Consider the following 55975-nt stretch of genomic DNA (forward strand, 5'->3'; position numbering starts at 1 on the left):
CCCTCGTCCCGCCCCCTCGTCCCGAACCGCCGTACAGTCGGCCGCCCGCCGCGCATCGTCCCTGGTGCGCAACCTCGAGGGGCCGTCTGTACGGCGGTTGGTGCCGGGCGGACGAGCTCAGACGGCGAGCGTGAGCCGCACGCCCTCGCCGAGCGCACGCATCAGGTGGCTGGGGACGCGACCGACAGGGAACGGGTCGACGAACTCGCGCCCCACGGGCCCGACCTGCGAGACGAGCGCGACGGAGTCGCGGTCGAGCCCGGTCGCGTCGCGCGGCACGCGCACGTTGCCCGGGAAGTCACCGAGGCGCACGTTCGAGGTCAACGGCACCACCAGCACCGTCGCGATCTCCGTGGCCAGGAGCCAGTCGGCCTGCAGGACCACGGCGGGGCGCCGCTTCGCGGGCTCCGAGCCGCGCGGCACCCCGAAGTCCACCCACACCACGTCGCCGCGCGCGATCACCAGTTCGACCCCTCGCGGATGATCCGCTCGGACTCGTCAAGCAGCGGCGTCTCGAACGCGCGCAGCCCCTCGCGCTCGAGCACGGAGTTCGCCATCGCCGTGAGCTCGGAGCCGCCCTCGAGCGCGTCAGCGAGCCGGCCGGCAGCGACCCGGTAGAACTCGGAGCGGCTCATGCCGTGGCGAGCCGCGACGCGCTCGAAACGCTCGAAGTCGCCGTCGGGCAGGGAGATCGCGGTCTTCATGCCGTCAAGTATAACGAGTTATACCCGCGAGGGGGAGGTCCAGCGTCACCCGCACGCGGAGCTCCCCGCGCCCCGGCTCGCCCACGCCTCCTCGTCCCGAACCGCCGTACAGACGGCCGCGCGCGGCGCATCGTCCCTGGTGCGCACCCTCGAGGCGCCGGCTGTACGGCGGTTGGTGCCCGCGGGAGGCCTACTCGACCGGCACGCCGAGGCACAGGAGGTGCGTCTCGGCGATGGTGCCGTCCCGATGCGCCCGCACCTGGAGGATCGTCGACGATGCGGGCGACGGCCAGATCGCTCCCCAGTGCGAGGCGGGCATCCCCAACGCCACGCCCACGGCCGACTTGATGGCGACGGCGTGCGACACGAGCGCGACGCCGCGGGGGACGTCGCGGCCGCCCAGGCACTCGGCGGCGTGCTCGCGCGCGAGGTCGGTGAGCACCGCGGACACGCGCTCCCCCACCTGGGGAAGCGACTCGCCGCCGGGGGCGAGGGTCTCGGCGCGGCGCCACGCGTGGATCGCGTCGCCGTCGCGCTCGACGATCTCGGCGACGGTGAGCCCCTCCCACGCGCCGAACTCGACCTCGCGGAGGCGCTCCTCGGTCTCGACGTGGGCGCCGATGCGACGCCCGAGCGCCGCGGCGGTCTCCTGCGTGCGAACGATGGGCGAGGCGAGCACCCGCGTGACGTGCGGCAGGTGCGTCCACGTGCGCCGCCCGATGCCGTAGACCAGGTCGGCGGCCTTGGCGGCCTGCACCTTGCCGGCGGCGCTCAGCGACGGGCCCGGCACTCCCCCGCCCGACATCCGCCGGGAGGTGGTCATCTCGGTGACGCCGTGGCGCACGAGCACGACGAACAGCGGCGCGACCAGGTCCTCCTCGTCCGGGGAGAACGGCGACTGGACGCGCGCGTTCGGGGACGATGCGGGGGTCGCGTCCGCGCCCAGGTCGGTGCCGTCGTCGTAGCGGTGCCCGTGATGCGGGACCGCGGGCTCGACCTGGGTGTCGCTCACTGCTTGGCGCCTCGCACGAGGATGCGGCCGCACTCCTCGCACCGCACGATCACGTCGGCGGCCTTGGACTGGATGTCGTGCAGGTCGCCCGGGTTGAGCACGGTGCGGCAGCCGAGGCACTGACCCTGGGCGAGCGCGGCCGCGCCGATGCCGCCGTGGCTGGCGCGCAGCTTCTCGTACAGCGCGATGAGGCCCGCGTCGAGCCCCGCCGCGACCAGGTTGCGGTCGCGCTCGAGCGTCGCGATCTCCTCGTCGAGGTCGGTCCAGGCCGCATCGCGCTCGGTGGTGAGCTCGGCGATCTGGCCGGCGATCGCGTCCACCTGCTCCTTGGCGGAGGCGTGCGCGGCCTCGGCACCCTCGAGCGCCTCCATCGCCTCGAGCTCGACGTCCTCGAGCGCGCCCTGGCGCTTGACCAGGATCTCGAGCTCCGCCTGGAGCGCCTGCAGGTCCTTCGCGGTGCCCTGGCCGGACTCGAGGCGCGCGGTGTCGCGCGTGGCGCGGTCGCGCACCGACTGCACGTCGTCCTCCGCCTTCTGCACGGCGCGGCGCAGGTCCGACACGTTCATCGACGTGGCGACGCGCGCCTCGTCGAGGTCGGTGAGCCGGGCCGTGAGCTCGGCGATCTGCTCGAGCACCGGCAGGTGGTCGCGGCGGTGGCGGGCCTGCTGGGCCTTGAGGTCGAGGTCCTGCAGGTCGAGGAGGCGGATCTGATCGGCGGCGGGTGCAGAGGGCACAGGTTCTCCTTCGCGCTAGAAGCGCGCGGTCCAGGGGTCGGTGGTGAGGGTCGAGACGAGCGTGTCGATGCCGGTGGCGTCGCCGAGGTACTCGGCGGCGGCCTCCAGCCACGTCCACTCGGAGGCGAAGTGGGCGACGTCCACGAGGTACGGGCGGCCGTCCGCGAGGAGCGCGGCCTCGCGCGCGTCGGACGCCGGGTGGTGACGCAGGTCCGCGGTGAGGTAGACGTCGGCGCCCGCCTCGCGCGCGGCGGCGAGGAACGAGTCGCCCGAGCCGCCCACGACGGCGACGGTCTGCACCGTGCCGTCGAGGTCGCCCGCGACGCGCACGCCGTGCGCGGTCGGGGGCAGGACGGTCGCGGCGCGCTCGGCGAACTCGCGCAGGCTGATGGGGGCGTCGAGGCGACCGATGCGCCCGGTCCCCTGCTCCGCATCGTCCCTCAGCGGCACGAGCGGCAGCGCGCCGGAGACGCCCAGCACGGTGGCGAGCGCCTCGGCGACGCCGCTGCCGGCGTGGTCGGCGTTGGTGTGCGCGTTGTACAGCGCGACGCCGTTCTCGATGAGCGCGTGGATCACGGCGCCCTTCGGGGTCGCGGCGTTGACGGTCGTCACGCCGCGCAGGAGCAGCGGATGGTGGGTGACGATGAGGTCGCACCCGGCCTCGACGGCCTCGGCCACCACGGCGAGCGTGGGGTCGACGGCGAAGAGCGCCCGCGTCACGGGCGCCTCGGGACGTCCCACGGTGAGCCCGTTGACGTCCCAGTCCTCGGCGAGGTCGAGGGGGAAGCGCCTCTCGAGCGCGTCCATCACATCGGCCACAGAGGTCATGGGGCAAGGCTACTCGGTGGACGGTTCGTCGGGCCGCCTGCCCTGGGGCTTCTTGGGCGCCTGCGGGGTGAGGTGGGGAAGCCCGGAGGCGCCGGGCCCGGAGCGGCCGGCGATCTCGTCGAGCTTCGCCTCGAGGACGCCGATGCGGTCGAGCAGCTGGGTGCGCGTGACCTCCTCGCGCGCCTCCTCCCGTGCGTCCTCCTGGCCCTGGGTGAGGCTCACGAACCACGCGGCGACGGAGGCCGTCACCACACCGATGAGGGCCACGCCGAGGAGCATGATGATCGTCGCGATGATGCGGCCCTGGACCGTCACCGGGGCGTAGTCGCCGTAGCCGACCGTGGTCATCGTCACGAGCGCCCACCACAGCGCGTCGCCGAAGTTCACGATCTGCGCTCCGTCGTGCCCGCGTTCGGCATCGAGCATCGCGACCGCGCCGATCCACAGGAGCAGCACCACCGCGATCACGACCGCCTGCGTGGACTTCACCACCCCCTTGCGGCTCGCGAGCATGGTGCCGGACGCGAAGACGGTGAGGACCTTGAGCGGGCGTGCGGCCGGGATGATCACGGCGAGGACGTCGAGCGGATGCGACAGCAGCCACCGGAATCGCTGCTCGTGCAGCGCGACGCGGATGAGCAGATCCGCGAGGAAGATCAGCCAGATGATCCCCTGGACGGTGAGCAAGGTGGCGCGCAGGCTGCCGGGCAGGTACTCGCGGAACGCGATGCGGGCGGACCACACCACCAGGAACACGAACGCGAGCACCGCCATCGCGCCGTCGGCGCGCTGCGCGAACGCCGCGTACTTCTCGCCCTTGCGCAGGCCGCCCTCGTGCTCCTCGAGATCGAATGCCACGTCCGCTCCCCTCGTCGGTCCTGGTGAGAGGCTAACGCGCGGCGCGCATCGTCCCGCGGAGGCCCCGCGCGGGGACTAGGACGTCCAGGCGCGGGCGCGGAGGTCGAGCACGTGCGTGTCGCCGTGCTCGTCGACCACGTAGAGCGAACCGGCATCCTCCGACACGATCGTGAGCCGTCCGACGCCCTCGAGCCCGATCATCTCGTGCGCGCCCGTGCCGTCGTCGGTCGCCACCAGCACTCGTCCCAGCGTCGGATCGGTGCCCGACACCCCGGCCCAGGCGGCCATCGTGACGCCGTCGACCACGCCGACCCACCGGTTGGTGCCGAGCAGCTCGCTCCCCGACGCGGGCGCCTCCGGGTCGTCGAAGATGCCCACGGGCCAGCTGTTCGCGACCGGCGCGGCGGTGGCGGCCGCGGCCGCATGCGCGGCATCGTCGCGCGCCTTCGCGGCGAGGACCGTCTCGTCCGCGGCCGGCGTCACGTACTCCTGAGCGGCCGCGCGCGAGCCGACCGCCGCATCGGGGGCCGACATCGCGGACACGAGCGCGGCGACGCCGGTGACGGCCACCACGGCGCCGATCGCGCCGACCCAGTGCCGTGCTCCCATGATGAGCCGCCCCCGTCTCGCAGCATCCGGCGACCCCTCTGTCGCCCTCGGGCAGTATGTACCCGCAGGTATCCGCGCGCAATGCTCGGCAGACCGCCGGTCGCCGGCGCGTCAGGACGCGTGGGCCTCGGCGCACCCCGGCATGCCGTCGTACGACAAGCAAACGGGCGGCGCGCGTGCTCCTGGCGTGGTGGGCCCTGCCGGACTCGAACCGACGACACCTGCGGTGTAAACGCAGTGCTCTAACCAACTGAGCTAAGGGCCCGCGCGGACCATTGTGGCAGGCGGAAGGCGCGCGTCCGGACCGCTCAGGGGCGCAGCACCCCGATGAGCAGCGCGGCCGCGCCCGCGAGCGCCCAGCTCACGAGCGAGCCCACCAGGAACTCCTCGGCGGTGGAGCCGCGCCCCTTGTCCCCCGAGATCTCGGGGAAGCGGCCGATGCCCTTGGCCGCCATGAGGCCGACCACCACACCCTCGGCGCCCACGAGAGCGAGCGCCACGATGAGCCATCGCTCGAGCGGGCCGATGAACCGTCCGCCGCGAAGGCGCGGCAGCGGCTCCACCAGCGCCTCGCCCTCGGGCGCGGTGCGGGCCCGCGCGATCACGTCGCGGCACACCTCGTTGGACGTGTGCGCGAGGAGCACGGCGGACCCGAGCCCCGCGATGATCGCGGCCGTGCGGTCGGGGCCGCCGTCGGCGAGCAGCAGCAGCCCCGCGACCACGATGAGCGCCCCCATCGCGGCGTCCGCGCCGAGGCGCCAGCGCAGCGCGAGCCACAGCGCGGAGCCGACCGCGAGCGCCGCCGCGCCCCAGCCGCCGACCGCGCCGGTCACCCCGGCGGCCGTCACGGCCGCCACGAACCACGCGGCGACGGCGATCATGCGGGTCCGCGCATGCGGGACCGCACGGAGCAGCTCGGCGCCGGCGACGAGCGCGATCAGGAGCGCGGCCGTCATCGCGCCGGCCCGCCCGTCGCACCCAGCGACTCGAGCGCCTCGCGCAGCGCGATCGCCCCGGACCGGTGCGCGGACTGCGACACCGCGGCCTGGCTGATCGACTCCGCCGCCGCGAGCTGCGCCTGGGTCCGCCCCTCGATGAGCCCCGCGGCGATGCGCCGCTCGCGCGCCTTCATGCGGGCGACGACGTGGTCGCGGAGGAGGAGGACTGCGGAGGCCATGACCGCATCGTCCCCCGCCCCTCCGACACACCAGGCGCGCACCGCCGCCTCGCCGGCGTCCTCGCGACGATGCGCCTCGTCGATCGCCTCCCTCGCGCGCCACCAGGCGCTCCCGTCGGAGATGTCGCCGGCGACGTCGACCACCTCGCCCAGGCCGATGCCGCAGCGCACCTCGATGCCGTCCGGCAGGGCGAGCGCGGCCAGGGTGGTGACGCGGAGCGCGGCGGCAAGGTCGGCGTAGACGCCCTGGAACTCGTCGCCGACCGTCGCGGCGAGGGGGCGCACCACCGGCGCACCGCGCTCCGCGCGCGCGAACGCGTCCAGCACCGACGCCTGCGCGCCGGCCCGGTCGGGGAGCGCGCGCGATCCCACGATGTCGACGATCACGGCGGCAACGGCGTCCATGGGCGCCACGTTAACACTTATATGAGGAAGATATAAGTGTTTTTCCGGAGCGGCTCACCCGATGCTCGCGCTGCCCTAGCCTGGCCGCATGACCCCATCGAGCCGTCCGCGCCGCCGTCCAGACGTCACGGGGACGGAGCTCGTCGGCGGGGTCGAGCATCGGGACATCGTGATCGTCGACCCCGATCCGGCGTGGGCCGCACGCTTCGCCGAGGAACGCGCGCGGATCGCGGCGGTGCTGGGCCCGGTCGCACACAGCATCGAGCACATCGGCTCGACGTCCGTGCCGGGGCTCGCCGCGAAGCCGATCGTCGACGTTCTCGTGACGGTCGAGGACATCACCGCCGAGGAGGACTACCTGGCCCCCCTGCTGGGCGCGGGCTACGTGCTGCGCACGCGCGAGCCCGGGCACCGCCTCGTGCGCACGCCCGCGCTCGACGTGCACGTGCACGTCCTCGAGGCGGACGACCCCGCGGCGGAGGCGTACCTGGAGCTGAGGGACCGGCTGCGCCGCAGCCCGGAGGACCGGACGTGGTACGAGGCGGTCAAGCGGGAGCTCGCGGCGCGCGACTGGCCCGACATGAATGCCTACTCCGACGCCAAGACGTCCGTGATCGAGGCGATCAGGGCGCGCGCCCGCGTCGGCTGAGCACGGCCTCCGCGTCCGCAAGGACGCTTATATCCGCGGGATATCATCCGTCCCGCGGAGGTCGAGGCCTCAGCCCAGCACCTTCTCCACGGCCCCGCGGTACTCGGCGAGCTCGCGCGCCTCCCCCTCGGGGTTGACGATCGCCCACCGCACCACGCCCTCGGCGTCGACGAGGAACGAGCCGCGGCCCGCGAGGCCCTTGTGCGGGTTGAAGACGCCGAAATGGCGGGACACGTCGCCGTGCGGCCAGAAGTCGGACAGCAGGTCCGCCTTGTAGCTGTGCGTGTCCGCCCACGCCTTGAGCGTGTACACGGAGTCGCAGCTCACCACGATGACCCGGAGGTCGTCGCGCCCGAGCAGGTCCTCCGCGGACCGCAGGTCGATGAGCTCGTTGGTGCACGTGTCCGAGAACGCGAACGGCACGAACACGAGCAGGTAGGCCGTCCCCGCGAGCGAGGACGATGCCACCGTCCTGCCGTGGGTGTCCGTCATGCGGAACTCGGGTGCCGGCTGTCCCACGAGGGGATGGGTCACTTGGAGCGGCCCTTCTCCACGAGGTAGGTCGCGGTCCACCGGCCGCCGATGACGAAGGTCGAGGTCGCGTGCAGGCCCGCCACGGAGGCGCCCTCCTGCACGTCGCGCGGCTGCACGTGGCCCGCCTGGCCCGCCTTGGGCGTGCACAGGCACACCGCGGCGCCGTCGTCGAGAAGGGTCTGGGCGTCCATGAGGAGGTCGGCGAGGTCGTCGTCGCCGTCCCTGAACCACACCACGCAACCGTCGGTCACGTCGCCGTAGTCCTCGTCGACCAGCTCCTCGCCCGTGAGCGACTCGACCGCCGTGCGGAAGTCCGCGTCCGTGTCGTCGTCGTACCCGAACTCCTGGATGATCTGCCCGGCCTTGAGCCCGAGCCTCGCGACTACGGCGTCCATCGTCGCCTGCGCGTCCTCCTGCGTCGCCACGTCGGCGAGACCCCCTTCGTCGGATGCTGCGCGCTGGGCGCGCGCCGTGCGTCCACCCTAGAGGCACCGCGCGTCAGGGTGCAATCGTCGCCGCCGATGCCTCCCCGGCCGCCGTACGCGCCACGCGTGTCAGGCAAGTAACCTGTCTGTGGCAACAATGTGTGGGAAGAGGGCGCGCACCCGCGCCCATCCCCCGTTCATTCGGCGCGCCACCGCGCGCCCGACAGGAAGGTCACCTGTGGCACATCACGGCGAGGTCGACAAGGACCCGGGCGAGACCCAGGAGTGGCTCGAGTCCCTGGATGGACTGATCGAGTCCGGCGGCGAGAGCCGCGCCGAGTACATCGTGGACCAGCTGGTGGAGCACGCGGCGAAGAAGCAGCTGAGCGTGCCGCTCAGCCTCAACACGCCGTACGTCAACACGATCCACGCCGACGACGAGCCCGCGTTCCCCGGTGACGAGGAGATCGAGCGCCGCTACCGCGGCTGGATCCGCTGGAACGCCGCCGTCATGGTGACGCGCGCGCAGGCGGCCGGCAAGGGCGTCGGCGGCCACATCTCCTCCTACGCGTCCGTCGCGACGCTGTACGAGGTGGGCCTCAACCACTTCTTCCGCGGCAAGGACCACCCGGGCGGCGGCGACCAGGTCTACTTCCAGGGCCACGCGGCGCCCGGCGTCTACGCGCGCGGCTACGTCGAGGGCCGCTTCGGCGAGGAGGACCTCGACTCCTTCCGCCAGGAGAAGTCCGGCCCCGGCCGCGGCCTGTCCTCGTACCCGCACCCGCGCCTCATGCCCGACACCTGGGAGTTCCCCACCGTGTCGATGGGCCTCGGCCCCGCCTCGGCCATCTACCAGGCGTGGACCAACCGCTACCTGCACCTGCGCGGCCTCAAGGACACGTCCGAGCAGCACGTGTGGGCGTTCCTGGGCGACGGCGAGATGGACGAGCCGGAGAGCCGCGGCATGCTGCAGCTCGCGGCCAACCAGAACCTCGACAACCTCACCTTCGTGGTCAACTGCAACCTGCAGCGCCTCGACGGCCCGGTGCGCGGCAACGGCAAGATCATCCAGGAGCTCGAGGCGTTCTTCCGCGGCGCCGGCTGGAACGTCATCAAGGTCGTGTGGGGCCGCGGGTGGGACCCGCTGCTCCAGCGCGACGAGGACGGCGCCCTGGTCAACCTCATGAACACCGTCCCCGACGGCGACTTCCAGACCTTCCGTGCCGAGTCCGGCGCGTTCATCCGCGACCAGTTCTTCGGCGGCGACCCGCGCGCCAAGGAGCTCGTCAAGGACATGACGGACGACGAGATCTGGGCCCTCAAGCGCGGCGGCCACGACTACCGCAAGCTCTACGCGGCGTACGCCAAGGCGACCACCGAGAAGAACGGCAAGCCCACGGTCATCCTCGCGAAGACCATCAAGGGCTACGGCCTGGGCTCGAACTTCGCGGCCCGCAATGCCACGCACCAGATGAAGAAGCTCGCCGCTGCGGACCTCAAGGTCCTGCGCGACACCTTCGACATCCCGTTCACGGACGAGCAGCTCGAGGCCGACCCGTACAACCCGCCGTACTACCACCCCGGCTTCGACGACCCGGCCGTGCAGTACATGCTCGACCGCCGTCGCGCGCTGGGCGGCTTCGTGCCCGAGCGTCGCGGCGACCGCAAGGAGATCGCGCTCCCCGACGCCAAGGCCTACGACCTGCTCGCGAAGGGCTCCGGCAAGCAGGAGGTCGCCACCACGATGGCGTTCGTCCGCCTGTTCAAGGACCTGGTGCGCGACAAGGAGTTCGGTCACCGCGTGGTCCCGATCATCCCCGACGAGGCCCGCACGTTCGGCCTCGACTCGATCTTCCCGAGCGCCAAGATCTTCAACACGGGCGGCCAGAACTACCTGCCCGTGGACCGCGAGCTCATGCTCTCCTACAAGGAGTCCGAGTCCGGCCAGATCATGCACACCGGCATCAACGAGGCCGGCTCCGCGGCCGCGTTCCAGGCGGTGGGCACGTCGTACGCCACGCACGGCGAGCCGCTGATCCCGTTCTACATCTTCTACTCGATGTTCGGCTTCCAGCGCACGGGCGACCAGTTCTGGGCCGCGGGCGACCAGCTCACGCGCGGCTTCATCGTCGGCGCCACCGCGGGTCGCACCACCCTCACGGGTGAGGGCCTCCAGCACGCCGACGGCCACTCGCCGCTCATCGCCGGCACCAACACGTCGATCGTCCACTACGACCCGGCGTACGGCTACGAGATCCGCCACATCGTCAAGGACGCGCTCGAGCGCTGGTACGGCCCGGAGGCGGGCCGCGACCGCGACGTCATGTACTACCTCACCGTGTACAACGAGCCGTACCAGCAGCCGGCCGAGCCGGAGGACGTGGACGTCGAGGGCATCCTCAAGGGCATCCACCGCGTCTCCACGGCGCCTGAGGGCCACGGCCCGGAGGCGCAGATCCTCGCGTCCGGCGTCGCCGTGCCGTGGGCGTACGAGGCCCAGGAGATGCTCCTGCGCGACTACGGCGTGCGTGCCGCGATCTGGTCGGTGACCTCGTGGAACGAGCTGCGTCGCGAGGCCCTCGCGTGCGAGGAGGCCGCCTTCCTGCGTCCCGAGGAGGGCGTCCGCACGCCGTACCTCACGCAGAAGCTCCAGGGCGCGGCCGGCCCGTTCATCGCGACCTCGGACTACGACCACCTCGTGGTCGACCAGATCCGCGCGTGGATCCCCGGCGAGTACGCGACGCTCGGTGCGGACGGCTTCGGCTTCTCCGACACCCGCGCCGCCGCCCGTCGCTTCTTCCACATCGACGGCGCCTCCACCGCGGTGCGCGTGCTCCAGCAGCTCGAGCGTCGCGGCGAGGTCCCCGCGGGCACCTACGCCGAGGCGATCCGCCGCTACGAGCTCCACGACGTCCGCAAGGGCACGTCGGGCAACGCGGGCGGCGACGCCTGATCGCCTAGCGGCTCACGGCCTGGGGCCGGAGCCCTCGTCCTCGGACGGGGTCTCCGGCCCTTCGTCATCTCCCGGCGCCTCAGGCGCGTCGCCGTCGCCGGGCGCGGCGTCCTCCGGGACGATGCGCTCCTCGCCTTCGTCCGCGCTCTCACCCTCGTCAGCAGCGTCGCCCGTGGCGTCGCCCTCCTCACCGGGCGTCCCCGCCGAGACGTCCTCGGCGTCGGGCTCCTCGTCCAGCTCCGCCTCGGGCTCCCCCTCGACCAGCTCGTCCTCGGGGCCCTCGCCGATCGGCGGCTCGTCGGCGACCGCCGCATCCTCGTCGATGGGCGGCGCGAACGGGTCGCCGTCGGACGCGGCCGCGGGCTCGGCCGAGCCGCCGTCCCGATCCGCGCCCGAGCGGTCACCGCCGCCCGACCGGCCCGTCCCGAACATGCCCGACGCCCCGGACGCGCCGTCGGACCGCCGCGCGCCCGCGGCGGTGCGCTCCCGCACATCCTCCGGTGGCGACGCGAGCTCCTTCCCGGGGCGCGGGCTCTCGGACCCCGTCGGCGTCCACGCGGGGGCCGGATCGATGTGCGTGGCCGGCTTGGCCTCGACCTCGTCGAAGTGGCGCGCCTCCTCGGCCTCGGTCAGGCCGTCGTCGGTCACCGGGGCGCGTCGCGCATCGTCCCGCGCCCGGCGCGCCCGCACGAAGGAGGCACGCACCGCGAACGCCGCCCACGCCGTGAGCAGGAGCAGCACGCCGAGGGAGATCCACAGGATCACCAGGGTGTTCGTCGAGAACACCCCTGCGGGCGCGACGCGCACGTAGCCGTCCATCGCGCACAGCACGGCGCCGCCCGCGACCTCTCCGTACACGTGGTAGACGCCCGTGGGCACCAGCCAGGTGCGGTCGGCGATCCAGTCGGTGACGTCGGTCGCGGTCACCTCGCCCGTCATCTCGGTGGCCTCCGGCGCACCCTCCGTGGAGACCGTGCGGACGGGGACGGCGAAGCCGTCGATCATGATCCCGCCCACGCGCGTCTCGACCGAGACGGGCGTCGCCGAGGTGCCGGTCCACGTCACCGTCGCGTCGCGCGGGACCACCAGCGGCTCGAGCGCGGCCGTGTTCCTGGGCGCCACCGTCGTGCCTCCGACGGTGGCCTCGAGCGTGCAGCCGTCCGAGATGGATCCGGGCCGCACCAGCTCGGGGATGCCGGTGAGCGCGATGCCGCCGAGCACCCCGGCGAGCACCACGACCGCGGTGAAGCGACCGCGCGCGACCGCCCCGGATCGCGTCAGCAGCAGCGCCACCAGCACCATGAGGATCGCGGTGACCCCGAACACGACGGTGCGCTCCGGCGGGATCACGCCGAGCTGCCACAGCAGCCCGACCACGACCAGCCCCAGCAGCAGTCCCAGCACCATCCCCAGCAACGGTCGCGGCCGTGCGCTCATCAGCGATCCTCCCGTGGTCCCTGGTGCCGACGCTACCTGGCACATTCGCGACAGTCGCGACATCTCGCCCACGGCGCGTCGCCCTCCCGCGCCCCGCGTGCCGTTGTGCGAAACCCACAACCTCGTTGTCTGGGATCGACAATCGGGCGGCTACGCTGGCCCCCATGGTCAGCCCCGAGATGCGCGCCGAGACGCTGCGCCGCCTGCGCGGCGGCACCGGCCGCCTCGCCACGATGGCGCTCAAGACGCTCGACGCGGAGTACGCGTGGTTCCGCGAGCTGCCGGCCCAGGAGCGCTCGTGGGTGGGCTCGGTGGCGCAGGCGGGCATCGCGTCGTTCGTCGCGTACTTCGCGGACCCGCATGCGGGCCACCGCGGCACGCTCGAGATGTTCGCGTCCGCGCCGCCCGAGCTCACGCGCTCGATCTCGCTGCAGCACACGCTCACGATCGTGCGGACGTTCGTCGCGATCGTCGAGGCGCACAGCGACGAGTTCGCGGCGACCGGCACCGAGGCCTATCTGCGCGAGTCGATCCTGCGCTACTCGCGCGAGATCGCGTTCTCCGCGGCCGAGGTCTACGCGCGCGCCGCCGAGTCGCGCGGCGCGTGGGACGCGCGCATCGAGGCCCTCGTCGTCGACGCGCTCGTGCGCGGCGAGGTGGACGACGACCTGCCCTCCCGCGCCGCCGCGCTCGGCTGGAAGGCCGGGCCGACCCTCGTCATGGTGGGCCACACCGACGGCCCCCTCGGCGAGGTCCAGTCCGCCGAGCTGCGCCGCAGCCTGCGTCGCGCGTCGCCGGGCGCGCTCGTGGGCATCCACGGCGAGGACCTCGTGGTGATCGCGCGCTCGGACGGCGACCTCGGCGAGCTCACCGCGACCCTGCTGCCCAGCTTCGGGCCCGGCCCCGTGGTGATCGGCTCGCCGGCCGTGACGCTGCTCGAGGTGGCGCGCGCCACCCGCGCCGCCTTCAACGGCGTCGCCGCCGCGCCCGCCTGGGCCCTCGCGCCGCGGCCCGTCAACGCCGACGACCTGCTGCCCGAGCGCGTCCTCGTCGGCGACGCGGCGGCCGCCGAGCGCCTCATCGCGGTCGCGTACGACCCGATCGCGTCCGCGGGCGGCTCGCTCAAGGAGACCGTGGCCACGTTCCTCGACTGCGGCCGCTCGCTCGAGCTCGCGAGCCGCACCATGTTCGTCCACGCCAACACCGTCCGCTACCGCCTGCGCAAGGTCGCCGAGCTCACCGGCTGGGACGTCCTCGCGACGCGCGACGCGCACGTGCTCCAGATGGCCTTCGCGCTCGGACGACTCCGCGACGCGAAGGTCTCCCCTTTGTAGATTCCCTACAAGAACCACGGCCCGAATCGGTATCCCCATGCCGCGGAGGGCCGTCCGATGTGAGGCAGGCTATAACCCGTGATCGCCCTTCTCTGTCCCGGCCAGGGTGCCCAGACCCCCGGGATGCTCGCCCCGTGGCTCGAGCTGCCCGAGGTCGCCGCGTCCCTCGCCGCCCTGTCCGAGGCCGCCGGCGTCGACATCGTGCGCCACGGCACCGAGTCCGACGCCGACACCATCCGTGACACCGCGGTCGCGCAGCCTCTGCTGGTCGCCACCGCGATCGCTACCGGGCGCGCGCTGCTCGGCGACGCCGCCCCCGCCCTTGCCGCCGGCCACTCGGTCGGCGAGCTCGGCGCGGCCGCCCTCGCGGGCGTCCTCACCGACGCCGACGCGATGCGCCTCGTCTCCGTGCGTGGCGCCGCGATGGCGGCCGCCGCCGCGGCCTCCGAGCCCACGTCGATGGCGGCCGTGCTCGGCGGCGACGCCGACGAGGTCGCCGCGGCACTCGCCGCGCACGGCCTCACCCCCGCGAACGTCAACGGCGGCGGCCAGGTCGTGGCCGCCGGCTCCAAGGCCGCGATCGACGCGCTCGTCGCCGAGCCTCCGGCGCGCGCCCGCGTCATCGAGCTGCAGGTCGCCGGCGCGTTCCACACGACCTACATGGTCCCCGCGGTCGCCGAGCTCCACGCCGCCGCCGCCTCGGTGACCCCCGCCTCCCCGGCCGGGATCCTCCTGTCCAACGCCGACGGCGCCCAGGTGGCGGACGGCGACGACGCCCTCGCGCGCATCGTCCGCCAGGTCGCCAACCCCGTGCGCTGGGACCTGTGCATGGAGACGATGCTCGAGCTGGGCGTGACCGGCATCGTCGAGGTCGCGCCGGGCGGGGTCCTCACCGGGCTCGCCAAGCGCGCGATGAAGGGCATCCCCTCCGTCGCCCTCAAGACCCCCGACGACCTCACCGCCGCCCGCGAGCTTCTGGAGAACGCAGCATGACCACCCTCAACGTCCGCCGCGGCCCCGAGTTCACTCGCATCCTCGGCCTCGGCGTCGCCCGCGGCGAGAATGCCGTGCCGAACGACGCCCTCATCGAGCCGATCAACTCGTCCGACGAGTGGATCCGCAAGATGACCGGCATCGTCACGCGCGTCCGCGCGAACGAGGACACCTCGGTCATCGACCTGTCGGAGCGCGCCGCCCGCGACGCGATCGCGCAGGCGGGCATCGACGCGTCCGAGATCGACGCGGTCATCCTGTCGACCATCTCCTACCCCCGCATCACCCCCGGCGGCGCCCCGGTCCTCGCGGACCGCCTCGGCGCGACCCCGGCCGCGGCCTTCGACATCTCGGCGGCATGCGCGGGCTACTGCTACGGCATCGGCCAGGCCGATGCACTGGTCCGCTCGGGCGCGGCGCGCCACGTCCTCGTGGTGGGCGCGGAGAAGCTCAGCGACTTCGTCGACCCGGCCGATCGCTCGATCTCCTACCTCCTCGGCGACGCCGCCGGCGCCGTGGTGATCGGCCCGTCCGACGCCGCGGGCATCGGCCCGACCGTGTGGGGCTCCGACGGCTCCGCCTCGGAGCTGATCAAGCAGGACCACACGTGGCTCGAGATCCGCGAGGACCGCGACCTGCCGTTCCCGACCCTGCGCCAGGAGGGCCCCAGCGTCTTCAAGTGGGCGTCGTTCAGGATGGCGCCCGTCGCGCTCCAGGCCATCGAGGCCGCGGGCCTCACGCCCGACGACATCGACGTGTTCATCCCGCACCAGGCGAACCTGCGCATCATCGACCAGATGGTCAAGCAGATCGGGCTGCCGGAGAGCGTCGTGGTCGCCAAGGACATCGTCGACTCCGGCAACACCTCGGCGGCGTCGATCCCGCTCGCGACGGAGCGCGTGCTGCGCGACGGCGTCGCCAAGAGCGGCGACATCGCCCTGCAGATCGGCTTCGGCGCCGGCCTCGTCTACGCCGCCCAGGTGGTGGTCCTGCCCTGACGGGTGGGCCCCGCGTAGAGTTCACAACCGTTCGCAACGAACAGGGCGCCCCGGCGCCTCACATCCCCTACCAAGGAGCAGCAATGGCACTGTCCAAGGACGAGGTCCTCGCAGGTCTGGCCGAGATCGTCTCGGAGGAGACCGACATCGACACCGCCGAGGTGACCCTCGACAAGTCGTTCACCGACGACCTCGACATCGACTCGCTGTCGATGATGACGATCGTCACCCTCGCGGAGGAGAAGTTCGACGTCCGCATCCCCGACGAGAAGGTCAAGGACCTCGTCACCGTCGGCGACGCCGTCGACTTCATCGCCGCCGCGTAAGACCCCTTCACGCATCACAGTCCCTCACCCCCCTCACTTCCTCGGAGGATCGCCCATGAACGTCGTCGTCACCGGACTCGGCACCACCTCGCCGCTCGGCGGGGATGTCGCCAGCACCTGGGAGGCAGCCCTCGCGGGCCGCTCCGGCGTGCGGACGCTCGACAACGACTGGAACGAGAAGTACGGCGTGCCGGTGACCTTCGCGGGTCAGCTCGTCGTGCGTCCCGAGGAGGTGCTCTCGCGCCCCGAGACCAAGCGCATGGACCCGTCCGCGCAGATGGCGATCGTGGCGGCGCGTGAGGCCTGGGCCGACGCGGGCCTGGACCAGGTCGAGGTCGATCACGACCGCCTGGGCTCCATCGTGTCCTCGGGCATCGGCGGGGTGTGGACGATGCTGACCGCGTGGGACACGGTGAGGGACCGGGGCGCGTCGCGCGTCCTGCCCCTCACCGTGCCCATGCTGATGCCGAACTCCCCCACGGCCTACGTGTCGCTGGAGTTCAAGGCCCGCGCCGGTGCGCACTCCCCTGTCTCGGCGTGCGCGTCGGGCGCGGAGGCGATCGGCATGGGCTTCGAGATGATCCAGTCGGGGCGTGCCGACGTGGTCATCTGCGGCGGCACCGAGGCGGCGATCCACCCGCTGCCCATCTCCGCGTTCGCGGCGATGCAGGCGCTGTCCAAGCGCAACGACGACCCGCAGGGCGCCTCGCGCCCCTACGACGTCTCGCGCGACGGCTTCGTGCTCGGCGAGGGCGCGGGCGTGCTCATCCTCGAGTCCGAGGAGCACGCCGCCGCCCGCGGTGCCCGCGTCTACGGCCGCGTCGCCGGCGTCGGCATGACGGCCGACGGCCACCACATCGCGGCTCCCGAGCCCAACGGCGCCGGCCAGACGCGCGCGATGGAGCTGTCGCTCGAGCGCGCGGGCCTCACCGCCGCCGACATCGTGCACGTCAACGCGCACGCCACGTCGACCCCGGTGGGCGACATGATCGAGGCGCGCGGCATCCGCGGCCTGCTCGGCGCGCACGCCGACCAGGTGCTGCTGTCGGCGACCAAGTCGATGACCGGCCACCTGCTCGGCGGCGCCGGCGCGCTCGAGTCCGTCTTCACCGTGAAGGCGCTCGAGACCCGCACCGCTCCCCCGACCATCAACGTCACCGAGCCCGACCCCGAGCTCCAGGTGGACCTGGTCCGCGACACCCCGCGCGCGCTGCCCGAGGGCGACCTCGCGGCCATCAACAACTCGTTCGGCTTCGGCGGCCACAACGTGGCGCTGGTGTTCACCAACTCCTGAGCCCGAGCCTCGACCCTGAGCCATCCGCTCGCCGCCCCGCGGCGAATGGGTGGCTCAGGGTCGTTCGGCTCCGCCGCCCAGATCGAGCACCCGACCGTCCCCCACACGCGATCTGCACTCGGAGCACGCGTGGTCGGCATGTGCGCCGGGACCTGCATGGATCCAGGGGCGAAACGGCGTTCGTGTGTGGGGGACGGTCGCGGAAGGCGACGCGCGACACGGCCGCAGCCCGCGCATCGTCCCCCTCGCTACTCGAGCCCGGCGCCGAGCCTCTCGAGCGCCCGGTCGACCACGTCGACGAAGGCGTCGTCGGACCCGCTGGCCCACCACACGGCCGATTCGAGGATGCACCCGGTGATCGCCTGACCCAGGGCGCGGGCCTCGAGCCCGTCCTGCGCGATCGCACCGTCGCGCGCGAGGTGATGCGCGAAGCCGTCGGTCATGTCGCGCAGCGCTCCCACGCCCGCGGCGAACACCTCGGGGGACGCGCCGATGATGCGCAGGCGCACGCGCGAGATGTCCTCGGCCTCGTCCGACTCGGCGAGGGCCTCACGCAGCGCGGCCCGCAGGCCCGCGAGCCCGGGTGCGCTGTCGTCCGCCTCGAGGCGCTGCGCGAGGCGGTGGTAGTTGACGAAGAAGTCGCGCCACACCAGGTCCGCCTTGTTGGCGAAGTGCCGGAACAGGGTGCGCCGGGACACGCCGGAGCGGACGGCGATGTCGTCCATCGAGACGCCGGCGTAGCCGTGCTCGGCGAACAGGGTCGCGGCGATCCGCGCGATCCCATCGGGATCGGCGATCTGGGGACGCCCGGGACGGCGGTGCTCGCTCACGTGCTCACCCTAACCCGCAGGGTGCCGCAACCACCGAGCCACGCTCAGCCGACCCGGTGAAGCCAGCGGACGGGCGCGCCGTGACCCGCGTATCGGAACGGCTCGAGCTCCTCGTCCCACGCGGTGCCCAGCGCGAGGTCCATGGCGCGCCTGATGTCGCCCATCGACGCGCCGGTGTCGAGCGCCGCGCGGATCCGGTCCTCGGGGACCACCGTGTTGCCGTGCACGTCGATGACGGCGTGGAAGATGCCCAGCGACGGGGTGTGCGACCAGCGGCCGCCGTCGGCGCCGAAGGACGGCTCCTCGGTGACCTCGTACCGGACGTGCTCCCAGCCGCGCAGCGCCGAGGCCAGGCGCGCGCCCGTGCCCTGCTGGCCCTGCCAGGCCATCTCGGCGCGCAGCAGCCCGGATCCGGCGGGCTGGTCCGTCCAATCGAACGAGGCGCGCGAACCCAGCACTCCCTGGGCGGCCCACTCGATGTGCGGAGTCATCGCGCGGGTCGCGGAGTGCACGAAAAGGACACCACGGGTGATTGCTGCCATGACCCTTTCCTTCCTCTGAGGTGCGTCTTCCCCTACGACCTCGAAAGAAACAGCCCGTGGCACCGGGTGTGGCTCGATTGTGCCCCACTCACGCCGTTATCGCCAGCGCCGCGGGTGGAATGTCCGACCTTCGTGCGAGGGTGGTGCGCATGACCACCAGCGAGAACATCGTCACCGTCGCCCGGCTCCGCGCCGCGGAGGCGCGCGCGATGGAGACCGTCCATGAGGACGTCCTCATGGACCGCGCGGCGGTCGCGGTGGCCGATGCCGCGGTCGCCCTCGCCGCCGAGCGCGGGCTTCCGCTCGCCGGCCTTCCCGTGTGCGTGATCGCGGGCCCGGGCAACAACGGCGGCGACGCCCTGCTGGCCGGGGCGCTGCTGGCGCGACGGGGCGCGAGCGTGGTCGCGGTCGCCGTCGCGGACCGGGTCCACCCCCGGGGCGCACGGATGCTCGCCGAGGCGGCCGGCTCGCACGCCTTGTCGGGGATCGAGTTCCCGCTCGGACGCGAGCGCGTGCTCGACGCGCGGCTCGTCATCGACGGCTTCGCGGGCATCGGGGGCCGGCCGGGGCTTCCCGACGGCGCGTACTCGCTGCTCGGCCGCGCGGTCGAGGCCCGCCTGCCGATCGTGGCGGTCGACATCCCGTCGGGCCTCGCCGCGGACTCCGCGGACCTGCCGGCGCCGGACGCGTTCCCCGACGCGCCTCCGCGCTACGTGCGCGCCGACGTCACCGTGACGTTCACGGCGCCCAAGCGCTGCCTGGTCGAGATGCCGGCCGCCGCCGCGGCGGGCCGCGTCATCGTCGCGGACGTGGGGGTCGACCTCGGGTGACCGCCCCCGCCGGCCTCAGGAGCGCGACTCGAGGGACTCGCGCAGCTCGCGCATCGCCTTCTTGCGCACGTCCTTGCGCAGGCGGTCCAGGTAGAGGTGGCCGTCGAGGTGGTCCACCTCGTGCTTGATGAGGCGGGCCCAGATCTCCTCGCCCTCGATCTCGACCTTGTCGCCGTTGAGGTCGGTGCCGACGGCGCGCGCGTACGCGGGCCGCTCGCAGGGGTACCAGAGGCCGGGAACCGAGAGGCAGCCCTCCTCGCCGAGCTCCTGGTACTCCTCGCTCACCTCGACGATCTCGGGGTTGAGGATGTAGCCGATGTCACCGTCGATGTTCCACGAGAACGCCCGCAGCGACACGCCGATCTGGTTCGCGGCGAGCCCGGCGCGGCCGTCGTGGTCGACGGTCTCGACCAGGTCCTCGACCAGCTGTCGCACGCGGTCGTCGATCTCGCCGACGCTTTCGCAGGGGGTGCGGAGGACAGGGTCGCCGATCACACGGATGTCACGCATTGCCATGGGCGTATCCTCCCATGCCCCGGGCGCGGGCGTATCGTCGGGATATGACGCTCGAGACAGCGAGACTCCTGCTACGACCGTTCCGCCTCGACGATGAGGCCGACGTCCACGTCTACGCGTCCGACCCGGCGGTGTGCCGCTTCACCGAGTGGGGTCCCAACTCCGAGGACGACACGCGCGCGTGGGTCGCGGACGCCGCGGCCGCGGGGATCCCCGCCCATTGGGCCATCACGCTGCGGCACGATGCGCTGGGCGCCGGGGGCACCATCGCGGCAGGCACGGTGGTGGGCGGGGTGGGCGTCTACGGCGAGGGCCGCGGCCCGCTGGAGGCCTCCCCGCAGATCCGCGAGCTCGGCTGGGTGGTGCGGCGCGACCTCTGGGGGCGCGGCATCGCGACCGAGGCCGTCCACGCCGTCATCGACGCGCTCGAGGAGGACGCGACGCTCGAGCAGGTGCACGCCCGCTGCCGCCCCGAGCACAAGGCGTCCGCCAAGGTGATGAACCACCTGGGGCTCACGCTGCTGCGCCGGATCGAGAACGACATCCTGCGCGACGGCCAGTGGATGCACTCCGACCTGTACGCGCGGACCGTCACCCGATGACCCCGATGCGCCGCTGGGAGCGCGCGGACGTCGCCGCCTCCTGGCCGGTGCCGGGCGCAGCCGACGACAAGTACTCGCGCGGCGTCCTCGGCGTCGTCGCGGGGTCGCAGGCCTATCCCGGGGCCGCGGCGCTCGTGGTCTCGGGCGCGATCCGGGCCGGCGCCGGCATGGTGCGCTACGTGGGGCCGGACCGCGCGCAGGACCTGGTGCTCGCGCATCGTCCCGAGGCGGTGGTGCATCACCCGGTCGACGTCGCCGAGCGGGTCCCGCGTGCCCAGGCCTGGGTGGTGGGGCCCGGGGTGGCCGACTTCCCCGAGCAGGACGCCGCGATCGGGGCCGTGGTCGCGGAGTCCGTGCCGATGGTCGTCGACGCGGGCGCCCTCGAGACGGTCGCGCGGGCCCGCGCGGCGGGCGTGCGGGCGGTCGGTGCGGAGCGCGTGCTGCTCACGCCACATGCGGGCGAGCTGGTGCGCACGCTCGAGGCGCTGCGCCACGATGTCACGGCCGCCGACGTGGAGCGCGACCGCGTGGGCCACGCGAGGCTGCTGGCCGAGGCGGCGCGCGCGACGGTGCTGCTCAAGGGCGCGGTCACGCTCGTGGTCTCCCCCGGCGGCGCCGCGATCGAGCTGCCGGAGGCCCCCGCGTGGCTCGCGACGGCCGGCGCGGGCGACGTGCTCGCCGGGATCGCGGGCGCGCTGCTCGCTTCCGGGCTGCGCGCGGACGCGGCTGGCGCGTCGGCCTCGTGGGTGCATGCGCGCGCCGCGGAGCTCGCCTCGGGCGGCGGGCCGGTCGCGGCGCTCGACGTCGCGGGCGCGGTGCCGCGCGTGATCGCGGGCCTGCTCGCCGGCTAGCTCAGTCGGCGATCGGCGCGGCGCGGCCGGTCACCTGGAACAGCACCAGCACGCCGACCGCGCCGAGGAAGCAGATCACGGCGACCACGGCGAACGCGGTGACGGCGCCCAGCGACGCCGCGACCCGCGGCAGCAGCACGTTGGTCGCGGCGGCCACGACGGTGCACGGGAGCACCACCGCGATGAGCGCGAACGGGATCGCGGCGGCCGAGCCCGCGATCGCGACGATCACCGCGGCCGGGATCAAGCCGAGCAGCCCGCCCATGGTCGCGAAGGAGCGCGCCGAGCGCGCGCGGGGCACCCCGAGCGTGCGCACGTGAAGCCACCGGCCGACTGTCTGCGCGACGGACGCGATCCCGACGGCGACGATGAGGGCCGTCGCGACGAGCGTCGCCGCCTCCGTCGTGTCGACTCGGCCCGGGCTCGCGCCGCCGAGGAGCCCCCACACCCACGCGCCCGCGGGCACGCACAGCGCGGCCGCCAGCGTGTACAGCGGGATGTCCACGGCGGTCGCGATCCACGCGGCGACGACGGGCTCGCTCAGCGGGCCGCCCGCGCGCGGACCGCTCATGCGACGGTGGTCAGCCGGAACGAGGCCGCGCCGCCGGGCGCGAGCCCCTCGGTCTTCATGACGGCCTGCTTGACGGGCAGGATGAACGTCTTGCGCGCCTGCGACGGGAAGATGCTGGTGCGCCACGTGGTCGCCCCGACGGTCACCTCGACGCGCACCGCGCCGAAGCCGCGGCGCGGGCCGTGCTGGGCGTCCTCGATCTCGTCGGCGACGTCGAACGGCAGGTCGACGAACACCCAGGTGGCGGTGGTCGCCTCCCACAGGTACAGCGTCGCGTCGAACTGGTAACCGCTCACGCGAGCGACGCTAGCGCCGCGGCGACGATCGCCGCTACGCCCCGGGTCGCGTCGACGCGCTCCCCCGGCTCGTCCGGGCCGAGCGGCTCGAGGGCCGCGAACTGCGAGGCCACCAGCGAGGCGGGCATGAAGTGGTCGGTGCGAGAGGCGGACCGGCGCGCCGCCTCCTCGGCCGTGAGCACGAGCTCGAGGAACGATGCACCGGGCGCCGCCGCGCGGATCCGGTCCCGGTACGCCCGCTTGAGCGCGCTGCACGCGACCACGACGCCACGCCCGGCGCGCGCATCGTCCAACGTCGACCCGACGCGGTCGAGCCAGGGCCACCGGTCGTCGTCGTCGAGCGGGATGCCGGCCGCCATCTTCGCGACGTTCGCGTCGGGGTGCAGTCCGTCGCCGTCGACGAAGGGCACGCCGAGCGCCTCCGCGAGGGCGGCGCCGACGGTCGACTTGCCGCACGCGGTCGGGCCCATCACGACGATCAGCGGCGTCCCGTGTGCGCTCATGCGACCCTCCCTGGTGGCTCCCTGAGACGATATCGGGCGCCGACGCGCGTTTCCGCCGCGTTAAATCTTCGCAATCCCTACTTATGGGGGTAATTCGGGCGTTACCATTCGCCGTAGGGCTGGGGGCCGGCGGCCGTTCTCGCGCCGCCCCTCGAGGGGGAGGGACCGCGCATGGGCGTGCCTGCGTGGCGGCATCTGGGACGCGAGGGCGTCCTGCGAGTGCTCGCGCTTGGAATCATGGTGCTGGGGATGACCCTGGGGCTCGTCATGCTGGCGTCGGCGGCCACGGCCGCGCCGGTCGCGACGGACGATGCGACCGACGGCTCGGGCGCCGTCCTCACCTATCCCGCCCCTCCGCCCGCACCCGCCCCGGTGATCCACACGTGGACGCCGCCGGTGCTCGCCCCCGTCGCCGCACCGGACCTTCCGACCAAGAAGCACAAGAAGAAGGCCGCCGCGGCGCCCCTCGCGCCCGTCACGGTGACCGTGCCGGCGCCCGACCCCACGCTCGTGTGGGCGTTCGACCTCACCGGCGCCGACGGTGCGGCCCTCGCGGGGCGCGAGCTCCACCACGGCGACCGGCTCCACGTGGCCGCCACGGGCCTGCCCGCGGGCGCGACAGTGAGCGTGGAGCTGCACTCCACGCCGATCGGGATGGGCTCCGCGACGGTCGACGCGTCAGGCGGGCTCGACCTCACCATCGTGGTCCCGGAGGCCGCCGCCGTGGGCGACCACCGCATCGTCGCCACGCTGTCCGCGGACGGCTACGCCGACTCCGAGGCGTCGGTGCCGGTGACCGTCGCGAAGGACTTCCCGTGGCTGTCCCCCACGGTGCCGACGCTGTTCAACCTGGAGCTCACCCCGTTCAAGGTGGTCGCGACGGCATCGCTGGCGTCCGCGTTCCTGCTGCTCGCGGCCGTCCCCGCCGAGCTGCTGCAGTCCACGCTGACGGAGAACTACGCGCGCGCCTTCGGCTGGATCCCGATCGCCGCGCGCCGACGCGCGGGCGGCGCCACCCGAGGCAAGCGTCGCTACCGGCTGCCCACGTGGCTGTCGTCGGGCCTCACGGTCGCGGCCGCAGCGCTCATCCTCGGGATCGGGCGCGCCGGCTGGAGCCTCGAGCGCGAGTCGCTCGTCACCTACGTGAGCCTGTTCCTGTCCCTCACCGCCCTGAACCTGGGCCTCAACGCCGTCCGCGTGCTCGCCGCGCGGCGCCGGTTGCGCGTGCCCGGGCGCATGATCCCGCTGCCGGGCTCGCTCACCGTCGTGGTCGTCTCGGTGGTGGTGTCGCAGGTGCTCCACATCGAGCCGACACTGATGTTCGGCATCGTCGTGTCCGTGCAGTTCGGGCGCTCGATGTCCGAGCGGCACGAGGGACGGCTCGCCCTCCTGGGCGTGAGCGCCGTGTTCACCATGGGCGTCATCGCATGGATCCTGCTGAGCATCCTCGACGTGACCGTGGGTCGCACCGAGGCGCTCGGCGGGATGATCGTCGAGGAGACGCTCGCCGCGATCACGCTCGAGACCCTCGCCGCGCTCGTGGTGGGCCTGCTGCCGTTCACATACCTCGAGGGCAAGGCCATCCGCGACTGGAGCCCCCGCATCTGGCTCGCGTCGTACTTCGTCGCCGCGGTCTCGTTCGTGCTCATCGCGGTGCCCACCGGCGCCTCGTGGGAGGAGTCGGAGACGCCGCTGATCACATGGCTGCTGATCTGCGCGGGCTTCGGCGTGGTGTCGCTCACCGCGTGGGCGGTGTTCCGCTTCACCCCCGAGGGGCGTGCGCACGCGCACCACGTCGCCGGGCACCACGGCCACGACGCGCCGCCTCCCGAGGCTCCCCCGGCGGAGGCCCCCAAGGAGCCCGCGGGCGTCTGAGCCGCGCCCCCTCACCGGGACCTCGGTCCCATTCCTCGTACCCCGACCGGCCTACCGTGAAGGGGTGGGCCGTCAACGGCGACTGCCCACCACGCGCCGTCGGGAGGCGATGCCATGAGGCAGGTCCGGGTCCACGGCAGGGGCGGCCAAGGGGTCGTCACCGCCGCCGAGATGCTCGCCCGCGCGGGCTTCCTCGCGGGCCACGAGGCGCAGGCGATCCCCTCCTTCGGGTCCGAGCGCACCGGCGCGCCCGTCGTGTCGTGCTGCCGCTTCGCGGACACGCCGCTGCGCACACGCGAGCCCGTCCTCCACCCCGACGTGGTGCTCGTCCAGGACCCGACGCTGCTCGCCTCGGACCACCCGTTCGCGGGCCTCGCCCCCGGCGGGCTCGTCATCGTCAACACCACCGCGGACGCACCCGCGGTGCGCGCGCAGGCCGGCGCCGAGGACGTCCACGCCACCGTCCTCACCGTGCCCGCGATGCAGATCACGCTCGAGCGGCTCGGCCGCCCCAGGCCCGCCGCCGCGATGCTCGCGGCCTACGCCGCCGCATCGTCCGACATCACGCTCGACGCCGTCAAGCAGGTGTTCCGCGAGCGCTTCCCCGGCCCCGTCGGGGAGGGCAACGCCCGGGCGGCGGACGATGCGTTCGCCTACGTCCGCGCCGAGCTCGCCGGCGCGGGGCGAGGCTTGGAGAGCCGCCATGCGTGAGGTGCTCGAGGGCTCCCAGGCCGTGGCGCGGACGGTCGCGCGGTGCCGGCCCGGCGTGGTGTGCGCGTACCCCATCTCCCCGCAGACGCACATCGTCGAGGCGCTGTCCGTCATGGCGCGCACCGGCGAGCTCGCCAACTGCGAGTACGTCAACGTCGAGTCGGAGTTCTCCGCGATGTCGGTCTCGATCGGAGCATCGGCGGCCGGGTCGCGCGCCTACACCGCGACCGCGTCGCAGGGCCTGCTGTACATGGCCGAGGCGGTCTACAACGCGGCGGGCATGGGCCTGCCCATCGTCATGACGGTCGCCAACCGCGCGATCGGCGCCCCCATCAACATCTGGAACGACCACTCCGACGCGATGGCGATGCGCGACTCCGGCTGGCTGCAGCTGTTCGCGGCCGACAACCAGGAGGCCGCCGACCTCCACGTCATCGCGTTCGCCGTGGCCGAGGAGCTGGGCATCCCCGCGATGGTGTGCATGGACGGGTTCGTGCTCACGCACGCGTCGGACGTGGTCGAGCTCGCGACCGCCGAGCAGGTCGACGCGTTCCTGCCGCCCTACCGCCCCACCCAGGTGCTCGACATCGACCACCCCGCGACGCTCGGCACCATGGCCGGCCCCGAGTCCTTCACCGAGACCAGGTACCTCCAGCACCTGCGCTTCCTCGACGCCGCCGCCGTCATCGAGGCCTGGTCCGACCGCTTCCGCGAGCAGATCGGGCGCGAGGCGGGAGGGCTGATCGCCCGCTACGACCCCGACACGCTGGACCGGGACCGCGGGGCGCCGCCCGCATCGTCCACCGATCTCGCGGTGGTCGCGATGGGCTCCGTCGTCGGGACGCTGCAGTCGGCGCTCGCGCCGCTGCGCGCGGAGGGCGTGCCCGTGCGGCTGCTCTCGGTCGGTGCGTTCCGCCCCTTCCCCGAGGAGGCGCTGCGGGACGCGCTGGGCGGGTCGCGGCACGTCGTGGTGGTCGACAGGGCGCTCGAGCTGGGCTCGGGCGGCGTGCTCACCGGCTGCGTGGGCCGGGCGCTTGCCGGGACCGGCTCGCACCTGCACTCGGTGGTCGCGGGGCTGGGCGGCCGGCCGATCCTCGAGGCCTCGTTGCGCGACGTGGTGCGGCGGGCGCTGGTCGACGAGGTCGGGTCGCTCGAGTTCCTCGACCTCAAGCCCGGCATCCCCACGCCGGCGCTCGGCGCGACGGAGGTGGCGCGATGACCACGGTCCACATCCCGTTCCTCCAGACCGGCACCCTCGCGGTGGGCGGGCGCCTCCTGGACGATGCGCAGCGCTCGCTCCAGTCGCACGCCGACAGGCCGTCGTCGCTCACCAAGGGCCACCGGGCCTGCCAGGGCTGCGCCGAGGCGCTCGCCGCGCGCTGGGTGATGGACACCGCGGTGGAGGCCGCGGGCGGGCGACTCGTGGTCGCGAACGCGACGGGCTGCCTCGAGGTGTTCTCGACGCTGTACCCCGAGAGCGCATGGAAGCCGCCGTGGGTGCACTCGCTGTTCGCCAACGCGGCCGCGGTCGCGACCGGCATCGCGGCGGCACTGCACGCGCAGGGCCGCGACGACATCCGCGTGCTCGCGCAGGGCGGCGACGGCGGCACCGTCGACATCGGGCTCGCCGCGGTGTCGGGCATGTTCGAGCGCAACGACGACGTCCTCTACGTCTGCTACGACAACCAGGGCTACATGAACACGGGCGTGCAGCGGTCCTCGGCGACGCCCGCGTCCGCGCGCACCGCGACCACCCCGGCCGTCGGGCGCAACCCCGGCCAGGCGTTCGGGCAGGGCAAGTCGATGGTGAAGATCGCGATGGCGCACGAGATCCCCTACGTCGCGAGCGCGACCGTCGCGGATCTCCGCGACCTCGAGGCGAAGGTGCGCACCGCGATGTCGATCCACGGCGCGCGCTACCTCCACGTGCTGGTCCCCTGCCCCGTGGGCTGGGGCGCGAATAGCGCGGAGTCGATCAGCCTGTCGCGCGCGGCCGTCCAGTCGGGCATCTTCCCCGTCATCGAGGCGCGCGCGGGCGAGCTCACCGACGTGCAGCGCATCCGCGAGCGCGCCAAAGTCGAGGACTACCTCAGGCCCCAGGCGCGGTTCGCCCACCTGTTCAGGCCTGGCGGCGAGGACGCGCTGGAGCGGTGGCGCGTGCTCGCGGAGGCCAACATCCGACGCTACGACCTCCTGGGAGGTGCCTCATGAGCGGCCACGACGCTCCCCCGACCGTCGGCGTCTCGACCGGCCCGGCCACCTCGCTCGCCTATCACACGGGCACATGGCGGACCGAGCGTCCCGTCTACGTCGAGCTGTCCCCGCCGTGCTCGCTGGCCTGCCCGTCCGGGGAGGACATCCGCGGCTGGCTCGGGTCCACGCAGGAGGGCGCGGAAGGCTTCGAGGCGGCGTGGCGGCGGCTCGTGGCCGCCAACCCGCTGCCCGCGGTCATGGGGCGCATCTGCTATCACCCCTGCCAGACGGCCTGCAACCGGGGCTCCGTCGATGAGGAGGTCGGGATCAACGCGGTCGAGCGGTTCCTCGGCGACACCGCGCTCGACGAGGGCTGGGCGCTTCCCTCCCCCGCCGCATCGTCCAGGCGGCGCGTCCTGGTGGTGGGCTCGGGTCCCGCGGGGCTGTCCGCGGCCTACCACCTGCGCCAGCTCGGCCACGCGGTGACCATCCGGGAGGCGGCCGCGGAGCCCGGCGGCATGATGCGGTACGGCATCCCCGCCTACCGGCTGCCGCGCGAGATCCTCGCGGCGGAGATCCGGCGGATCGTGGACACCGGGGTGGTGCTCGAGTGCTCCACTCCCGTGACGTCGCTGGACGAGGCGCAGGCCGAGTTCGACGCGGTGGTCCTCACCATGGGCGCCGGGGTCGCGCACCACGTCGACATTCCCGCGGCTGCGGCGTCGCACATCGTGGACGCGATCGACGTGCTGCGGGACGTCGCGTCGGGCAAGCCTCCCCTGCTCGGGCGCCGGGTCGCGGTGTACGGCGGCGGCAACACGGCCATGGACGCGGCGCGGACGGCGCGGCGGCTCGGGGCGTCCGATGCGGTGGTGGTCTACCGGCGCACGCGCGAGCAGATGCCGGCGCACCCGACGGAGCTGGACGACGCGGTTGGCGAGGGCGTGCGCGTGCAGTGGCTGTCGACGATCTCCGCGGTCGACGGGCCGAAGGTGACGATCGAGCGGATGGTGCTGGACGAGGAGGGCCGGCCGCACGGGACCGGCGAGTACGAGGAGCTCGACGCCGACACCGTGCTGCTCGCGGTCGGGCAGGACGCGGACCTGACGCTCCTGGCCGACGTGCCCGACGTGGGCGTGACGGACGGGGTGGTCGCGGTGGATCCGGCGACGCTCATGACCGGGCGGGACGGGGTGTTCGCGGCCGGCGACGTCTCGCCCGGCTCGCGCACCGCGACGTACGCGATCGGGCGCGGGGCGCGGGCGGCGAAGGCCGTGGACGCGTGGCTCGCGGCGCGGGTGCTGCCGGCGGAGCCTCCCGCGCGCGAGGCCACCACCGACAGGTTGAACACCTGGTACTACTCCGATGCGCCGAAGCAGCATCGCCCCGAGCTGGAGGCCGCGAGGCGCGTGACGGGCTTCGAGGAGGTGCTGGCCGGGCTCGACGCGGAGCACGCGGTGTTCGAGGCGAGACGGTGCCTGTCGTGCGGGTCGTGCTTCGAGTGCGACAACTGCTTCGGGATGTGCCCGGACGACGCGATCCGGAAGCTGGGCCCGGGGATGCGCTACGAGATCGACTACGACTACTGCAAGGGCTGCGGCATCTGCGCCGCGGAGTGCCCGTGCGGGGCGATCGACATGATCCCGGAGGTCAGGTAGGCGCTCGCCGTGCCCGCGCATCGTCCCCGTGCCGAGTGGTACCACGGGGCACGAGTCGCGGGCGAGTCGTGGCGATTGGTACCACTCCGCCGCAGGGCAGCCGCGCATCGTGCCCCGGATACGACAACGGCGGGGACCCGAAGGTCCCCGCCGGAGCGAGTTGCCCGTCCCGCGGGACGGTCAGCGAAGAGTTACAGCGGGCGGATGTTGGCCGCCTGCATGCCCTTCTGACCCTGCTCGGGGTCGAACTCGACGCGCTGGTTCTCCTCCAGCGAGCGGAAGCCCGAGGAGTTGATCGCGCTGAAGTGCGCGAACAGGTCGGCGGAGCCGTCGTCGGGGGCGATGAAGCCGTAGCCCTTGTCAGCGTTGAACCACTTGACGGTGCCAGTAGCCATGATGTGTTTCCTTACTTCGTTGTAGGCCGCGGATCGCGGCCCGTGATGCGGCGCCGGCGGGGCCGGCGTGCGTGGGTTCCCGTTGGACCGATGCGCGATGCGCCGGTTCGACGGAGGTCTGAGGGCGCTTCATGAGGCCGTGAGGCCTGCACCGGCGGCGAACGCGAGTGTTGCTCGAATCTCGCCGCAGCGCCGGGATGGATGCTCGGAGTCTGGAACTTGCCAGTCTCGACAAGCGTGCAGGCGGATGCCCGCGCGAGCAAGTGTACGGCATCGGCGTGCGAGGCGACAGGGCGGATGGACGATGCGGTGGGTCGCGGCCGTCCTTGGCGGCCCGGTCGTCGTCGTCCCGCGCCTACGTCCTGAGCTTGCGCTGACGACCGTACATGCCGAGCAGCACCAGGAGCACGACGCCGCTGGTGATGGTGCGCCACGACTCGGGCATGTTCATGGTGCTCAGGAGGCTGGTGAGGAACGTCAGCACGAGCGCGCCGATGGCGGTCCCGAGATAGCCGCCCACGCCGCCCGAGGCGAGCGTGCCGCCGATGATCACGGCGGCCACCGTGGGCAGCGTGTAGCTGTCGGCAAGGTTGAGGAACACCGACTCCGTGTAGCCCAGGAGCAGGATGCCTCCCAAGCACGCGAAGACGCTCGATGCCACGTAGGCCATGATGACGTTGCGCCGCACGGGCACGCCGGACAGGTTCGCCGCGACTCGGTTGGATCCGACCGCGTAGATGTTCCAGCCGGCGACCGAACGCCGCAGCAGCCATGTCACGGCGACGATCAGCACGATCCACACGTAGACCACGCCGGGTACGTCGAACAGGCCGCGGTTGTTCACGAGGCCCGTGAGCGCCGGTGCCGACCGGCCCGCGGCCGCTCCCCCGGTGTACGCGAGCGCGATGCCGGCGACCACACCGGTCATGCCGAGCGTCATCACGAAGGGAGGGATGCGGAGGTACGCGATCCCGAGCCCGTTGACGAGGCCGATCACGGCACCGACCAGCACGGGCACGAGGATGCCCAGCAGCAGGCGGGAGTCGCTGCCGTCCATGATGCGGGCGGCGACGATGGCCCCGAGCGTGGCGGTCTTGCCGACCGACAGGTCGATGCCGTCGCCTCCGGACAGGATGACGATGGTCTGCCCGATCGCCATGATCCCGAGGAAGCTGGCGACGCGCACCATGCCCACGACCTGGCTGTACGCGCCGAATCCTGGGGAGACGAGCTGCCCGACCAGCACGATCGCGACCGCGACCGCAGCCGCGATGAAGATGGGGTCGGTGACGATCGCGCGCCACCGTGCGGCGGTGGGCGCCGCAGGGCTCTGCATGGCGGTCATCGCTGGTCCTTCCTGCTCATGACGACGGAGAGTGCGATCGCGGCGACGATGATGACGCCGCTCGCGAGCTGGCGCCACGTCGTCGGCACGCCCATGAACGACAGCACGGTCGACACCATCGCGAGGATGATCGCGCCGGCGACCGCACCGATGCCGCTGCCACGGCCGCCCGCGAGCGCGATGCCTCCCAGCACCACCGCCGCGATCGAGTCGAGCGCCATCGAGGACCCGACGAACGGGTCGCCGGAGCCAGTGTTGGCGAGGATCGCGAGCGCTGCCAAGCCCGCGAAGGCGCCGGCCACGATGTAGCTGGCCATCTGCACCCGGACCACGGGCACGAGCGAGGCGAAGGCGGCGCTCCGGTCGCCGCCCACGGCACGGATGTGCCGCATCAGGCGGGTGCGCGAGAGCAGCCAGTACAGAACGATCGCGAGCACGACGATGAGCACCGACACCGGGATGCCGATCACCAGGCTGCGGTAGCCGGTGGTCATGGTGCTCGGGACCATGCCCCCGGGCTTGGGCAGCACGACGAGCGCGGCTCCGGCGAAGACCGAGTTGGTGGCGAACGTGGCGATGAGCGGCTGGAGCCGGATCACGCCCACGATGAAGCCGTTGATCGCACCGGCGATCACGCCCGTGACGATGGCGGCCAGCACCCCGATCGCGACGCGCGACGGCTCGCCGTCCATCACGGTGAGCGCGACGACGCTCGCCAGCGCCACGATGCTGCCGATCGAGAGGTCCAATCCGCCGCCGATGACGACGACGGCCTGGGCGACGGCCGCGAACACCAACGGCGCGAAGGTCGCGAAGTTGCTGGTCAGCGAGTAGGTGGTGAAGAAGGTGGGCTGGAGAGCAACGTTCAGCGCGGTCACGACGATCAGGAGACCGATCGTCACCCAGGTCGACAGCGAGAAGGTGAGGTAGCGCTGCCAGCTGCCATCGCGGATGGCTCCGACGGTCGTCTGCGGCGGGGTCGTCATCACGATTCCTTCGTGTCGTCGTCGGAGATGCGCAGCGCGGCTGCGACGAGGTTGTCGTGGGTGACGTCGGTGCCCTCGAGCTCCTGGACGATGCGACCCTCGTAGAGGACCAGGACCCGGTCCGCGAGCTCCGCGAGCTCGACGTCGTCGCTGGAGTTGAGGATCACGCCGACGCCCTGGGCGGTGAGGTCGCGGATGATCGCGTAGATCTCCGCCTTCGCGCCCACGTCGACACCCTTGGTCGGGTCGTCGAGGAGCACGATGCGCGGCTCCGACAGGAGCCACTTGGCGACCACGACCTTCTGGGCGTTGCCGCCCGAGAGCGTGCTGACCGCGTCGGCGAGCGCGCCGATCTTGATGCGCAGCGCGTCGACCTGCGAGGTCGCGGCCTCCTTCTCCGCGCGGGCGTCGATGACGAGGCCGGCGCGGGCGCGGCGCCCGAGGGTCACCGTCGAGATGTTCTCCTGGATCGAGCGGACGCTGTAGAGACCCTCCGACGCACGGTCTCCGGGCACCAGGGCGAGGCCCGCCGCGATCGCGGACCTCGGGTTGCGGAACTCGACGGGATCGCCCGCGACCTCGATGCGTTCCGCCTGTGCCGGCGACGCGCCGAAGATGCCCGTGAGCAGCTCGGACTGGCCCTGGCCCTGGAGCCCCCCGAGGCCGACGATCTCGCCCGGGTGGACGTCGAGGCTGACGTCGGCGAGACCCTCGGCCTGCAGGCCCCGCACCGACAGCACGGGCTGGCCGTCGCGGGACGGGGCCGGGCGCTCGCCGCGCCCCGCCGCCCTTGCGAGGTCGCCGACCATCAGCCGGACCAGCTCCTGCTCGTCCGTGTCCTTCACGTCGACAGTCGCGACATTGAGGCCGTTGCGGATGATCGTGGCGCGATCGCAGAGATCGAGCACCTCCTCCATCCGGTGCGACACGAACACCACGCCCACACCCTCCGCCGTCAGCTCGCGGACCATGGCGAACAGCAGCGCGACCTGGTCACGGTGGAGCGACGCGGTGGCCTCATCGAGCACGAGGAAGCGGGGCCGTCGCAGCACGACCTTGGCGAACTCGAGCAGCTGCTTGGTCCCGGGATTGAGCGAGCCGACCCTCGTGCGGGGTCCGATCCCGCCGCCGAGCACAGGGCTCAACCGCTCAAGCATCGCGTCGACCTCGACCAGCTGGGCCTTGGGGGTCAGCCAGCCGGCCCGCGCGGCCTCGGTGCCGAGCACGAGGTTCTCGGCGACGGTAAGGTGCGGGATGAGCGAGAGCTGCTGGTAAACGGACTCGATGCGGTGATGGTGGGCGTCCTGCGGGCCGTGGATGCGCAGATCCTGCCCATCGAGACGGATCGTCGCCGCGTCGGGACGGACCGCGCCCGCCATGACCTTGTTCAGCGTCGACTTGCCGGAGCCGTTGGGGCCGAGCAGCCCGTGGACCTCGCCCTCGGCCACGGACAGGGAGGCGCCCTTGAGCGCCTGGACGCCGCCGTAGCGCTTGTCGACGCCGGTGATGTCGAGACTTGCCATGATGCGTGTTCCTCTTGGGGGTTCAGCGGGACGTGCAGACCGGGGCCGGGCGCCGTGCTTCACGGCGCCCGGCCCGGCCACCTGTCACTGGAAGTACTGGGCGACCTCGTCGGCGCTCAGGATCGAGTCGAGCACGTAGGTGTCCGCCTGGTCGGAGACCCCTGCCCACGTGTCGGCAAGGTTGTCGTTCGTCACCGGGGTGTCGAGCGGCAGGATGATGCTGTGGCCGTCGGTCACCTTCGACTGGTCGAGCTCCTTGCCCTGGAGCAGGTTGATCGCGAAGTGCAGCGCGGTCGCACCGGTTCCCGGCGGGTTGATGACGCCGACGCTGGCGAAGTCGGACCCGGAGTCCACCAGGTCGGTCCACATGCGCAGGAACCCGACGCGCGCCTCACCGCCCACGGTCACCGAGTCGGTCTTGTCGGCGGCCTCGACCGCACGGAGCACGCCCTGGGCCATGCCGTCGTACGTCCAGATGCCGTCGACGTTCGGGTAGGTGGCGAGCAGGTCGGTGGCGACCGTCTGCCCCGTCGCCTGGTCCCAGCCGCCGTCGCCGTGCGTGAGCACCTCGATGTTGTGCTCGGCGAACACCGGCTCGGCACCGGCCCAGCGGGCGTCGGTCGCCGGGTTGCCAGCGGCTCCCTCCACGGTGACGATGCTCGCTCCGTCACCGACGGCCGAGGCGAACCACTCGGCGCTGGCAGCGCCGAGGTCCTGCTGAGAGATGCCCACGTTGAGCACGTCGGGCGAGTCCACCGCCTGGTCGATCGCGATGACGGTGATGCCCTGGCTGATGGCCTCGTCGAACACGGCGCTCAGCGCCGTGGCCGAGTTCGGGTCCACGATGATCGCGTCGACGCCCTGGTTGATGAGGTTGCGGATCTGCTGGATCTGGCCGTTGACGTCCGCGTCGGCGTTCTCCATGACGAGCTTGTCGACCACACCCTCGGCCTTGTACTCGTCGAACGTCTGCTCGATCGCGTCGATCATCTGGGTGCGGTACTCGCTGGCGACGAACGCGTTGCTCACGCCGATGGTGAACGGGCCGTCGCCTCCCGACGAGGCAGCGGGGCTGCCGGACGTGGCCGGCGCGCTGCACGCGGAGATGAGCGCCGCGCTGGCCGCGACCGCGGCCAGACCGAGTGCGTGGGACTTCTTCATGAGGATTCCTCCTTGAACCTGCTGAACTGGACTTCCCTGAACTGAACTGTGCTGCTGATGGCGCACGGAGGGCCCGCGCGCCCACCCTTCACGCGACGACGTGCGGCCGAAGCGTCCGATAGGCGATCTCGAGGCCGGTGAGGATCTTGTCGTCCGTCCCGCCCCACTGCGGGTCCTCATGCTCGACGGAGAGAACTCCGTCGAATCCACCCTCGTAGAGGACGTCGATCACGCGGACCCAGTCGACCTGGCCGAGCCCGGGCACCCGGTAGCGCCACCAGCCGACGTCCCACGGGTCCTCCCGGACCACGGCACGACCCGGCCATCCGAACCGGTTGCGACGGTCGGCGAACAGCTCGATGTCCTTGGCCTGGGCATGCGCCACATGGTCGACGTACGGGCGGAGCGCCTCGACGGGGTCGATGCCCATCCACATGAGGTGCGACGGGTCGTAGTTGAGGTAGAGCCCCTGGGCGAACATCCACTCCCAGAGCTCTGGAGAGTACGCGAGATTGCCGGGGTACCCGTCTGGATGCCACCCCTCCATCACGCAGTTCTCGATGACCACCTTGACGCCGGACTCGCCCGCGTGGTCGACGATCGGCTTGAAGATCTCCTCCGCGTCGGCGAGGTTCTCCCGCACAGGACGGGTCCAGTCCCGGCCGATGAACGTGCCGACGGTGGGCACGCCGAGCGCGGCGGCCGCGTCGATGCATGCGCGCACGTGGGCGTTGACCGCGGCCCTCTCGTCGGCGTCGGGATGGAGGTTGTTGTCGTAGAACGCGAGCGAGGAGATGGTCAGGCCGTAGCGATCGGTGATCTCGCGAACCCGGTCCAGCTCACCCCCGTGGAGACGGGTGACATCGATGTGGGACGCGGTGAACGGGCGATCGCCGAGTGCGGGCCACGCCGCGACCTCGAGCGCCTCATAGCCTCGGTCGCTCGCCCACGAGGCGATCTCCTCGAGAGACCACCCCGGCAGGCATGCCGTCAGGAATCCGAGCTTCATCCCGCCACCTCGATCCAGTCCTGGGTGCTGGCCGCCTCCATGAACGCCTTGGTCAGCACCGCGGCCCGGTGCCCGTCGGCGAACGTGGGAAGCCCGTCGACCTGATCGCCTCCCACTGCCGCGTAGACGTCGCCCACGAAGCCCGTGAAGCAGTCCTGATAGCCCATCGGGTGCCCGACGGGGACGATGTTGTACCGCTCGGCGGCCGGGGCGGTGCCCTCGGTGCCGCGGATCACCACGGAGTTCGCGCCGCGCGAGCCGAGCCACAGGCTGTCGGGATTCTCCTGGTCGAACTGTGCGGACGCCTCGGCGCCCTCCACGGACAGCCACAGACGGTTCTTCCGGCCGGGCGACACCTGCGAGATGACCACGGAGCCGACGACGCCGCCGTCGGTCTCGAACATCACGGTCGCCCCATCCTCGGTGAGGGACGGACCCGCCGGGCGATCGATCGCGAACGACCTCGCGGCGACCCGCGAGATGCGCTGGCCCGTGACGAACTCGGCGAGGTCGCACCAGTGGACGCCGATGTCGCCGAACGCGCGCGACGCACCGCCCTGCTTGGGGTCGACTCGCCAGTTGCCATCGCCCGGGCGTGAAAGCCAGTCCTGGAGGTAGGAGCCATGGATGAGCCGGACATCGCCCAGGTCGCCACGGCCGACCCTCGCCCTTGCGTCACGCACCGTCGGGTAGAACCGGTACACGAAAGGCACCGCGGTGACGACTCCTGCCTCGGCCGCCATCTCGACGAGCCTTGCGGCGTCGCCCGCGTCGGGCGCGAGCGGCTTCTCGCAGATCACGTGCTTGCCCGCCTCGATCGCGGCAGCGGCGATCTCGACGTGGAGGTGGTTGGGCGTGCACACGTGCACGACGTCGACCTCAGGGTCGGCAAGCGCCTCGCGCCAGTCGGCGGTGGCGCGCTGCGCGAAGGTGCGCTCCCCCGCGGCGTCGGCCTCGCCCTGGCTCGCCGCGGAGATCCATGCCACCTCGCCTCCGGCGGCGCGGACGGCGCGTGCATGCACCTGTCCGATGAATCCCGCGCCGATGATCGCGGATCTGATGCGACCCTGCATCGTGGACCTCCCTGTGACGAGCTTCGTTGATCTGAGCCGACCTTATGTGCGAGACGCGCATAAGTCAACGCCCATCGAACGCAATGGCTCAAATCCTCTATTTACCAGCCATTACAGGTGCACCGCGCGCAGCGCGGTCGCGGGATCATCGCCGCAAAGCGGACCCAGCGCCGCCGAAGCGTTGCGCACTTTTGCTCGTTTGGAGTTGACTTTCGTGCATAACGACCTAATGTGGCGCTTACCAGCCGAGGCCCAACGACGGGCCTCACGAAAGGGAGTGATTGCGTTGGACGGTACGACGAGGTACAGGACGCGGAAGCTGATCACGACGGCGGCATTGGCCGCGACGGCGACCCTCGCAGCGGCGCTGCCGGCCGCCGCGGCACCGGCGGACGCCGGCGCCGCGAGCGGTCAGGCTCAGCACCGGGCGGTGATCCCCGACTCGAAGATCAGCGTGCAGCTGTTCAACTTCTTCTACTACATCGGCTTCGGGCAGGACGCGGCCGCGCAGGGACGTCAAGCGCAGGTGTTGAGCGCACTGTCGGACGCGGGCTACCGGAACGTCGAACCCGTCGACTACACCGGCTTCCAGGGTCTCAGCGCCCAGGAGTACCGCGCCCTGCTCGACAAGAACCACCTCAAGGCCAGCGCGCTCCACACGTCGGTCTCGATGGCCACCACGGATGCGGAGTGGGCGCAGAAGCTGGAGACCGCGAAGACGATCGGCGCCAAGTACATCGGCGCCGGAGCGGACCCGCGCACGTTCACCACGCCCGAGGAGTGGGTGGCGTTCGCCCAGAAGATCGATCACTTCGGCGCGATGGCTCGCCAGCAGGGCATCCAGTACATGGTGCACCTGCACAACTGGGAGTTCACCTCCGTCTACGGTGACCAGAACGCGTTCCAGATCCTTGTCGACAACACCTCGGCGAAGAACGTCGTGTTCGAGCTCGACCTGTACTGGGCCACGGCCGCCGGTGTGGACCCGCTCGCGCTGGTCGACGACTACAGCGACCGGATCGCGCTGCTCCACGTCAAGGACATGGCGCAGGACGGAAGCATCACGACCGTCGGCGAGGGCACCATCGACTTCGGCGCGATCTTCGCCGAGGCCGGGCACGGCATCCGCTACTACGTGGTCGAGCGCGACCCCGCGAACGACCCTTCGTACGACCCGTTCGGCCCGTCGCTCGCGGGCCTCGACTACCTGCGGGACGTCCGCTTCTGAGCTCATCCTCGCCTCGGGGGGCGGGTCCGCGTGCTCACGCGGACCCGCCTTCCCACTTCTGCGCGCACGACATGCCTGGCAGCGATCGCTCGGAACCGAAGTTCGCTCCTAGAATCCTGAAGTGCGCATCGACGACCTAGGGGGACCATTGGGCAGCACGACTCCGCCCGTCCGAGAGGGCGGCCCGCGGTGAGCGGCGGCTCGTCCGCCGTGCTGGACTCGCGCCTGGCCTCGCTTGCCGCGGTGCTCGATGCGGTACGCAGCGCCGACGCCCACACGCGCCCGGAGATCGAACGCAGCACGGGACTCGGTCGCAAGGTGGTCGCGCAACGCGTGTCCGAGCTCCTCGAGGCCGGGCTTCTCGACGAAGGCACGCTCGGGCCTTCGACCGGAGGTCGCGCGCCGCGCCTCCTGCGCTTCACGGCCGAGTCGGGCGTGATGCTGGTCGCGCACTTCGGCGCCACGGGCGTGGTCGCGGGCGTCGCCGACCTGTCGGGGACGATGCTCACGCACCGCAGGCGGCCGCACAACATCGCCGATGGGCCGGACGCGGCGCTCGACGTCATGGTGGAGATGTGGGACGCGCTGCTCGCTCAGCTCGATGCGCCGGGCATCCGCGCGCGCGTGTGGGGTGTGGGAGTCGGCGTCCCCGGTCCGGTCGAGTTCTCGACCGCGCGCCCCATGTCCCCGCCGATCATGCCGGGCTGGGACGAGTTCCCCATCCGCGAACGCATCCAGGAGACGTGGGCGACGCCCGTGTGGGTGGACAACGACGTCAACACCATGGCGCTCGGGGAGCTGCGCGGCGGCCTCGCGCGCGGCAGCGCGGACCTTGTCTACATCAAGATCGGCACCGGCATCGGCGCCGGCATCGTGTCCCGAGGCCGCCTGCATCGTGGGGCGCAGGGTGTCGCGGGCGACATCGGCCACATCCCCGTCCGGGAGGTGCTCGGTGTCGTGTGCCGGTGCGGCCGTGTCGACTGCCTCGAGGCGGTCGCCGGTGGACGCGCGCTGGTGGACGCGGCGACCGTCGCCGCCCACCGTGAGCCCGAGAGCGTGCTGGCCGATCTGCTCCGACGCGACCACGCGCTCACGCTCGCCCATCTGTCCGAGGCCGCCTCGTACGGCGACCGCGCGACCATCGACCTGCTGCGGACCGCGGGCCGCCGCATCGGAGAAGGGGTGGCGTCGCTCGTCAACACCCTCAACCCGGACCTCGTGGTGCTCGGCGGACCAGTCAGCGAGGTGAGCGAGCTGATCCTCGCCACCGTGCGCCACACGGTGTACGAGCGGTCGCTGCCGCTCGCGACGCGCGACCTTGTCCTCACGCGATCCGTCGACAGCGACCTGGTGGGGATCACCGGCGCGGCGTTCATGGTCATCGACGAGATCTTCCGCGCCGAGGCGCTCGAGCACTGGGTCGAGCACGGCCGTCCCGGCGCGGACATCAGCCTGCTCGCACCCAGCTCCTGAGCGTCCTGCCGGCGCACGTCCGAGGCGCCGGCGCGCCCGAACCGCGTCAGATCGTCTCGGGGATCGGGCGTCCCGGGAACAGCGTCGCGTACTGCTTGCGGTACATGCGCTTGCCCACCAGCCGATAGGCCAGCCGCGCGAAGGCGGGGACCTCCTTGAGGAACTCGCGCTGGTCCTCGATCGGGTTGACGGCGAGGATCATGCCCAGATAGGCGATCACCACCTTCTTCTCGAACTCGTCGAAGCCGTGCTCCGAGAGCTTGTCGAACTCCTCGACGGTCAGCACGCGGTCGACGGCGGGCATCACCTCGGTGACCTCGCGGCGCAGGTGCGCCTTGAGCGTCGCGGACAGCGTCTCGTAGCGCCGGGCGAGGTCCTCCCCCGCCTCCTGGTCCGCCGTCGCGGTCCACCGGTCGCGGATCGGGGCGAGATCGTCGAGCATCACCTTGACCTCCGCGTGCTGCGCCAGCATCTGGTCCACGTGCAGGGCACAGGCGGGCGCGCGCTCGCGCAGCTGCGGGTACATGAGCTGGTCCTCGCTCTCGTGGTGCACGTGGAGGACCTTGTCGATGTTGGCGAGCACCGCCCCGACATAGGTGGAGCGCTCCGTGTCGCCGGGCGCGGCGGATCGCACGAGTCCCGGCGCCTCGTCGTACGCCCATAGGAACACGCGGTGCACGCGCCTCATCCCCGCGGTGCCGGAGCACAGGATCGGGCCGTCGGGAACCGGCGCCGCCACCTCGCCCGGTTCCATGGCGAAGAAATCTGACATCGGAGCCCCCCGCACCCTGTCCAGCACGGGGCGCCGATGCCCCCTGTCGAGGCGACGCTACGCCCCGCTCCGCCGCGCGGCAACGGGAGCGACGGGGGCGACGGGGGCGACGGGCGCGACGCGCCTACGCAACCGCCGCATCGTGCCGCGACCTGGTGCGCAGATGGTGCACCACCAGGCCGAGGAACACGACGGCGCAACCGGCGACACCGAGCGCGAGCGTGAGCGTGATGCCGGTACCCGTCGGGTGTGCGTCGGCGGCCATGTGGGCCGCGAGGACCGCGCCTGCGACCGCGCTGCCGATCGAGCCGCCGACGGTGCGCAGCACCTGGTTGAAGCTCACCGCGCTGCCGAGCTCGTCGGTGATGACGCTGCGGGCGATGAGGCCCGGCATGGCGGCGTAGGTGGTGCCGATGCCCACGCCGAACAGCAGCATGCCGGCGAGGATCTCCCACAGCGAGTCGTGCGCGACGAGCAGCAGCACGGTGGAGCCGGTGACGACGCCGGCGCCGAACGGCAGCAGCGCGGACAGCCGGATGCGTCCGGCGACGGCGTGGACGATGCGGTTCGCGCCGAAGCTGCCGACCGACAGGGGAAGCATGACGAACCCGGCCCAGAACACGGGCATGCCGATGCCGTAGCCGGTCTCGGTGGGCGCCTGCGCGATGAGGCTCGCCACCGACAGCCCAAGGTACATGGCCGCGCCGAGCCCCAGGCCCGTGGCGTTCGCGAGGAGCACGTCGCCGTGACGCATCACGCGCAGGTTGATGAGGGGGTGGTCGCTGCGCAGCTCGACCACGATCCACGCGGCGATCGCGATGACCGCGAGCGCGAGCACGCCCAGGGTCGCGGGCGACGTCCAGCCCCAGTGCTCGCCCTCGCTCACGCCGGCGAGCAGCGCGGCGAGGCCCACCCCGATCAGGATCGCGCCCGGAAGGTCGAACGGCACGCGCGGCGCGGACTCGTCGGGACCGCGCGGCACGCCCCGCACCACCACCACGATCGCCGAGGCGACGAACAGCGCGGCGAACCAGAAGGCCCACTCGTAGTCGAACGAGCCCGCGATGATGCCGGTGAGGGGGTAGCCGATGCCGATGCCGGTGGCGACCGTGACGGACAGGCTCGCGATCCCGACCGTCACGCGGTCGGCGGGCAGGTAGCGCCGCCCGATCGCGATCGTCATGGGGACGATGCCGTACGTGAGTCCCTGCATCGCGCGCCCGATGAGGAACACCGGGAAGGTCGTGGCGACGGCCGCGAGGATCGAGCCGGCCAGGATGATCGCGAGCGCGGTCACGAGGATCCGCTTCTTGTGCGGGCCGTCGCTCAGGCGCCCCATGACCGGCGTCGCCACCGCGCCCACCAGGAGGTTGACGGTGAGCATCCACTGCGCGGAGGCGACGGAGACGTCGAGCTCGCGCGAGATGGTGGGCACGAGCAGCATGCCGAGCGAGCTGACGATCGCGGTCGACAGCGCCGCGTAGACGAGCACCGTGAGCAGGCGCGGGGACACGCGCGCGTCATGCATCGAAGGCCCCCTCGGCGAGCGCGGCGAGCACGGGGATCGCGGCCGCGAGCGACGCCCGCCCCGCATCGTCCAACCTCTCCTCGATCGCCTGGGCGAGCCACGGCGCCCCGGCCCGGCGCTCGACCTCGTAGCGCTCGCGGCCCGCCTCGGTGAGGTCGATCCAGGAGCGACGCCGGTCCTCGGGGTCGGGGGTCCGGGCGACCAGGCCGCCGTCCTCGAGCTCGCGCACGGCGATGGTGACGGCCTGCGGGCTGATCCGGAGCGCGTGCGCAAGCTCGGACGCCGAGGCCGCGCCGCCGCGCGAGAGCCGTGCCAGGAGGCCCAGCTTCCCGAGGGACAGGGTGCGGTCGCGGTCGAGCCGGTGCATCACCGGCCGGAGCGCGTCCTGGAGGGCGAGCGACATGTCGAGCGATGGGGGCATGCGGACATGCTACAAGGAGATTGATAAAGGAGATTGACCATCAACGCCTAAGTGTGGGGGCGCCCGAGAGCAGCGAGGGTGCGATCGACGCCTGCGGCGACGCCCCGGGCGTCCGGCTGAGATTGTCAACGGTTTTGGCTACGCAATTGTCGCCAATGTCGTATACGTTCTCAAGTACGGGCTCTGTCCGTCGCGGTGCGCGACTCGGACGCTCCGCGGAACGCTCAATGGGGAGGTTCACACATGCCACACGTCCACGCCCTCACCGGGCCGTCGCGCTCCTCGCGCGCGGCCCGGCTGCTCGCCCTCGCCGCCGTCGCGGCCGGGGCCGTCCTCGCCGCGGGCACCCCCGCGGCCCAGGCCAAGACCCCGGCGCCCGCGCCGGCGGCCACCACGACCACCACCGACGACGGCCTCGCAAACCTCGCGGGGGTGGACGCCCGAATGAGCTGTGACGACCTCGTCGGGCTCACCCTCACGGACGTCGTCCAGGACGGCGTCGTCACCATCGACACCTCGGTGCTCGACGACTCGGACCCCGACGTCCAGCCGTTCTGCGACGTGCGGGGCAACATCGGCCCCGGCACCACGAGCATCGTCATGCACCTGCCGCTCACCGGCTGGACCCAGCGGTACGTGCAGACCGGCTGCGGCGGGCTGTGCGGCGGTGACAGCATCAGCTACCCGCAGGCCGCGGGCTGCTCGGTCGTGGAGGACGGCTCCGTCGCCACCGCGACGACGAACATGGGCCACGCGGGTCCGCCCACCGCGTTCTTCGGGAACCAGCAGGCGGTGCTCGACTTCGCGTACCGCGGGGTGCACGTCACGGCGGTCGCGGCGGAGGCGATCATCGAGATGTTCTACGGGCAGCCGGCCGCGTACTCGTACTTCACGGGATGCTCGGACGGCGGACGCGAGGCCCTCATGGAGGCGCAGCGCTACCCGGACGACTTCGACGGCATCGCCGCCGGCGCCCCCGCCAACAACATGGCCGTCCAGAACACCATCCACCACGCCTGGAACGTGGTCGCGAACCAGGACCAGAACGGCGAGTTCATCCTGCTCGCGGACCGGCTGCCTCTGATCCACCAGGCGGTCCTGGACGCGTGCGACGGCATCGACGGGCTGGTCGACGGCCAGATCACCGACCCGCGCCAGTGCGACTTCGACCCGACGAGCATCGTCTGCGACGACCTGACGGTGTGCCTCACGCCGGAGGAGGCGGCGGTGGTGCGCAAGCTCCACGACGGCGCGACCACCGAGCAGGGCCAGCGCCTCGAGGTCTACGGCGCGCACGCGTGGGGCTCGGAGCTGGAGTGGACGCTGTTCGTGCCGGCAACCCCGACGGGGTCGAGCGCCTCGGCGAACTTCGTCAACGGGTACATGCAGTACCTCGCGTTCACCAACCAGCAGGACCAGTCGACCACGTACCAGGACCTCTCGTTCACGCGTGAGGGCTTCTGGAACGCCGTGCAGGCCTCGCCGTACATCTCCGCGATGGACCCGGACCTGTCCGATTTCGCGGGCGCAGGCAGCAAGCTGCTCCTGTGGCACGGGTGGAACGACCAGCACATCCCGGTCACCAACACCCTCGACTATTGGAACGCCATGCAGACCACGATGGGACAGAAGACGGTCGACTCGTTCGCCAAGCTCTACCTGTTCCCGGGCATGGCGCACTGCGGCGGCGGCGACGGGCCGAACACGTTCGACATCCTCACGCCGCTGATGGCGTGGGTGGAGAGCGCGCAGGCGCCCGACGCGATCGTCGCGGCCACGGACGACGGCTCGCGCACGCGGCCCGTCTTCCCGTACCCGCAGGTCGCGCGGTACGACGGCACCGGATCGGTCGACGACGCCTCCAACTTCGTGGCCTTCGCCCCCAAGAAGGGCGCCACGGAGAACGCGTCCGACTACCGCTGGATCGGCGAGCGCCTCTACTCGAGCGGCTACCAGACGCAGTGCACGGTGGTCGATGGGAAGCTGGTGTGCACCACGCCGGCCTCGCAGTGGTTCGCGCAGATGACCAAGGCGTGAGGCACTGACCCGCGACCTCTCTCACACACGGACCGCCCGAGGGGGCGTTCCGCTGCAGATCTTGTCGCATGCTGCGACCACGGATGCCTGACCTGCAGCAGCGGTGTGAGAGAGGTCGCCGAGGGCGGCCCGTCGCACGACGTCGAGCCTGCGAGACTGTGGCCCGTGCCTCACCGCGACCCCGTCGACGCAGCCGCCATCGAGCACGGCGACGAAGCTCCCCCGCTGCGCGTGGGCGTGCTCGGCGCGGCCCGCATCGTCACGGACGCGCTCGCGACGCCCGCCGCGTCGACCCCGGGCGTCACCGTGGCCGCGGTCGCCTCGCGCAGCCGCGAGCGGGCTGCGGAGGCCGCCCGTCGGCACGGCATCGCCACGGCTCACGGCTCCTACGAGGCGCTCCTGGACGACCCGACGATCGACGCCGTCTACATCCCCCTGCCGGCCGCCCTCCATGCGGGGTGGACGGTGGCCGCCGCCCGCGCGGGCAAGCACGTCCTGTGCGAGAAGCCCTTCACCTCGAACAGTGCCGCGGCCGCCGAGGTCGAGGCGGCGACGCGCGAGTCGGGCGTGGTGGTGATGGAGGCCTACCACTCGCACCACCACCCGCTGGTGGCACGGGTGCGCGGGATCCTCGCATCGGGCGAGATCGGCACCGTCCGGTCCGCGCACGCCACCTTCTGCGTCCCCATCCCGCCGGGCAAGGACATCCGGTGGAACCTCGCGCTGGGAGGCGGCGGGCTGCTCGACGTGGGCTACTACCCGGTGCGGATGCTGCGCGAGCTGCTCGGCGAGGTGGTCGAGGTGACCGATGCGCGCGCGTGGATGCGCGACGGGATCGACCGCCGGGTCGAGGCGAGGCTCACGCTCCCTGGCGGCGTGATCGGCACCGTCGTCTCGTCGATCTGGTCGCGCCGGCTGGCGGGCGCGACGCTCACGGTGCGAGGCGACCGCGGCTCCCTCGAGGTCCCATTCCCGTATCACCCGCAGATGCGCGGCGTCATCCGCGTGCGTGGGACCGAGGGCCGCCGGACCGAGCGCGTCGACCGTCGTACCTCGTACTGGTACCAGCTGGGAGCTTTCGAGCGTGCGGTGAGGGACGGGGCGCCCCTCGGGACCGATGCGGTGGCAGCGGTCGCGCAGATGCGCGCGCTCGACGCCATCTACGATGCCGCGGGCGTGGCGCGGAGGCCGTGAGGGGGCGCGTCGGCGCCCGGACGCCTCACTCGCCCCGCCTCGCGGCCTGACCCGCGACCATGCCCGGCACGAGGTCGGCGGAGAAGGCGGCGAGGTCGCGCGTGACCACCGCGGCGATGTAGCCGTCCGGCCGGATGGCGACGATGCCGTCCCCGCCGATGCCGTACGCGCGGCGCCAGGGCGTGTTCGCGGCCGGGTCGAGGTGGACGATGCGCACGCCGGCACCGGTCGTGGGCCACGCGACCGCGTCGACGGCGGCGGACGCCGCGCTGGCGGTCGGCCGGGAGGGCGTCGGGTGCCGTTCGCGCGCGGCAGGCAGCCGCCGCGCCGTGGACCGCGCCCCGGCAGCCCCCGTCCCGCTAGCCACGATCGTTCGCGAGGATCCAGTAGGGCTCGGACCCCTCGGGATGGTAGGTCAACGTGAAGGTGTGGTCACCGATCACGACCGCGGTGACGTCTCCGGCGCGCACCGCGTCCGGGTAGGCGTCCGCGAAGGCGCCGAACACGGCATCCGGGGTGGCGCTGGAGACGAAGCGGTACAGGTTCCCGCCGGCCCCGCCGTGCGCACGTGGAGCCCAGAACTCGACCTTCCCGTCGACGGCGCCGAGGGAGTCGACCCACACGCCGGCATAGGTGCCACGCACCCCCACCCACGCGCCGGCAACGACGGCGACGACCGCGAGGGCGGTGAGCGCGACACGGGCGCGGCGTCCGCCTCGCCGCCACCCCCAGGCCACCAGCACGATCGCGGCGGCGACGAGGGCGAGCGCTGCGATGGCGTTGCCGAGGGTCATCGGTGGTCCCTCCCTGGTGAGCTCGCGCCGATGCGCCGTGCCATGACGAGTGCCCCACTGCGAGAGCCCCCGGCCCACGGTCGTCCTGCGTCAAGTCCACCCTAGACGGGGAAACGCGTTCTGGCGACACATCTACCAGGAACGATGCCCGGCTTCGGTTCGCGACATGCCGCGCCTTTCGAGTGCCGCCACCTGCGACCGCGGCAGCGTCCACCGCCCGCTGCCACACCCCTGCCGGCCCTCCATGCGTCTACCCGTGTTCGGGCAGCCGCGGCGCCGACACACCCGGGTCGCGACCGATGAGCGCCGCGCGGGTGACTGCGGCGGAGCCGAATCGATCGCGGACCGCATCGAGGGCAATGTCGAGCGCGGTGTCGATGCGCGCCCCGTCGTTCCAGTCGATCGGAAGCTCGGGCTGCACCGTGGCGGCGCTGGTCAGCTGCGCGAGCGAGACCCCGATGAGGGTGACGCCCCGGTCGGAGATGTCGGGACCCGCCGCCGCGAGCAGGCGCTGAGCGACGCCGAGCACCACCTCGGTGCGATCGGTCGGCGTGGCGAGAGTGTGCGATCGGGTCGCCTTGGTGAAGTCGCCGTAGCGAAGCCTCAGGACCACGGTGGCGCACGACGATCCGCGATCGCGCAGGCGCTTCGCGAGGCCGTCGACGATCTGCGTGACGATCAGCCCGAGCTCGCCACCGGTGTACGACCGGTTGCCGAGCGCGCGCTGCGAGCCGATGGATGCGTGGCGCTTGGTCGTCTCGACCGGCCGCGGGTCCCGGAGCCGGGCGAGCGCGTGCAGATGCGCGCCGGCCGCCTTCCCGAGCCATCGCTCGGCGGTCGCCGCCTCGAGCTCGGCCAGCTGCCCGACCGTGTAGACGCCGTTGCGGTGCAGCTTCTCCGCGGTCGCCGCGCCCACGCCCCAGAGCCGCTCGACGGGGAGCGGATGAAGGAACGCCGCCTCGCGGTCCGGCGCCACCACGAGGAGCCCGTCGGGCTTGCCGACCGCGCTCGCGACCTTCGCGAGGAACTTGGTTCTCGCGACGCCCACCGAGATCGGGAGCCCGACCTCGGCACGCACGCGCTCCCGCAGGCGCACGGCGATCTGCTCGGGGGTCCCGGCGAGGCGACGCAGTCCCCCCACCTCGAGGAACGCCTCGTCGATCGAGACGCCCTCCACATACGGCGTGGTGTCGTGGAAGATCGCGAACACCGCACGGCTCGCCGCCGCGTAGGCCTCCATGCGGGGAGGGACGACGATGGCGTCGGGACAGAGCGCACGCGCCCGGTGCACCCCCATCGCGGTGCGCACGCCCCGGGCCTTCGCCTCATAGCTCGCGGCCGCCACCACGCCGCCGCCCACGATGACCGGACGTCCGCGCAGCGCAGGGTCGTCCCGCTGCTCGACCGACGCGTAAAACGCATCGAGATCGGCGTGGAGCACCGTCGCCTCGCCGCGCATCTCACACCCCCCGCCACCACACGCTCTTCCAGGAATGGTCTCACCGGCGCCCGACCCCGCAGGCGCTCCTCGCCTGGCCGACCGGTCAAGCCGACTCGGCCAAGTGGCGCGCGAGCGGCAAGCAGCCATCCGGGACGAACGGCAGGATGGTCGCGGCGGAGAAGAGCCCGTTCTTCGGGTTGGCGAGGTCAAGGGTGAAACCTCGCGGGTGGCGAAGACTCGGAATTGACTGACCAGGGGGTATGCCCTCCTGCCGGAGTCCCCAGTCCATGCCTGTTTTTCTTGCAGTCCATTCTAGCCCGACCGACTCTCGCAATCCGCGCACCTACCAGCGACGATGCAACTCTCGATCGCGCGGTCGGGGACCACGCATCAGGACTCCTGCTCATGGCCCCGCCACAGTCCACCGCGTCTTGCGCGCCACCGCGGCGGCGCATCGTCCGGGCCCCGCGCTAGCGAACGCCGCCCGGCACTCGCCCACGGGGCCGCCCGACACGCGACGTGCACAGGCGGATGAACTGCCGCGCGACACACCGCACGCGCACGCCGCATTGAGCCCTGCGGCCATCAACAATGGCCATGTGCCTGGCGCGATGTTCAGGCACGACGGAGAAAAGGGGGCACGGTGACTGACGATCGGCACATCCGCGTCCAGGTGCACGGCGCCGAGGTGCCCGTCCAGCGCGAGACCTTCACCCTCCTGCTTGGATCCTCGCCCGCCCGTCGCCGGGCAGCGTATGAGCCGGCGCTCACGAACGGCTCGATCACGTTCGACAAGTTGGTCGGACTCGCGCGCGCCGCGGACATCCCCTACGCCCTCTTCTTCGGCTCGCACGAACGCGCCCTATACCAGGTGAACCGCAAGAACCGGCTGATCCTCAACGGGATCAGCAAGGATATCTTCGCGGTGAACTCTCGTAGCGAGGTTGAGCTTGCCGACGTCGAGCTCATCGTCAAAGACCTCATCCGCAAGCAACAGGAGCTCAAGACACGCGACTCCACTCTTCAGGCCAACACGATAGTGGGGTGCCTCAAGGGCTCACGGAGCGGCGTTGTCGCGGACGCCGCCCGACTCCGAACGCTGCTGGGACTGTCTCTAGAGGACCTCCGCAGAGCCAAGGGCAAGGAGCGCGCGCTCGAACACCTGATCACGCTGCTCGAAGCACGCCAGCTGCTGGTTTCACAGAGCCAGGAGAAGGTCATGCTGCAGCAGCTCCCTCGGGGCCGCAGCTTCAGCGGACTGTGCGTCAAGGACAAGAAGATCCCATACCTGTTCATCACCGGCGGCGAGGAGAGCGACCGCTATGAACCTGCCGGACGGCGCATCCTCACCCTCGCGCTCCTGGTCGCGTTGGTCGCCCGCAACGAGTTCAAGGCCGTCACCTTTGATTCGCACACGGCCGAGGTGCCGCCCGGGCCGCAGTGGGAGCTCGCGGAGGAGCTCGTCATGCCACGCGATGAGGTCAGCCATCTCGCTGTCGACTCTATCGAGGCGGTCCGGGCCGGCGCCGACCACTTCTGCGTCACGCCGAGCGCGTTCACAGTTCGTGCCCTAAGGCTCAAACTCATCGACCGTGACACCGCCGTAAGCACCCTCGACGGGCTGCGCGCCGCGTACGCCGAGGTGCCGAAGACGCAACCACGTTCACCCCGGATGATCACGGCCGTCCGCAAGTACGCCGGCCACGAGTACACCGCGCGCATGCTCCACCAAGTGGACCGCGGCCAGCTCAGCCAATCTGACTTCTGCCGGATCGTGGCTCTCAACCGGATGCGGCCAGCGGCGCTTCCTGATCTACGCGCGACTCTCGCATGACCGCCACCTACCTGCTCGACACGAACGTTATCTTGCGTCTACCGGAACGCATCCTCCGAAATCGCGCCGTCTCCCACCACTCGCACATCCCTGAGGAAGTCCTCTACGAAGCCCGGTTTGCACCGCACATCGAACGGTTCAGGCACCGGACCTTGCCCGTGACAGCCGGGGTCCTGGACTCTCTCCAACGAGTTTGGGACGCGGTTCCCGAAGACGACACCAGCGTCGTCGACCTGTTCCGGGGCAAGGGCAACGCCGACCCACTACTCGTCGCGATCGTTCTCGACCAACGCTCGAAGGCCGCAACAGGTCTTTTCGGTGACGCATGGAAAATCGTGTCAAACGATGCCCCGGTCCGGAGGCTCGCCGAGTCGTTCGAAATCCCGACCCTCGATCTCGCTCAATTCACCCAATGTGCGGGGGGCTGAAAAGCTCGTTGTGCTCTGCTCCGGCGCCACGAATTGGGCCACGGAATCGGCGTTGGAGCGTTTACCAGACACAGCCAGCCGCGGGCTTCAAATGGCGCTTCGAAGGTTCCAGCGCACGAAGGCCGGGCCCATTGGGCGCCAATCGTGCGCCGACCCGATTGGCGGCCCTATAGCTGCACCGGCTCTGGTCTAGCGTGTGGGAGTTTCGCGAAGCCAGAGTGCTCGGGAAGCCCAGCGATGGCCCACGGTCGCGCTTGGACCGTGTCATCGCCGCGCCGGTCGAGTTCTGCGGGCGAGTAGATGGTCCACGGCAGGCCCCCCGCAGGGCGGATCCCGATCGGCGCACCCGCCGTCGTGTCCCTCTCGATCGCCTGAAGCAGCGCATGCTCGTCCTCCACCTCGGCGTGCGGCGAGTAGAACGTCGCCGATCCCATCTCGAAGGTGGCTCCCAAGAGGCTCTGGACCACCCGAACATCGCTAATCACAATCGCGCCACCATCGCGAATCAGCGCGAGAACGGAGTCGGGCACGTCCCGTGCGAGCGTGCCGTTGAACACGAAGTCCTGCCGCTCGGCGCACGGATGTCCCTCCATGAACAGTCGCGCGATACGTGCGTCGATGACGTCGGCGTCTGTCGGCCCTGTTGGCGGCAACGCGAACTCAACGTCGAAGCGCACCTCAAGATAGTGAAGGTCTTCGATGAAAGCGACGAAGTCGCCGTTGTCTGCCGAAAAACTCCTGCGGCCAGCTTGAGGCAGGTCAATCCATTCGGCAGGGCTTCCATCGACTTCCACACCGAGTCGAGTGGCGGCGGCGAGCTGGTCGAGGAAGCGAATCACCCTGAGGATCCTGTGCGCCGACTGTCCGGTGAAATCCGAATCAACGCTGAACTTGCCGCGCGTTCCTTGCGTTCTCGGCACGCGCCAGGTGATCTCGACGCCTCCCTGAAATAGCCCTCGGACGGTCGCGCCCTCGACTCCAACGGCCGCGCCGACCGTTTCGCCCTGCAGGGTTGACCGAGTGCCGCCATCGCAATCTTCAGCAATCACGCGGATGCGCTGAGCCCGGTGATCGCCTTGCTGTGGCGAGATTCGCACCTCCGCGTTTCGCTCAGTGCCCGCGAACCAGCCCGGGCCCTGTCGATCGAAGGACTTCACGACATGCGGCGGTAGCGTTACCTCTTCGAGGGCCCCAAACTTCATCGCCACTTCAAACGCTTCACGCACAGTGGCGTCGGCTTCACCGAACTCCAACGTGGCAGAAAGCGTGAGCGGTTCACGTTCCTGCGCATCCGAGCGCTTTGCGTAGAGCGTTTCGACTGTGTTGCCTCTCGCGTCGACGGCGAACGAGGTACCCCAATACTCGCTACGAGCGTCGAGCTTTGCGCGGAGATGCCCAAGTTCGTCTGCGAGATCGCGTGGGCGAGCCAGCGCCGCGCTCTCGCGGTTCACCGCGCGCAGGATCTCGACCTCGCGGTCTAGCGCGAACCTTGCCTCGATATCCGGATGCTTGCTCAGCAAACCGTCGAGTTCCGGAGGACCCATGAAGCGCACCTCGACCCGCGCACCGTCCCTCATTTTCCGCACGGCCTTGCGTTCGGAACCCGTGACCTTGCGGGGCGTCACAAGGGTCCATGCAGGCATGCCGACCTCGTCAATGGCAGTCTTGAGCGATTTCTTGATCTGCCTCCTACGTGGCGCGAATCCCGCTGAAAATCCTTCGGGGAAGTATTTCAACTGGTAAACGTGGATCACCTGATCGGTGCTCCGGGCGCGGATATCGACATCGATTCCTCCATCGCCTCCCCGCCCGTCGAGCGCCTGAGCCACGAGACCCGCGCCAGTGAACTCGCGGACGAGCAGTGCCTCCACCAAGTCGTCGAAGTCACGGTTACTAATCTTCTGCCAGTCAATGCGCGCCATTTGGCCTCCGCGCGGAATCTAGGTTCGGGTTGAAGACGGGAGTCCCACGCTCGATGTGTGTCAAAGTACCGGTCCGTCGCACGGGGCAGCTGCGAGGAAGTTCCCGTGTCTATGCAATGAATTGGCTCAGAGCCGCTGTCGAGCGACGGACCCTACGACGGGCGATATTCACCCAGCGCTATGACACCAAGTCAGTAGTAGCCCGGGAACTTGCCGCCGAAGATGTAGTCCCACCACCCGAGAGCGGCTCGCGGATCTGACTCGCGAGCGGCGACGGCCTTGTCCGCGCGGACCGCCGCGGTTCGCAGTTTCGACAGCGCATCTCGATGCGTAGCCGACGACGAGCAAGGCTTGATCCGGCCACTGCTTCCGGTGGGGTCATTCATGTCAGCAAGGTCATGCGACGACAGGCTTGCCAAAAAGCGCTGCAAGTCCATGTCCCAAACCACGGATCGCTCTCCATTCATGTACTGCGCCGCTCGCATCTCAAGGTAGAAGGACGAGATCGGCACATTGCACTCGTACTTCCACGACTTCGCGAGTCGCGCAAGCCCCTTCGCCCCGCGCTTCACCTCGTCGCGGTTGTTGGCGACGTCGACATAATTGAGGTGCGCCTCCGGCGCCGACTGCATCCACTCGTCTGCGACGCCCGGTATTGCGTAGAGCATCGCCCCGCTGGCGAGCTTCTGCTCCGGGAAGGCTGGAATCAGCTCAACCCGTTCGTAGCCACCTCCAAACTCGAGTACCACCGCGGGGCGCTGCACATGGACATGCGTTTGCGGGAACCGCTCCTGCATTGCAGCCCTGACCTGACCGAGGACGGTGCTCCCGTATGCGGGCTTGTCCGTTCTTAGCGAGATGAAGTAGTCCACGTCACTGTGGCCACCTACCCCGGTGCCGTGCCGCCAGCTGCCGCTTTCGTACATGCGCCACACGCCAAACGTGGACTTGAGTTTCGCTTCGATCGACGCCCTGTGCGCCGATGCCTTGGCACGCGCGGCGTCGGTTGGCGTTATCCAGCCCAGATATGTCGCGAAGGCCTCAGGAACCGTTTTTGCCACTAGGCATCCCCCTCGTCAACGGCGTAATTTTGTCCGCCTAGAACTTCGATGTTCCTCTTTGCCTTCCGATACGCGGACATCCCCGGCGCGTCCGCCGTCTTATTCAGCTCATCGCGAGAGTTGCTGAGATCCTGGAGCACGTTACGCGCGTCGTCGTACGAAAGAGTGCTGATGTCGATCGTTGCAAATTGCCTGACGGCGGTCTGCAACTGCAGGAACGCGTTCGCGGACGCTTGTGACTGCGCTTGCCGCCTCGACGCGTTCACCGTTGTGAGAATTGCAGTGAGCGTCGCCGCTACGAGCGCCAGCAACCCACCGATCGTCGACCCTTCTACCCCCCATAGACTCCGCCCCTCAGAACCGAGCACGGCGCTTCCCGCAATCGCTCCGAGGACAGCCGCTGGCGCTCCGAGCCAAAGATTGACCCCACGCCAGATCTTGGCCTGCTCAAACTGTGCCTGCGATGAGTACATGGCGCTCTCGTGGAGCCGGAGGGCTTCGCGGCCAATCGCGAAGAGCGCCTCATCGATGCCGTGCGGCAGTTTGATCGGACCTTCTCCGGTCCCACCTAGAGGTGATTTACCAGACGCCTTGACCATCACTTGCCTCTCCATAGGGCCACCGAGTGATTATGGCAACTAAGGCCAGATCCTCGTAGGTGCGCCACGGTGTGTGCGGAAGAAGCACACGGACACGGTCGAGAGCGCCGGGTACAGCGAGCCAGTTTTCCGCCGCTCGTCACTGGACGTGCCGCGATGCGGGAGTTCTCCTGTAGCGCATACGAGCGGCACGTGCGCGTTGGACCGGAGCATCGCGGGGCGTCACACCGAACCGTCAGCACTTGCCCGGTACTCCTCCGCTGCCGGCTCGAGAGTGAACTCGAGGACCTCGACGTGCTGTTCCTTGAGTGCGTCGAGGACTTCCTGGGGTGTGGCGCGGAAGTATTCGCGTCGGAGGTTGATCTTGTTCAGGCGTCGGTCGGCGAAGCGCTGGTGGAGGTTGGTCTCGAGGGTGACGGCGTCGTCGGCGAAGAACAGGGCGTGGACGTCGAAGCGGAACGGCACGGATGCGTCGCCGAGCTCGTTGACGCGGTCCATCGGCTCGAGGCGGCGGGTCAGGCCGATCTTGACGACGTCGGGTCCGAACGCGCCGATGTTGGAGATGACGTACACGTAGCCGGCGCGGGCGTTCGCGGCTCGGTAGTCGACGTCGGCGATCGCCTTGTCCGTGTCCGCGAGTTTCTCCCGCAGGCGTGCCGCCCCTTCGACGTCGCCCTTGGCTTCGAGGGCGGCGAGGGCGTTCTCGTAGTGGGAGCGTTCCTTCTCGAGCTTCTCGCGTGCCGCCTTGAGCTCGGCCTCGACCTTGCGCTGCTCTCGCAGCTCCTCACGATGCGCCCGCTCGGCCTCCTTCTCCGCCTGGAGGGCCTGCATGTGGCGGGCCGCGAGCTCCAGCTCCTTGAGCCGCAGCCGGTGGTACGGGGCGGTGATGGACAGGTTGATCATCGTGCCGAGCTTCTCGACCTGCTCCATCGACTTCGTCAGCCTCTGTTGCGCGGAGGCCAGGTTGCCGGCCTTGACGGTCTTGACGCAGTTCTCCGCCTCCGCGTTGTACGAGCGCAGCATCAGCTTGGACATGTCGTTCACGAACCTCTCCCCCTGCTTGGCAGAGTTGTTGAACGTGAAGTTCGACGACGCCGACGTGGCCCTCTTCGCGGCCACGAGCTGCTTGATCTGCACGCGGACCCCCGCGAGTTCGGTGGCGAGCGTCACAGACGATTCGGCGGGGTGCTCGTAGTCGTAGATGCCGAATTCCTGCATGGACGCGGCTTGACGCAGGTTGACGAGGTCTTGCTCCGCGTCACGCTTCTGCGCATCGGCGAGTTGCTGGGCCGCTTGCGCGCCCGCGAGGTCGGCGCGCGCCTGCGAGATCTGGGCGATGACTTCCAAACGTGCGGCGTCGAGGTCTGCGATCTCCCCCAGCCCGTGCTTGTCGATCAGCCCCTGGAGACGGTCATTCTCCTCCTGAAGGCTCTTCGCGTGCTTGCGGGCACCGAACAGCGGCACCTTCCGCTCCTGGCCCGTCACGCCCGCGCTGGTCGGAGCGACTGCAACGTACGGATCGACGCTCTGCGTGCCCTTCGTGAAGACATGGTCGGTCCACGACGACCCGTTCCAGTACCGCTTCTCGTGCCGCTTCGTCGGGTCGGCATACCAACCCTCAGCCATCTGCGCCATTGCTCGATTCCCCTCAGTATCAGCAGTGATACTCACGATCGTATGTGCGAAGTCCGACACCCCGCCACAATCCAAACGACGCAGCGGCGGAACCTCGCACGCACGATGCAATCCGGACAGACGTCCCTCTCGGTCGACCCGAGAAGGTCGGCGCCGCAGGCCACGACCGTCGACCGTTGCCGGTTGCGCCGCCTCCACTACGGGAGCAGCGTGTCGATGGCGTTGTCGAACGCCGACGGGGACCTCACGACCCACCTGCGCGCGCTTGTGAGGGTGACCGCGATGACGCAGATGTCCGCGGCATGGACGCCAGGCGCACACTCCACGACGAGCTCCTCTACGTCCGCGGAGTCGCGAAGCACTCGGGCGGTCCCCTCCGCCGCGAACCAGCCGTCCCCGATCGGTCCGGCCAGCGTGACCTCCGGCCACAACTCTATCTCCGCAGCCTTGCGCGACGTCGCACCCGTCAACACCATCACATCTGGCCCTCCGCGGCCGCCGAACAGCCGCACGGGCCTTGTCCGGATGCCCCGACCGGCCACACGGCTGGTGAGCAGCCAGGCCTCGTGCGACTCCGTCAGCAGCTCCCGCACCGCCTCGCGCCGTGCGGCGGCCGTCACTCCGGTCCGCCCCAGCGTCGCGTGGACTCCACGTGCACGTCGAACAGATCGAGCGCGCGCGCCACGGTGTGCGTCACCACGTCGTCGATCGACGTCGGGTTCGTGTACATCGCCGGGACGGGCGGGAAGACCACCGCGCCGGCCTCCGTCACGGTGGCCATGTTCCGCAGATGGATGAGGTGGAGGGGGCTCTCGCGCACCATGAGCACCAGCCTGCGGCGCTCCTTGAGCACCACGTCCGCCGCGCG

General features: G+C 71.2%; 58 protein-coding genes and 1 tRNA gene (1 of these 59 only partly in view). 21 read left to right on the plus strand and 38 right to left on the minus strand.

The annotated features are described in order from the left end of the window. Window positions 1–117: 117 nt before the first annotated feature. From AOM04_RS07515 to AOM04_RS07560, 10 genes are all read right to left on the minus strand, one after another. Complete coding sequence (locus tag AOM04_RS07515; protein WP_062464160.1) at window positions 118–462, minus strand: type II toxin-antitoxin system PemK/MazF family toxin; 345 nt, start codon at window positions 460–462, stop codon at window positions 118–120. Continuing rightward, window positions 459–704, minus strand: coding sequence for a CopG family transcriptional regulator (locus AOM04_RS07520; RefSeq protein WP_062464161.1), 246 nt, complete (start codon window positions 702–704; stop codon window positions 459–461). The genes AOM04_RS07515 and AOM04_RS07520 overlap by 4 nt, the downstream gene beginning before the upstream one ends. 190 nt (window positions 705–894) lie before the next feature. Further along, window positions 895–1716 (minus strand): histidine phosphatase family protein, encoded by an 822-nt coding sequence (locus AOM04_RS07525; protein ID WP_062464162.1) that lies wholly within the window; start codon window positions 1714–1716, stop codon window positions 895–897. Then, entirely contained in the window at window positions 1713–2450 is a 738-nt protein-coding gene (locus AOM04_RS07530; RefSeq protein ID WP_062464163.1) for a zinc ribbon domain-containing protein, read from the minus strand. Before AOM04_RS07530 ends, AOM04_RS07525 begins: the two co-directional genes overlap by 4 nt. Window positions 2451–2465: 15 nt before the next feature. Continuing rightward, a complete protein-coding gene (locus tag AOM04_RS07535) occupies window positions 2466–3278 on the minus strand; it encodes a Nif3-like dinuclear metal center hexameric protein (protein WP_062464164.1) in 813 nt (270 codons plus the stop codon). Window positions 3279–3287: 9 nt separating this feature from the next. Further along, window positions 3288–4136: a potassium channel family protein gene (locus AOM04_RS07540; RefSeq protein ID WP_062464165.1), complete on the minus strand. Its 849-nt coding sequence runs from the start codon at window positions 4134–4136 to the stop codon at window positions 3288–3290. Between the two features lie 75 nt (window positions 4137–4211). Continuing rightward, on the minus strand, window positions 4212–4745 hold the full coding sequence (locus AOM04_RS07545; protein ID WP_062464166.1) for a hypothetical protein: 534 nt from the start codon (window positions 4743–4745) through the stop codon (window positions 4212–4214). 188 nt (window positions 4746–4933) lie between these two features. Beyond that, a tRNA-Val gene (locus tag AOM04_RS07550) sits at window positions 4934–5010 on the minus strand. A gap of 43 nt (window positions 5011–5053) precedes the next feature. Then, window positions 5054–5701, minus strand: coding sequence for a hypothetical protein (locus AOM04_RS07555; protein ID WP_062464167.1), 648 nt, complete (start codon window positions 5699–5701; stop codon window positions 5054–5056). Beyond that, window positions 5698–6327, minus strand: coding sequence for a SatD family protein (locus tag AOM04_RS07560; protein ID WP_062464443.1), 630 nt, complete (start codon window positions 6325–6327; stop codon window positions 5698–5700). The genes AOM04_RS07555 and AOM04_RS07560 overlap by 4 nt, the downstream gene beginning before the upstream one ends. Window positions 6328–6415: 88 nt before the next feature. On the opposite strand from AOM04_RS07560, the gene AOM04_RS07565 reads away from it, so the two are divergent. After that, window positions 6416–6976, plus strand: a complete 561-nt coding sequence (locus tag AOM04_RS07565) for a GrpB family protein (RefSeq protein WP_062464168.1) — start codon at window positions 6416–6418, stop codon at window positions 6974–6976. 69 nt (window positions 6977–7045) lie between these two features. Here the strand turns inward: AOM04_RS07565 and AOM04_RS07570 are convergent, their stop codons facing one another. Both AOM04_RS07570 and AOM04_RS07575 read right to left on the minus strand, forming a co-directional pair. Then, complete coding sequence (locus tag AOM04_RS07570) at window positions 7046–7510, minus strand: redoxin domain-containing protein (protein WP_082104483.1); 465 nt, start codon at window positions 7508–7510, stop codon at window positions 7046–7048. After that, on the minus strand, window positions 7507–7935 hold the full coding sequence (locus AOM04_RS07575) for a DUF3052 domain-containing protein (RefSeq protein WP_369401359.1): 429 nt from the start codon (window positions 7933–7935) through the stop codon (window positions 7507–7509). Before AOM04_RS07575 ends, AOM04_RS07570 begins: the two co-directional genes overlap by 4 nt. Before the next feature lie 238 nt (window positions 7936–8173). Here AOM04_RS07575 and aceE point away from each other — a divergent pair, with 238 nt between their 5' ends. After that, the gene (gene aceE / locus AOM04_RS07580) at window positions 8174–10888 is read left to right on the plus strand and encodes a pyruvate dehydrogenase (acetyl-transferring), homodimeric type (protein ID WP_062464169.1); all 2715 of its coding nucleotides are present in this window, start codon (window positions 8174–8176) and stop codon (window positions 10886–10888) included. Between the two features lie 12 nt (window positions 10889–10900). Here the strand turns inward: aceE and AOM04_RS07585 are convergent, their stop codons facing one another. After that, the gene (locus tag AOM04_RS07585) at window positions 10901–12325 is read right to left on the minus strand and encodes an ICP22 family protein (protein ID WP_156160657.1); all 1425 of its coding nucleotides are present in this window, start codon (window positions 12323–12325) and stop codon (window positions 10901–10903) included. 164 nt (window positions 12326–12489) lie between these two features. Between AOM04_RS07585 and AOM04_RS07590 the strand changes: the two genes are divergently transcribed. The 5 genes from AOM04_RS07590 to fabF all read left to right on the plus strand — a co-directional run bounded on the left by AOM04_RS07590 (window position 12490) and on the right by fabF (window position 17270). Continuing rightward, the gene (locus AOM04_RS07590) at window positions 12490–13659 is read left to right on the plus strand and encodes a PucR family transcriptional regulator (protein WP_062464171.1); all 1170 of its coding nucleotides are present in this window, start codon (window positions 12490–12492) and stop codon (window positions 13657–13659) included. 78 nt (window positions 13660–13737) lie between these two features. Next, complete coding sequence (locus AOM04_RS07595; protein WP_062464172.1) at window positions 13738–14652, plus strand: ACP S-malonyltransferase; 915 nt, start codon at window positions 13738–13740, stop codon at window positions 14650–14652. Beyond that, the gene (locus AOM04_RS07600; RefSeq protein WP_062464173.1) at window positions 14649–15650 is read left to right on the plus strand and encodes a beta-ketoacyl-ACP synthase III; all 1002 of its coding nucleotides are present in this window, start codon (window positions 14649–14651) and stop codon (window positions 15648–15650) included. The genes AOM04_RS07595 and AOM04_RS07600 overlap by 4 nt, the downstream gene beginning before the upstream one ends. Window positions 15651–15733: 83 nt before the next feature. Continuing rightward, window positions 15734–15976: an acyl carrier protein gene (locus AOM04_RS07605; protein WP_062464174.1), complete on the plus strand. Its 243-nt coding sequence runs from the start codon at window positions 15734–15736 to the stop codon at window positions 15974–15976. A 55-nt stretch (window positions 15977–16031) separates the two neighbouring features. Continuing rightward, window positions 16032–17270: a beta-ketoacyl-ACP synthase II gene (fabF, locus tag AOM04_RS07610; RefSeq protein WP_062464175.1), complete on the plus strand. Its 1239-nt coding sequence runs from the start codon at window positions 16032–16034 to the stop codon at window positions 17268–17270. Between the two features lie 248 nt (window positions 17271–17518). On the opposite strand, the gene AOM04_RS07615 is transcribed toward fabF, so the two are convergent. Together AOM04_RS07615 and AOM04_RS07620 are read right to left on the minus strand one after the other, a co-directional pair. After that, window positions 17519–18100, minus strand: coding sequence for a TetR/AcrR family transcriptional regulator (locus AOM04_RS07615; RefSeq protein WP_062464176.1), 582 nt, complete (start codon window positions 18098–18100; stop codon window positions 17519–17521). Between the two features lie 44 nt (window positions 18101–18144). Continuing rightward, window positions 18145–18642 (minus strand): DUF3145 domain-containing protein, encoded by a 498-nt coding sequence (locus AOM04_RS07620; RefSeq protein WP_062464177.1) that lies wholly within the window; start codon window positions 18640–18642, stop codon window positions 18145–18147. 149 nt (window positions 18643–18791) lie between these two features. Between AOM04_RS07620 and AOM04_RS07625 the strand changes: the two genes are divergently transcribed. After that, on the plus strand, window positions 18792–19472 hold the full coding sequence (locus AOM04_RS07625; protein ID WP_062464178.1) for an NAD(P)H-hydrate epimerase: 681 nt from the start codon (window positions 18792–18794) through the stop codon (window positions 19470–19472). Between the two features lie 15 nt (window positions 19473–19487). Here AOM04_RS07625 and def read toward each other — a convergent pair whose 3' ends face one another. Continuing rightward, entirely contained in the window at window positions 19488–19988 is a 501-nt protein-coding gene (def, locus tag AOM04_RS07630; RefSeq protein WP_062464179.1) for a peptide deformylase, read from the minus strand. Window positions 19989–20032: 44 nt separating this feature from the next. Here def and AOM04_RS07635 point away from each other — a divergent pair, with 44 nt between their 5' ends. Together AOM04_RS07635 and AOM04_RS07640 are read left to right on the plus strand one after the other, a co-directional pair. Then, entirely contained in the window at window positions 20033–20590 is a 558-nt protein-coding gene (locus AOM04_RS07635) for a GNAT family N-acetyltransferase (protein ID WP_062464180.1), read from the plus strand. Beyond that, on the plus strand, window positions 20587–21441 hold the full coding sequence (locus AOM04_RS07640; RefSeq protein ID WP_062464181.1) for an ADP-dependent NAD(P)H-hydrate dehydratase: 855 nt from the start codon (window positions 20587–20589) through the stop codon (window positions 21439–21441). Before AOM04_RS07635 ends, AOM04_RS07640 begins: the two co-directional genes overlap by 4 nt. 1 nt (window position 21442) lies before the next feature. Here the strand turns inward: AOM04_RS07640 and AOM04_RS07645 are convergent, their stop codons facing one another. Genes AOM04_RS07645 through AOM04_RS07655 form a run of 3 tightly spaced genes read right to left on the minus strand, consistent with a single transcriptional unit; the run spans window position 21443 to window position 22811 of the window. After that, on the minus strand, window positions 21443–22012 hold the full coding sequence (locus AOM04_RS07645; protein WP_062464182.1) for a hypothetical protein: 570 nt from the start codon (window positions 22010–22012) through the stop codon (window positions 21443–21445). Continuing rightward, the gene (locus AOM04_RS07650; protein ID WP_062464183.1) at window positions 22009–22308 is read right to left on the minus strand and encodes a DUF1905 domain-containing protein; all 300 of its coding nucleotides are present in this window, start codon (window positions 22306–22308) and stop codon (window positions 22009–22011) included. Before AOM04_RS07650 ends, AOM04_RS07645 begins: the two co-directional genes overlap by 4 nt. Beyond that, complete coding sequence (locus AOM04_RS07655) at window positions 22305–22811, minus strand: gluconokinase (protein ID WP_062464184.1); 507 nt, start codon at window positions 22809–22811, stop codon at window positions 22305–22307. The genes AOM04_RS07650 and AOM04_RS07655 overlap by 4 nt, the downstream gene beginning before the upstream one ends. A 171-nt stretch (window positions 22812–22982) precedes the next feature. Between AOM04_RS07655 and AOM04_RS07660 the strand changes: the two genes are divergently transcribed. The 5 genes from AOM04_RS07660 to AOM04_RS07680 all read left to right on the plus strand — a co-directional run bounded on the left by AOM04_RS07660 (window position 22983) and on the right by AOM04_RS07680 (window position 29248). Further along, on the plus strand, window positions 22983–24686 hold the full coding sequence (locus AOM04_RS07660) for a hypothetical protein (protein WP_062464185.1): 1704 nt from the start codon (window positions 22983–22985) through the stop codon (window positions 24684–24686). A 114-nt stretch (window positions 24687–24800) separates the two neighbouring features. Beyond that, window positions 24801–25397, plus strand: coding sequence for a 2-oxoacid:acceptor oxidoreductase family protein (locus AOM04_RS07665; protein WP_062464186.1), 597 nt, complete (start codon window positions 24801–24803; stop codon window positions 25395–25397). Next, on the plus strand, window positions 25390–26616 hold the full coding sequence (locus AOM04_RS07670) for a transketolase C-terminal domain-containing protein (RefSeq protein ID WP_062464187.1): 1227 nt from the start codon (window positions 25390–25392) through the stop codon (window positions 26614–26616). Before AOM04_RS07665 ends, AOM04_RS07670 begins: the two co-directional genes overlap by 8 nt. Continuing rightward, entirely contained in the window at window positions 26613–27608 is a 996-nt protein-coding gene (locus AOM04_RS07675) for a thiamine pyrophosphate-dependent enzyme (protein WP_062464188.1), read from the plus strand. The genes AOM04_RS07670 and AOM04_RS07675 overlap by 4 nt, the downstream gene beginning before the upstream one ends. Then, window positions 27605–29248: an NAD(P)-binding protein gene (locus tag AOM04_RS07680; RefSeq protein WP_062464189.1), complete on the plus strand. Its 1644-nt coding sequence runs from the start codon at window positions 27605–27607 to the stop codon at window positions 29246–29248. The genes AOM04_RS07675 and AOM04_RS07680 overlap by 4 nt, the downstream gene beginning before the upstream one ends. A 191-nt stretch (window positions 29249–29439) precedes the next feature. On the opposite strand, the gene AOM04_RS07685 is transcribed toward AOM04_RS07680, so the two are convergent. The 7 genes from AOM04_RS07685 to AOM04_RS07715 form a co-directional block, all read right to left on the minus strand. After that, window positions 29440–29643 carry a cold-shock protein gene (locus AOM04_RS07685; RefSeq protein WP_062464190.1) on the minus strand — a complete coding sequence of 68 codons (204 nt, stop codon included), beginning with the start codon at window positions 29641–29643 and terminating at the stop codon, window positions 29440–29442. Between the two features lie 355 nt (window positions 29644–29998). After that, window positions 29999–30988: an ABC transporter permease gene (locus tag AOM04_RS07690; RefSeq protein ID WP_082104487.1), complete on the minus strand. Its 990-nt coding sequence runs from the start codon at window positions 30986–30988 to the stop codon at window positions 29999–30001. Then, window positions 30985–31974 carry an ABC transporter permease gene (locus AOM04_RS07695; RefSeq protein WP_062464191.1) on the minus strand — a complete coding sequence of 330 codons (990 nt, stop codon included), beginning with the start codon at window positions 31972–31974 and terminating at the stop codon, window positions 30985–30987. The genes AOM04_RS07690 and AOM04_RS07695 overlap by 4 nt, the downstream gene beginning before the upstream one ends. Further along, complete coding sequence (locus AOM04_RS07700) at window positions 31974–33497, minus strand: sugar ABC transporter ATP-binding protein (protein WP_062464192.1); 1524 nt, start codon at window positions 33495–33497, stop codon at window positions 31974–31976. Before AOM04_RS07700 ends, AOM04_RS07695 begins: the two co-directional genes overlap by 1 nt. 84 nt (window positions 33498–33581) lie before the next feature. Next, window positions 33582–34658: a substrate-binding domain-containing protein gene (locus AOM04_RS07705; RefSeq protein ID WP_062464193.1), complete on the minus strand. Its 1077-nt coding sequence runs from the start codon at window positions 34656–34658 to the stop codon at window positions 33582–33584. Window positions 34659–34746: 88 nt separating this feature from the next. Further along, complete coding sequence (locus tag AOM04_RS07710; protein ID WP_062464194.1) at window positions 34747–35667, minus strand: sugar phosphate isomerase/epimerase family protein; 921 nt, start codon at window positions 35665–35667, stop codon at window positions 34747–34749. Continuing rightward, entirely contained in the window at window positions 35664–36740 is a 1077-nt protein-coding gene (locus AOM04_RS07715) for a Gfo/Idh/MocA family protein (protein ID WP_062464195.1), read from the minus strand. Before AOM04_RS07715 ends, AOM04_RS07710 begins: the two co-directional genes overlap by 4 nt. Window positions 36741–37077: 337 nt before the next feature. Here AOM04_RS07715 and AOM04_RS07720 point away from each other — a divergent pair, with 337 nt between their 5' ends. Both AOM04_RS07720 and AOM04_RS07725 read left to right on the plus strand, forming a co-directional pair. Beyond that, entirely contained in the window at window positions 37078–37968 is an 891-nt protein-coding gene (locus AOM04_RS07720; RefSeq protein ID WP_062464196.1) for a sugar phosphate isomerase/epimerase family protein, read from the plus strand. A 189-nt stretch (window positions 37969–38157) separates the two neighbouring features. Further along, complete coding sequence (locus AOM04_RS07725) at window positions 38158–39441, plus strand: ROK family protein (protein WP_062464197.1); 1284 nt, start codon at window positions 38158–38160, stop codon at window positions 39439–39441. 46 nt (window positions 39442–39487) lie between these two features. Here the strand turns inward: AOM04_RS07725 and AOM04_RS07730 are convergent, their stop codons facing one another. The 3 genes from AOM04_RS07730 to AOM04_RS07740 form a co-directional block, all read right to left on the minus strand. Further along, entirely contained in the window at window positions 39488–40195 is a 708-nt protein-coding gene (locus AOM04_RS07730; protein WP_228373661.1) for a hemerythrin domain-containing protein, read from the minus strand. A 142-nt stretch (window positions 40196–40337) separates the two neighbouring features. Next, window positions 40338–41741, minus strand: a complete 1404-nt coding sequence (locus AOM04_RS07735) for an MFS transporter (protein ID WP_062464199.1) — start codon at window positions 41739–41741, stop codon at window positions 40338–40340. Then, a complete protein-coding gene (locus tag AOM04_RS07740) occupies window positions 41734–42162 on the minus strand; it encodes a MarR family winged helix-turn-helix transcriptional regulator (protein ID WP_062464200.1) in 429 nt (142 codons plus the stop codon). Before AOM04_RS07740 ends, AOM04_RS07735 begins: the two co-directional genes overlap by 8 nt. A 243-nt stretch (window positions 42163–42405) precedes the next feature. Here AOM04_RS07740 and AOM04_RS07745 point away from each other — a divergent pair, with 243 nt between their 5' ends. Together AOM04_RS07745 and AOM04_RS07750 are read left to right on the plus strand one after the other, a co-directional pair. After that, window positions 42406–44199: a tannase/feruloyl esterase family alpha/beta hydrolase gene (locus tag AOM04_RS07745; protein ID WP_082104488.1), complete on the plus strand. Its 1794-nt coding sequence runs from the start codon at window positions 42406–42408 to the stop codon at window positions 44197–44199. 165 nt (window positions 44200–44364) lie between these two features. Beyond that, window positions 44365–45393, plus strand: coding sequence for a Gfo/Idh/MocA family protein (locus AOM04_RS07750; protein ID WP_228373662.1), 1029 nt, complete (start codon window positions 44365–44367; stop codon window positions 45391–45393). Between the two features lie 25 nt (window positions 45394–45418). Here AOM04_RS07750 and AOM04_RS14540 read toward each other — a convergent pair whose 3' ends face one another. From AOM04_RS14540 to dinB, 3 genes are all read right to left on the minus strand, one after another. After that, a complete protein-coding gene (locus AOM04_RS14540) occupies window positions 45419–45610 on the minus strand; it encodes a hypothetical protein (RefSeq protein ID WP_156160658.1) in 192 nt (63 codons plus the stop codon). 142 nt (window positions 45611–45752) lie between these two features. After that, window positions 45753–46187, minus strand: a complete 435-nt coding sequence (locus tag AOM04_RS07760) for a hypothetical protein (protein WP_062464202.1) — start codon at window positions 46185–46187, stop codon at window positions 45753–45755. A gap of 250 nt (window positions 46188–46437) precedes the next feature. Next, a complete protein-coding gene (dinB, locus tag AOM04_RS07765) occupies window positions 46438–47646 on the minus strand; it encodes a DNA polymerase IV (RefSeq protein ID WP_062464203.1) in 1209 nt (402 codons plus the stop codon). A 625-nt stretch (window positions 47647–48271) separates the two neighbouring features. Here dinB and AOM04_RS07775 point away from each other — a divergent pair. Together AOM04_RS07775 and AOM04_RS07780 are read left to right on the plus strand one after the other, a co-directional pair. Continuing rightward, entirely contained in the window at window positions 48272–49462 is a 1191-nt protein-coding gene (locus AOM04_RS07775) for a hypothetical protein (RefSeq protein WP_062464205.1), read from the plus strand. Next, window positions 49459–49890 carry a hypothetical protein gene (locus tag AOM04_RS07780; protein ID WP_062464206.1) on the plus strand — a complete coding sequence of 144 codons (432 nt, stop codon included), beginning with the start codon at window positions 49459–49461 and terminating at the stop codon, window positions 49888–49890. Before AOM04_RS07775 ends, AOM04_RS07780 begins: the two co-directional genes overlap by 4 nt. 167 nt (window positions 49891–50057) lie before the next feature. On the opposite strand, the gene AOM04_RS07785 is transcribed toward AOM04_RS07780, so the two are convergent. The 6 genes from AOM04_RS07785 to AOM04_RS07810 all read right to left on the minus strand — a co-directional run. Further along, a complete protein-coding gene (locus AOM04_RS07785; protein ID WP_062464207.1) occupies window positions 50058–51812 on the minus strand; it encodes a hypothetical protein in 1755 nt (584 codons plus the stop codon). Window positions 51813–52003: 191 nt separating this feature from the next. Beyond that, window positions 52004–52873: a nucleotidyltransferase domain-containing protein gene (locus AOM04_RS07790; protein WP_062464208.1), complete on the minus strand. Its 870-nt coding sequence runs from the start codon at window positions 52871–52873 to the stop codon at window positions 52004–52006. Next, window positions 52873–53472, minus strand: a complete 600-nt coding sequence (locus AOM04_RS07795) for an SLATT domain-containing protein (RefSeq protein WP_156160677.1) — start codon at window positions 53470–53472, stop codon at window positions 52873–52875. The genes AOM04_RS07790 and AOM04_RS07795 overlap by 1 nt, the downstream gene beginning before the upstream one ends. Before the next feature lie 222 nt (window positions 53473–53694). After that, window positions 53695–55167, minus strand: a complete 1473-nt coding sequence (locus AOM04_RS07800; RefSeq protein WP_228373663.1) for an SNIPE associated domain-containing protein — start codon at window positions 55165–55167, stop codon at window positions 53695–53697. A gap of 137 nt (window positions 55168–55304) precedes the next feature. Then, complete coding sequence (locus AOM04_RS07805) at window positions 55305–55727, minus strand: pyridoxamine 5'-phosphate oxidase family protein (RefSeq protein ID WP_062464209.1); 423 nt, start codon at window positions 55725–55727, stop codon at window positions 55305–55307. Then, window positions 55724–55975: the 3' end of a UbiX family flavin prenyltransferase gene (locus tag AOM04_RS07810; protein ID WP_062464210.1), read on the minus strand. It continues 318 nt past the right edge of the window; the window shows 252 of its 570 coding nt (coding positions 319–570); the start codon falls outside the window, past its right edge; it ends in the stop codon at window positions 55724–55726. Before AOM04_RS07810 ends, AOM04_RS07805 begins: the two co-directional genes overlap by 4 nt.

This window comes from Demequina soli, assembly GCF_000971195.1.
GTDB lineage: Bacteria > Actinomycetota > Actinomycetes > Actinomycetales > Demequinaceae > Demequina > Demequina soli.

Coding starts and splice junctions, on each gene's coding strand:
- AOM04_RS07730 (WP_228373661.1), bottom strand. CDS start 40,195: ATGGAACCGGGCGAGGTGGCGGCGCCGGTTCCCGACGGCCCGATCCTG.
- AOM04_RS07670 (WP_062464187.1), top strand. CDS start 25,390: ATGCGTGAGGTGCTCGAGGGCTCCCAGGCCGTGGCGCGGACGGTCGCG.
- AOM04_RS07635 (WP_062464180.1), top strand. CDS start 20,033: ATGACGCTCGAGACAGCGAGACTCCTGCTACGACCGTTCCGCCTCGAC.
- AOM04_RS07705 (WP_062464193.1), bottom strand. CDS start 34,658: ATGAAGAAGTCCCACGCACTCGGTCTGGCCGCGGTCGCGGCCAGCGCG.
- AOM04_RS07545 (WP_062464166.1), bottom strand. CDS start 4,745: ATGGGAGCACGGCACTGGGTCGGCGCGATCGGCGCCGTGGTGGCCGTC.
- AOM04_RS07585 (WP_156160657.1), bottom strand. CDS start 12,325: ATGAGCGCACGGCCGCGACCGTTGCTGGGGATGGTGCTGGGACTGCTG.
- AOM04_RS07700 (WP_062464192.1), bottom strand. CDS start 33,497: ATGGCAAGTCTCGACATCACCGGCGTCGACAAGCGCTACGGCGGCGTC.
- AOM04_RS07785 (WP_062464207.1), bottom strand. CDS start 51,812: ATGGCGCGCATTGACTGGCAGAAGATTAGTAACCGTGACTTCGACGAC.
- AOM04_RS07665 (WP_062464186.1), top strand. CDS start 24,801: ATGAGGCAGGTCCGGGTCCACGGCAGGGGCGGCCAAGGGGTCGTCACC.
- AOM04_RS07645 (WP_062464182.1), bottom strand. CDS start 22,012: ATGAGCGGTCCGCGCGCGGGCGGCCCGCTGAGCGAGCCCGTCGTCGCC.
- AOM04_RS07620 (WP_062464177.1), bottom strand. CDS start 18,642: ATGGCAGCAATCACCCGTGGTGTCCTTTTCGTGCACTCCGCGACCCGC.
- dinB (WP_062464203.1), bottom strand. CDS start 47,646: ATGCGCGGCGAGGCGACGGTGCTCCACGCCGATCTCGATGCGTTTTAC.
- AOM04_RS07795 (WP_156160677.1), bottom strand. CDS start 53,472: ATGGTCAAGGCGTCTGGTAAATCACCTCTAGGTGGGACCGGAGAAGGT.
- AOM04_RS07655 (WP_062464184.1), bottom strand. CDS start 22,811: ATGAGCGCACACGGGACGCCGCTGATCGTCGTGATGGGCCCGACCGCG.
- AOM04_RS07740 (WP_062464200.1), bottom strand. CDS start 42,162: ATGCCCCCATCGCTCGACATGTCGCTCGCCCTCCAGGACGCGCTCCGG.
- AOM04_RS07685 (WP_062464190.1), bottom strand. CDS start 29,643: ATGGCTACTGGCACCGTCAAGTGGTTCAACGCTGACAAGGGCTACGGC.
- AOM04_RS07695 (WP_062464191.1), bottom strand. CDS start 31,974: ATGACGACCCCGCCGCAGACGACCGTCGGAGCCATCCGCGATGGCAGC.
- AOM04_RS07780 (WP_062464206.1), top strand. CDS start 49,459: ATGACCGCCACCTACCTGCTCGACACGAACGTTATCTTGCGTCTACCG.
- AOM04_RS07560 (WP_062464443.1), bottom strand. CDS start 6,327: ATGGACGCCGTTGCCGCCGTGATCGTCGACATCGTGGGATCGCGCGCG.
- def (WP_062464179.1), bottom strand. CDS start 19,988: ATGGCAATGCGTGACATCCGTGTGATCGGCGACCCTGTCCTCCGCACC.
- AOM04_RS07590 (WP_062464171.1), top strand. CDS start 12,490: ATGGTCAGCCCCGAGATGCGCGCCGAGACGCTGCGCCGCCTGCGCGGC.
- AOM04_RS07600 (WP_062464173.1), top strand. CDS start 14,649: ATGACCACCCTCAACGTCCGCCGCGGCCCCGAGTTCACTCGCATCCTC.
- AOM04_RS07715 (WP_062464195.1), bottom strand. CDS start 36,740: ATGCAGGGTCGCATCAGATCCGCGATCATCGGCGCGGGATTCATCGGA.
- AOM04_RS07710 (WP_062464194.1), bottom strand. CDS start 35,667: ATGAAGCTCGGATTCCTGACGGCATGCCTGCCGGGGTGGTCTCTCGAG.
- fabF (WP_062464175.1), top strand. CDS start 16,032: ATGAACGTCGTCGTCACCGGACTCGGCACCACCTCGCCGCTCGGCGGG.
- AOM04_RS07745 (WP_082104488.1), top strand. CDS start 42,406: ATGCCACACGTCCACGCCCTCACCGGGCCGTCGCGCTCCTCGCGCGCG.
- AOM04_RS07675 (WP_062464188.1), top strand. CDS start 26,613: ATGACCACGGTCCACATCCCGTTCCTCCAGACCGGCACCCTCGCGGTG.
- AOM04_RS07690 (WP_082104487.1), bottom strand. CDS start 30,988: ATGACCGCCATGCAGAGCCCTGCGGCGCCCACCGCCGCACGGTGGCGC.
- AOM04_RS07735 (WP_062464199.1), bottom strand. CDS start 41,741: ATGCATGACGCGCGCGTGTCCCCGCGCCTGCTCACGGTGCTCGTCTAC.
- AOM04_RS07640 (WP_062464181.1), top strand. CDS start 20,587: ATGACCCCGATGCGCCGCTGGGAGCGCGCGGACGTCGCCGCCTCCTGG.
- AOM04_RS07760 (WP_062464202.1), bottom strand. CDS start 46,187: ATGACCCTCGGCAACGCCATCGCAGCGCTCGCCCTCGTCGCCGCCGCG.
- AOM04_RS07520 (WP_062464161.1), bottom strand. CDS start 704: ATGAAGACCGCGATCTCCCTGCCCGACGGCGACTTCGAGCGTTTCGAG.
- AOM04_RS07605 (WP_062464174.1), top strand. CDS start 15,734: ATGGCACTGTCCAAGGACGAGGTCCTCGCAGGTCTGGCCGAGATCGTC.
- AOM04_RS07535 (WP_062464164.1), bottom strand. CDS start 3,278: ATGACCTCTGTGGCCGATGTGATGGACGCGCTCGAGAGGCGCTTCCCC.
- AOM04_RS07660 (WP_062464185.1), top strand. CDS start 22,983: ATGGGCGTGCCTGCGTGGCGGCATCTGGGACGCGAGGGCGTCCTGCGA.
- AOM04_RS07555 (WP_062464167.1), bottom strand. CDS start 5,701: ATGACGGCCGCGCTCCTGATCGCGCTCGTCGCCGGCGCCGAGCTGCTC.
- AOM04_RS07565 (WP_062464168.1), top strand. CDS start 6,416: ATGACCCCATCGAGCCGTCCGCGCCGCCGTCCAGACGTCACGGGGACG.
- AOM04_RS07625 (WP_062464178.1), top strand. CDS start 18,792: ATGACCACCAGCGAGAACATCGTCACCGTCGCCCGGCTCCGCGCCGCG.
- AOM04_RS07680 (WP_062464189.1), top strand. CDS start 27,605: ATGAGCGGCCACGACGCTCCCCCGACCGTCGGCGTCTCGACCGGCCCG.